Raw genomic sequence first — 57,671 nt, 5'->3', positions numbered from 1 at the left:
GTCCCATAAACCATTCCTCCTTAATTGCTCTCTTAAAATAACTAAGCAGTCATTAAAGACTGTAGACTTCCTTCTCTCCGACTTCCATTCGGATAAACTTTCTAACTCCATAGGAGTTTCGCAAAGCCGTGTTCCAACGCAGGAACTCTTTTCTGGCCGAGTCTGCAGCCCCCTTCTCCAACCAAGCTTGATAACTATCCGGCACTTGTGTCTTATTTAGCAACATTCTGCCGATAAGTTTTATGGATTCCAGATCCGTTGTGATGCTGCCCCTTTTGTTTGTTTTGGTTAGGGGCCCCATCACATCGTAAATCTCTTTCTGGGTGCCGAGCATTTTTTCCCCCTGCCCGACACAGTACCACCAGCCGCCGAATAAAGAGATTGAGTGGTTTTCAGTTGACACAAAGCAATTCTCTAAACTAATTCCATTATGAGCTAGGCCATTGTAATCCAGAAAACAGCAGATACTGCCTAACCGGCTGAGCATCCAGGCTGCATGCCTTGGTTCAATCCTTCCTTGATAATAATTGAGCAGGTCCTGTAATCTAACGAAGTCCTTACTCTTTTTTATGACCAGTACCCATTTCCCTTCGGCTGTCTCGAACTTAGCCATGAAATTCGGGAAATACCGTTTGAACTCATCTTCCATGGCTTGGTTTTCATATCTTAGGGAACTCACCCGCTGAATGGCGTTAGCAAAATATTTCTTGTGCTCTGCCTCGAGTACATAAACCACCACAGAAGATGCCACGTATTGCACCCCCAGTTCAAAGGGGAACTCTTTAATATACTTCAACCTCTTGTGCCTGCCATCTTTGGTTTTAAATTCCATAATATTGCTTTCTTCCCACTGTCCGGATGCAAACAGGATTTCGGCCTGGGCATACAGATCTCTGATCTTCCTGAAAACATCTTCAGCCATAGTTTCCTTGTTGCGATCCGGATGGTACTTCTGAACAAGTAACCGATACTCTTCCTTAGCTTTAATCGGGTGGTTGGAGTACAGGTCCCCGCATTTTACAGCTGCCAGGATCTCCTGAGGATTATTGATATCAACCATGGTGTCACCACCTTACTCCTTAATTGATTGATACTATCTTTGCTTGAACAACCTGGCCGGTCTGTGAGCTTTCCCATCTGTCCATTGGTCTGTCTCAATGATTTTATCGTTTAACACCCTTCTAAAGGCTTGCACTTCGCGGCCGAGGAGCAGTTCATAAACTGTCTGCAGCTCCTTAACTGTGAAGAGTTCATTGACCAGGTGAAACCCTACATCGGTATACATAATTTTATTTTTGATCCGGTTAAGGGCATCAGCAATAATCATCCTGTGGTCGAAGGCCAGGCTTGTAATCTGAACACTTGGGTCTTTTACCGCAATGAAACTTAGGCTATCCGGCTCCCACTCGGATGCTGAGGATTCTAGCCAGAACCATTCTGCTTCCTTGCTGGCCCGTTCTGAATTGAGAAGGATTTTCTCTTTGGGAGCCAGGGCAATGTAGCCTGTACTAATAACCCTGCCCCTGACGTCCCGGTTTACATCGTCTCCGTAGGTGTATAGCTGTTCCAGATAAATATCATCGAGACCAACCTTTTCCCGAAGTTTTCTTTTGGCACATTCCAGCAATGGCTCATCATAATTTACAAAGCCTGCCGGTAATGCCCAGCATCCGTTATAAGGTTCTTCATCTCTTTTAACGAGCAGTATTTGCAGCCCTTTTTCTGCCACTTTCCGGTTATTATTGAGAGGCTTATTATCCGTTGTCAGTACCACTATGTCTGTTGCTATACTCATTCGGTGGTGGGTGCTGAAGTCAGGTTTCATTGGTTATGATCCTTTCGAATTTTCTTGAGCTAATTATATACCACTATTTACTTAATTACAATATGTTATTAACTAATTGTTATTAACTTTTTATATCAAACTATATGAATCAACAGCACAAAAAAGCACCGCTGATAACGGTGCATAAATATTGATTGGGGCGACTTCCAAGCTTTCATCTTTTACTTAATTTTTCAGGAGGAATATAACAACATCTTCTCCACACCTCACGCTTTCGCGTGGTTGAACATAAGTTCCTCCATGAACTTGAAGCATGGCAAGCTTAAAGTCCCCTCTTTTTTACATTGAATGATGACGGTAATCATAAGAGCGTAATGCTAAAAAAACTCTGAAAAGCGAAGATGCGACCATAATACCGGCTGCTATGGCAACTGCAATACTCACCGTATAAGAGCCATATTCGGCAAACTCTCCAAACTTACCATCGATCGCGTAGCTCATTGTGTAGTATAAGGCCCGACCCGGAACTAGTGGAATTATTGCAGCTGTTAAAAAAGTAGTAGCTGGGGTTTTCTCGATGCGGGCGCAGATCTCCGAGTAAAAGGTTACTATAATGGACGATATGAAGTACTGCGTCATTTCCCCGCTTAGCCAGAGACCACCCAGTAAGTATATCAACCATGCTAACATACCACCAAAAGCGGCATACCCTAATTTCCTTCCTTTAATATTGAACAGAATCGAAAAACCAAGTGAACCCATAAAAGCCGTAATGATCTGATATGTATGGATCATTTTAACATGCCTCCAACAAAAACTGATACCAAACCGAATCCAAAAGAGATGGACAAAGCTACAAGAATAGCTTCAAAAAGGCGCAGTAATCCTGCTATCGTATCTCCGCTTATAATATCCCTTATTGAGTTCGTGAGTGCCAATCCAGGTATAAGAAGCATGATATTTCCGATTGCAATCTTTTCGAAGCTATGACCTATCCCGATTCTAACTAGCAGAAACCCCAGCATGCCTACAACGAAGGAGCATAGGATATTTACAAAAAAAACATTCTTATCAACTCTCTGGATAAAAGTGATCGCTAATTTCAATATCATGCCGATAGCCGCAGAAACAATTGCATCATTCCAGTCGCCTCCATAGAAAATCGTGAAGGTTCCAGCAATCATACCATATACCAAGTATTGGACAACAGAACCATATTTGCGTCTAATCCGGATTTTTTCTATTTCATTTCTTATATATTCCGCCTCGGGTGTGTGTGAACAAACGTAGTGAGAAAGATTATTAAGTCTATCCAGCTTATCCAAATCCGTTGAGTAACTTAAAATCCTCCTGGTTTGAGTGAGGGTATTTCCACTTTTCAACTGAATAGATACGACGATGCTAGACGTGATAGTAAATACATCCACCCGCTTCGCATCATATGCTTTGCAGATTCGACTGATGGAGTCCTCCACGCGATTTACTTCAGCACCGTTGACAAGCATTAGCTCTCCAATATCTAGTATATAACTTAGTAATTCTTTCGTAACCATATCATCTAATGACCTTCCCCATGAGGTGTTAAATTTTTAGTTAAGTATAAAATAATACCTTCCTAAATTCCATTGTTTAATTCTAACTTGTTTGGATCATTATGTCTGCCCTTTTCTTCGATAAGAAGGATAATGAATGATTTTCATAAGGCCCAATTAGAATACTTCTACATACCTTGTGTTGCATGGACTCGAATTTGTTGCCCATCTTCGATCACATTGGTGGCATATATTACTCGATATTCAAGGGCCCTATTATAAGTAACTAACCGACTCTCTGTCAAATACCTAAGAATGATACCGGGTATACACATCTCTGATTCCTTTCAGTCGTAATCGATATGCTTCTGCCCATTATAAACATCTCCAGTCTACGCTAATGACTGATACAAATTAACGATGCACCAATCGTATGCATCGTATAAACCTAAACTGTCGTGTCCAAATTTCCAGGTCTCACAAGATTAGTGGCGCTTGCTGCTAGGTAACCCTTATGTTATGATTAATTAAGGTAAAATGTGGAACTCGACAGAATAGAAATAGAACTCTTTAATCAACTTTGTTAGGAGATGATCCTTGATGAGCCGACCTGAACAGAATCTTGACCGTAAATTCACTTATAAAGACTATCTAACTTGGTCGGAAGAAGAAAAGTGGGAGCTCATTAACGGAATTCCTTATAATATGACCCCTGCACCATCGACACAACACCAGAAAATTGTTACTACACTCATAGCTCAATTTTATAACGCCCTTAAAGACAGTCCTTGCCAAGTTTTTGGTGCCCCTTTTGATGTAAGATTACCAGAACAGGAGAAAAAAAGCGACGATATTTATAGTGTTGTACAACCTGATCTAACTATAATCTGCGATCGAAATAAGCTGGATAATCATGGATGTGTTGGTGGCCCTGATCTAGTTATTGAGGTAACATCCCCATCAACTCTACGCAAAGACATTAAGGATAAGTTTTATCTCTATGAAAAAGCGGGGGTCAATCAATATTTGATAATCTACCCCGAGCAAAAAACTGTCGTAGTTTTCAAATTGGACAAAGAAGGAAAATATGGTCGCCCGGACATCTATTGCGAAACAGATCTAATAGAATCTGAGATATCTAGATCGATAAGTATAGATTTATCAGAGGTATTTAAAGAGTATTGACAAAGTGGAATACCCTCTTCCTTAAACAACCCTAATAATGATTTTGCTTCAGAATATTATTAAAATTTTTTAAGGGAACTTACAGTAAGTTCCCTTATTTAAGTGCAATTTTTCGTATTTCGCCCCATGAGATAGAACATTCCAAAGCCAGACCTCTTCTGTTTGAGTAAAACTTTCCTTGGGATGTACCTAAAACAATCCCCGTCACACTTACACCAATAAACCAAGACTAGTAAAAATCATCAGGCTTATTTTTCATTCTCCTTCCAGTGTAATAATAAGGATGAATTGATAATCACCGCGACTGAACCGGCATTATGTACCAGCGCGCCCACAACAGGTCCGAGAACCCCTGCCATGGCCAGAATAATTGCGACAAAGTTTAGGGCCATAGAAATGGCCATATTGAATTTGATCGTATTCATCGTTCGTTTTGCTAAGGCAAGCAAATGGGGAATGCTCTTTATATCGTCACCCACCAGGGCAATGTCCGCTGCTTCCACGGCTATATCACTGCCGATACCTCCCATAGCGATGCCTACATGAGCTTTTTTTAGAGCAGGCGCATCGTTCACACCGTCGCCTACCATACAGACCAAGTCGCCGTGGCCTTGATACTCTTCGATAATTGCCATTTTATTTTCGGGCAGGCAATCCGTATGGATGTCCTGAATTCCCGCGATCTTTGCCATATGAGACGCGGCATGGTGATTGTCACCTGTTAGCAATACGTTCTTAACCCCTAATTTCTCAATCTTCCTAACCACATTCACAGCATCGGGCCGCAAAGTGTCCGACAAGGCGATAAAGCCCGAAGGCTCGCCGTCCACAGATACAAAGATGATGGTGCAGCCTTTATTTCTGTATGTATCCGCCTTTTCTACGATGGTTGGGGTTAAGAGGATAGAGTTATCGCGCAGCAGTTCTGCATTCCCGGCCAGTATCCTGCGGCCGTCTACCAAGGCGGAAACACCACGCCCCGCAAGCATCAGAAAATCGCTGGGTTCCGGTATAGATGGGTTAGTGGCTAGCTTGTAATGAGCGACAATGGCTTTTCCTAACGGATGCTCGGAACGCAGCTCTGCGGAAGCCGTCAGAGACAGCAATTCAGTAACGGTCAGGCTGGGAACAAAGCTTTCGACGGCTGCGACGTCAGGCTTTCCATAAGTAAGGGTGCCTGTTTTGTCAAAGGCAATCCGCTTTACTTCAGATAGTCTTTCCAAAGCGTCTCCTTCACGGATCAGGATACCAACTTTCGTGGCATTGCCGATACCGGCCATAATAGCTGTTGGCGTTGCCAACACCAAAGCACAAGGACAAAATACGACCAAGATGGTCACAGCGCGGATTATTTCACCTGTCATCAACCAAGTGGCTCCAGCAGAAAGCAAGGCAATAACTACAATCCAGGTAGCCCATCTGTCTGCAATCCCGACAATCTTCGCTTTGCCGGCGTCCGCCGATTGTACCAGCCTTATCATTCTTTGCAGGGAACTGTCCTCACCAACTTTTGTAGTCTTCATTTCGAATGTCCCGTACTGATTGACCGTACCGCTATAAACCTCATCACCCTCGCACTTGTCAACCGGTAGGCTCTCTCCGGTCATCACTGCCTGATTAACCGAGGTTTGTCCCTTGATAATGATGCCGTCTACAGCTATGGTTTCGCCTGCAAGCACCCGTAGAGTATCACCAACTTTGACCTGCTCGGCAGGGACAATAACTTCTTCCCCATTCCAGACAACCCTTGCGGTGGTCGGGGTGAGGTGCACCAGCTTTTCAATGCCTGCACGGGCTTTTGCCACAGTTCGTTCTTCCAGATACGCACCGATTGCCATAATAAAGGCGACTTCGCCAGCGGCAAAAATTTCGCCAATGATAACCGCGGCAATTAAGGCGATGGATACCAGCACATCTGCTTTAATATCAAATTCGGTAACGAGGCCGACAACGGCCCCCTTGATGATCGGTATCCCGCACAATAAAATTGCCAGCCATGCGACATCAAAGGGTAAATCTCCCACATTTAAGAAGCTGATTACGACGGAAATGAACGATATTGCTAGAAATAGGACTGTCCTTTTTTCGTCGTCTTGTAATAGTTTGATCACCTATATCATCCTTTCAAATACCTATCTTTTTACTATTGTAGTTAAAATAATTAAGTTAGCCCCTTCTGTCTTCCTTGAGTTGATTACTCACTCATAAGCCGCCCGAATTTAGTAAGTATTTCATATAATTCTATATTCAAGATATATTCCGATAAAAATATCCCCTCACAACAACGATGTATGTCCGTAACTTACAAATATTGCGAATAGGGAAATCGACTAGGATGGACTTTTCTTTTGTGGCATCTAGTCTTTATTAAAATGGATTAAGTATCTTTTTTCTTAGGGATCCGTTTTTCTGACTCCTTTTAATTGAGCATAGACTTTACTTGCCCAGATTAAAAAGTTTCCATATTTATCTTTTTGAGGGTATCATGGAATTGCTTTATTTCATCTTCGCTCAATACAGAGACCATCTGTTCCGTTAATTGTATGTGGTAGTTATGGTGTTCCGCAAAAGCATTCTTCCCTTTTTCCGTCAGTACAATTAAGTTAACCCGTCTATCTTCCAGAGTTGATTCACGTTTTGCAAAGTTTTTCTTCTCCAGCCTATCGACCGTTACCGTTGTAGTTCCCGTCGTAACTCCCAGTTTTTGAGCTAGAGATTTCATATTCATTTTTTCGTGTTCTCCCAATACCTCTAAGGCATGGGCCTCTGAAATTGTTAAATCGCTTGCACGTACTATTGAATTTTCCCAAGATGAAAACCCGTTAAAGAAAAATAAAAGTTCATTGGTTAATTCTTCAAGCATAAACCATCCTCCAAATTTAGTTAAAACACCATATTGTTTGATATTCAAGTTGTATTATACTAAAAATATCCCTCCCTGACAATAGTTCAAAGCCCAGAGGACTTATTATCCATAGTCAAGTCGAGATATTTCAGACATTTAACTATCCGATATATTACTATCTCTATATAAATGTATTACCCAATGCTACCTTCAGGCCCTTGAAATATGCTGATTCAACATATTTCAAGGGCCTGGCATCTATCCCGCTATTTCTGTATACTTTTCTTCTACCTGTTGGAATTCCTTTTTAAGTTGACGATGGACTAAGCCGATGGCTAACGGCAGAAAGACCGCTGTCATCTTTAGCAGTGTCCAGATATTAGGCAGAACCTGCTCAAAATTAATTCCCATCAAGGCCAAATCCCTAACTTCAGAGACAAAATAGGTAAGGGGAAGGACTTTCGAAATCATCTGCACAAAATCAGGCATTGCCTGAAGCGGCCAAGTGAAGCCGGATATCAGGAAGGAAGGCACAGCAAAAAGCATAGCTAATTGGGTGGCTTCAAGTTCGTTTTTACAAATAATAGATAACATCACTCCTAAGGACATGATGGTCAGGAGAAAGACGGAAAGCAGCAACTCAAAGATCCATATGCTGCCGTGATAGGGCACCTGGAAATAACTAATGCAGAGATAATAGACTAAGTTAGCGCTCAACATATTAAGCAGAAAGTGGACAGTTAACTTCCCCAAGACCACTTCTATTGCATTATAAGGCCTCAGTTCATTAATCGTTCCAAGACTCTTTTCTCTTGACAAAGCACTTGCTACATAGAGCAAGGCAATTTGCTGTGCCACTGTACCAGCTAAGCCTAGCAGCAAAAAGTTCGCATAGTTGAAGGTTGGATTATACCATATTCTAAGAGCAATTCGCGCGGGCAGGGCGGCTGAGGCTGCCTGGTTCGGAAGCAGTCCTGCTCCACTCTCCAGACCCTTGATACTAGCACCTGCGGAAAATGTTCCTACTATTTCATTAGCCGCAGAAAGTACAGCATTACTGAATAATAGGTTCGTTCCATTGACAATCACCAGAACGGTACTGCCTTCCCCGGTTTTTATCTTAGCGTCCAGATCTGCTGGGATAACGATGCCCGCAGTGATTTTACGATTCTCCATCTCGCTGCGTAGTTCAGCTTCGCTTACCACCTGGCCAACAACATCAAACTTCTCAGAATCCCGAAACCCCTGGGCGATAGCCCTGCTAGTGGCAGTGTTATTATAATCCAGAACTACAGTCTTGATGTCCTTAACCACATGAGTACTGTACATCAGACCAAATAGTAGCATATATAGCAGCGGTATCATGAATATCACTACCAACATTCGTTTGTTTCGGATAATATACTTGAGTTCACGGAGGGCTACTTTTAGAATACCCATTGTTCAGACTCCTCACCCTTAATTAAATTTTACACTAACCTCCATACCCGGCCTTAAGGCTGGCGAGTTAACCTGAACTTTAACATTATAAGAAACGATATCCTTTTCCCCCCGATCATTGGTAGCCCGGGTGGTTGCAAATTCTGGTTTGCGACTAATATCTATGATTTTCCCACTAAGTTTCTTATTTTCCTGGCTGGAGATCAGAATGGCAACTTCCTGTTCTAACTTTAGATCAGTCAACACACTCTCACTTACCTTCACGTTAACCCAGTTGTCCAAATAATTGGTGACACTCATAAGGGGCAGTCCCTGGGAGACCATTTCCCCTTCTTTTACGTTAAGCGAAGTAACCGTCCCATCACAAGGTGCTTTGATTTGAGCCTCCGCAAGATTATTTGCGATCTCCTTCAGTTGCCCTTCGGCAGCAGCTTTTGAAGCCTGTGCTCTTTGAATATCTGCAGCATAGACGTCGAGTTGTGCACGTGCCGCCTGAGCCATCCCTAAGTCAGCTTCAGCAGCTTCCACTCCTACTAATGACAGCTTATATTTATTTTCCGCTCCATCCATATCTTGATCCGAAATAACCTTTGCTTTATGTAAATCTAACATACGTTGATAGGTCTTCAGCACTAATTCTGCGTCGGTTTTAGCCTTTTCAACTCCAACTTGTGCTTTGGCGATGGCAGCGTTGGTCGCACTGTCTGTGGCGGACATTGCGGCTGTTGCTTTGATAATGTCTCCTTGAGCCACCTTTACGGCAGCCTGTGCTGCTTCTTCCTTTGCTTTAAGATCACTGTCGTCAATTTGGGCCACTATGTCTCCTGTCCTGACCTCCTGACCCTCATGTACATTTAACTTAACTACCCGGCCGGGAATTTTAGTATTAACGCTAACTTCTTGAGCTTCAGCATTTCCAGTGAAATATGTAGCGGATTGTTGTTGAGTAGCAATCGCTACTCCTACCGGAAAATAGGAAGCACACCCTGTTAGGGTTGTAGCCAAGGTCAACAAACCGATTATTTTTGTTACCTTTTTGATGTATTGCAAGTTCACATTTCTTCCTCCCCATGTTTTAGTATTCCATTAAAGATGATGTCTTGGATATGTGTCAAGCGCTCTTCGAGCATAGAAGGAGCCATCATATCCTCCTTCCAAAAGGTCTGAAGCATCTCCCGTCTTGAAAAATAGACTAGGCATAGAGCATTAACACTCACCAGAAGATGACGGATATCAATATTCTTACGTATCAGACCCGCCTGCTGGCCTTCTTGCAAAAACTCACGAAGCACAGGCTCAGCAGGGTCAATTAGTTGGGGAAGGACTCTGTTCGCATATTTCTCCTGATTCAAAGCCTCCCAGCTCATTAGACGCACAAACTCATCGTGCTCTGCCAAATAATAAAAGTATTCCCGTATGGCCTGCTTAATCACTGTTTCAGGGTCCGTTCCTGACTGGATTACTGACGACCCTCTTGCATAGAGCTTAGTATAATTGTAACGAAGTACTTCCACATATAAGTTTTCTTTACTCCCGAAGTAGTGATAGATCATGCGCTTATTAATCTTTGCGTCATCAGCAATTTCATCTACTCTTGAACCTTCGAGTCCTTTTTGGGCAAAAATAGCTGTTCCAGCTAAAAGTATTCGTTGTTTGCTTTCCTCCGACCGAGTAAGGTCACCATTTTTTTCTGTATTAAGGGGATGTGTCGAGTTATCTTTCATTTTTCATGTCACCACTTTCATTTGCTGATAGATTGCTTTCGCGTGATTTACGTCCAAGCAAGCAAGTAAGTAAGTAAGTAAGTAACTAGTTAGTTACTTGATATAATATAGAACTTATAACTTAGTCTGTCAAGAGCAACGCCTGTGGATTCTTAGAACGAGTTCCCTTTGATTGATTCATCAGTGATTCCTGCCTTGGGGCATAGAACTCTTAAGTGATCCTTCTTTAATTTTTACATAGGTGGGTATAAATTTTTGTTTAGAATTTCAGATTTTTCACTGATCCAAATATTTTTACAAGACAAATTTCAAACTACAATATTTTCCATATTATGGATTAGATCAAGATTAAAGGGGGTAAGTTAAATGGCATTTGGTAACGTCAGTGGAGCCGCTTGCGGTTGTGATCATGGAAAAGGATTTGGAGCTGGCATTGCGGCTATTGTAATAATAATTCTTCTTCTCATCGCATTAGGAATTGTATTCTAATTTTAAGTTAGAAAGGTGGAAACATTATGTACGGAATGAGTAATGTATGCTGTCCTCCTCAGGTTGCCCCAGTCGCTGGTTATGGGTATGGCGGAGTCGGTGCAGGAGTCGGTGCAGGAATTATCGCGATTGCTATTTTAATTCTTATTGCCTTAGGGGTAATATTCTAAAAGTGCACGCAACCTCAGCAAAATTAGCACCAAAATTGCATTAAATTAAACAGGCATACCTTCCCATAAGTAAGGAGGTATGCCTGTTTAATTATTCGGATGCTTCCAAGTTCAAAGTAACATGGTCATATGGTTCGGGAATTCCCATTGACATATCGTAGCAGTGCATCCTTCATCACTTTAGACTCAATCACCCGGTAAATCATTCCACATTGATTTGCTTCAGTCCACCAGTTCTATCAATTTCACCAACTGGTGTCTTCTCCACGAACTCTTTGCTGATATCATAAAGAGCCTGCATCACCCGGGCTTCCATACTTTTGATAGGTTTTTGCACGGGCTCAGGCATTCTCTCCACAGCTTTATGAAATAAAGACAATTTGAAATTAACCAGTTGTTTAAGGATTTCGTCATTCATTGCTGACACCTCCAAAGTGAACTTTCAGAATTTCATCTTCAAATTTAGCTCCTTGGACAGACAGACTTTGCAAAGTTCTGGGCAAGGTAATGGTTCGTTTAATGTTTCCCACCCTGATAATCAACTCATCCCCTTTTTGGTTGAGGGAAAGATCCCTTTTTGTGGTGAAAGGCATATAGATCTCCATAATATACTCGTTATTTTCTTTGCTTATTTTCTGTGTCCGGGCATTGTACTTAATTGCCGTGGGCTCTTCTCCTTTAAAGATCTCTTCACTCATTCTCTCCAGCATCTCTAAGCCCACAATTTCTTGTTCAAAGAGCGGCACATAATAGATGGGCACAGGGGAAAAGCTGTCTCTAATCATTTCCTGATATTTTTTCTGGATATCTTTCCAGAGGGAAAAATACTGATCGGAAATATTACTGGGTATAATTCTGTTGACGACAACGGCATCCACATTAAAGTCGTAAATATTTAAATAGGTAAAACTGCGCTGAGCTTCTTTAACAACCATCTTTTCCGGATTGACAACAATACGAATACTTGTAATCTCCCGGTCGGAAAACACCTGGCGCATTTCATCAAGCTCGTGGTAGATTTTTTCTATCTCTTCCATTACCGAATCAGTGGGCAAGGGAATCCCGAGAATTGGTTCCGCTACCGGCCTCATAAATTTCACAGCTTTTCTCTTGATAGGAAAGAGTTTGTCCATCCACCAGCGAAGCATTTCCGGGAAGCTAAGCAGGGCTAAGGTCTCCCCTGTCGGCGCACAATCAATGATAATCACCTCAAAGGTCTTTTCTTTATAATACTTAAGGATTCTCAAGAGACTCAGCAAATCCTCCATGCCGGGAAAGACCGTTAATTCTTCCGTGGTAATATCTTTAATGGTTTTTGCCGTAAATAAGGTGGTTAAATATTTTTGTACCTGCCCCCAGCCTTTTTCAACTTCGTGCACGGAATCAATTTCTTGGGCCCAGAGATTGGGACGAATCTCTTGCGGCTCAGGAGACAGCTTAATATCCAAAGAGTCTCCCAAGCTGTGGGCACGGTCCGTACTGACAACCAAAGTTTTTTGGCCTTTTTTTGCGCTTTGCAAAGCGGTTGAAGCGGCAATACTGGTCTTTCCCACTCCGCCTTTTCCGGTATACAAAATAATTCTCATGGTTAATTCCTCCTGCATTATATCGGCATTTTATTTCCCCTAAAGTATTATATTCTTGACGAATAGTACCTTATGCGAAGTATTTTGTAAAAAAATCTCCATAATCCATTTGCAACCTCACATTGACCTTCTTTTTTAAAGAAGTTAGTTAGCGTGAGCATCTGGATTAAGAAGTATGAAAACTTATTCAATCGGTATTTTTCGTAAGAAATGATCCTGCTTCTCATGGTTCTCAGCGTCTGGATCTTTTCGGCTCAACTCATTAACGATCTTCATGATAATCTTAAATAGAAGTTGACGTTCTTCGGCGGATAAAAGAGCATTGAATCTTTCCAGGTAAGACTCAATCGTTGCTTTAAGTTCTCTCATCATTGTTTTGCCCTTATCCGTAAGCTGGATCGTTACAATTCGCCGATCCTCCTCGCTCCTTTCTCTTTGCAGATAGCCGTTTTTAACTAAGCGATTGACGAGCCCCGTCGTGGTACTAAGAGGAGCATTCAGATAATCTGATATCTGACTCATGATTACCTCTCCATACCTATCGACAATCAGCATAGCCAAGAGTTCGGTCTTGGAAACACTCAGATCCAACCGAATCCATTCTTCAGGGAAAAATACTTTCTTTAAATTGTCCAATACGAAATCTAAAATCTTCTCCTGCCCCATGATAGACCCCCAGATATTATTACCTCAAGAGAATACTTCGTTTAAAGAACTATTCTTCTAACAAAATACCTTATTGATTTGACTTTGTCAAGTTAATTCTTTTCGTGTAACCTGCCATCAGTTAATTCTAGTTATGCAGATTTAATCTTCGTTTAGGATTTCAGATATGATCCAAAAAAATTTCACTTAGACAAATTTCAAATCGTCATAATTTCCATATTATGGATTAGATCAAGGTTAAAGGGGGTAAGTTAAATGGCATTTGGTAACATCGATGGAGCTGCTTGCGGTTGTGATCATGGAAAAGGATTTGGAGCTGGCATTGCTGCTATTGTAATAATAATTCTTCTTCTCATCGCATTAGGAATTGTATTCTAATTTTAAGTTAGAAAGGTGGAAACATTATGTACGGAATGAGTAATGTATGCTGTCCTCCTCAGGTTGCCCCAGTCGCTGGTTATGGGTATGGCGGAGTCGGTGCAGGAGTCGGTGCAGGAATTATCGCGATTGCTATTTTAATTCTTCTTGCCTTAGGGGTCATATTCTAAATCAAGCTAAAGTAAAAAGTTTTTATAATAATGGAGAAAAAACAGCAGGAAGAATATCTTCCTGCTAACTTCATGAACGGATCCAATATAGCTCTCAAACTGGGCTGCCATAACCAGGAATATAAAGAGAATCCCCATTCCCAAGGCTATCACCAGCTCAATAAAGCCATCTCCCAATGGATCATCAACTGCTCCATTAAACTTGTTCACGGTTAGAATAAAGAAGGTTCTGACTCTTGAAATTTCCATAAGCTATATAGCTATGATTTTCGAATACAAGTACTGGGAATTGTCATCCATAGAGATATGGATTGAGAACCCATGGATTGCAGATTCATCATAATTTAAAAGATTTTTTCCTAGACAAATTTCAATTGGATATTTTTTCCATATTATAAATTAAGTCAAAGTTAAAGGGGGTAAGTTAAATGGCATTTGGTAACGTCGATGGAGTCGCTTGCGGTTGTGATCATGGAAAAGGATTTGGAGCTGGCATTGCAGCTGTTGTAATAATAATTCTTCTTCTCATCGCATTAGGAATTGTATTCTAATTTAAGTTAGAAAGGTGGAAACATTATGTACGGAATGAGCAATGTATGCTGTCCTCCTCAGGTTGCCCCAGTCGCTGGTTATGGGTATAGCGCTGTCGGTGCAGGAATTATCGCGATTGCTATTTTAATTCTTATTGCCTTAGGAGTCATATTCTAAAAGGTTACGTTGAATTGGCTACCATTTGAAATGGTAGCCAATTATTATGCTTTATCGCTCAAATGACGTTTAAAAGAATAGGGTCGTTCCAATTTATCTAATTTAAGCAACAAAACTCCGCATATAACAAGCAAGCCTCCGAGGAGTTGGCTGCTTGTCAGTGTTTCTCCCAGAATGAAGCCAGCTAATACAATAGTTATTGCAGGTTCCATGGTACTTAAGATAGAAGCCTGGCTGGCGCCTAAAAGGGATAGCCCTTTTTGATAAGAAAAAAGAGGGATAACGGTACATAATATTGCTGTTCCAAGACCAACGATCCACAGCGCTGACTGGGAGTGACCTGAAAAGACATTGGTCGGCGGATAAATGGCCATAGTAGCCAACATACAAATGATGCTTGTAGAAGCGGATACGGTAAATGGATCCGCCTTTTCGGAAAGATACTGTCCGAGGATATTGTATAGCGCATAAAATAGCGCTGATAAAACGCCATAAAAAAAGCCCGGCATGCTGATTTTTTGCCCTGATATATTTACAACATCTACAACCAGCAAGCAACCGAAAAAGGCAATAAGTAAAGTTACGCCCTTAACCAAGGATATTTTCTCTTTAAAAAACATGGCGGACATAAGTACAACCATTAGAGGATAGGTATAAAGCAATATATTAGTAATGGTGGCTGACATATACTTAATGGATAGAAAGTAGGTATATGAACAGCCAAAAAACAGCAATCCCTGGATGGTTAATAGAACAAGACATGATTTGGATATTTTCAAGCCCTTTTTTCGACTGACCAAGTGGATAAAAACCATTAAGCTACTGGCTATGAGAAATCGCGAGAATAACATGAGATCCATGGTTAAACCCAGGTTATACCCCCATTTTACGAATATGGGCAAAGCCCCATAGCCTATAGCTGCGAGAATTATTAATAGATAACCATTTAACATTTCATTATTTTCCCTTCTCCTTGTTACATATTACACGATATTCAAGAGCCCCATTATAAGTAAGGTACCAACGATCTGTCAAATACCTAAGAATGATACCGGGTATAGACATCTCCGATTCCTTTTGTTGATGGTCATACTGTAAATGCAAAAAAAGCTCCCTCAAGGAAGCTTTTTTTGCTTTCAGAAAAAGATAAATAGCTGCAAATGAAAATGAGCAGTGATTACCGGGTGAATTGACTAAATTACTTATTCTCTACAAATTGAAGTTTAAATCCATTGGGATCATTAATGAAGAAAAACTTTGTGTGAGGATTGGGCTGAAACGGTCCGCTTTGAATTTCTATTCCTCTTTCTTTAAGGAATGTCATAAATTCATCCACAGACTCTACTTCAAATCCCCAAGAAATATCTGTCCCACAATTAATTTTCGTATCGGCTGCGTTACAGATCAATTCAATCTTTGTTTCTCCGTCTCCTAAAAAGGCTATCTCAACCCCCGGTCCGGCAGGAAACCTATTAACTAATTTTAAGCCCACTATTTCCTGATAAAACTTTAAAGATTCCTCTAGATTTGCCACCCTTAATGTGCTCCAGCAGAATTTCATAGGACTAATCCTCCCGTAAATTAGAATTGTTACCCTATAATTTGGACACAGCTCTCATTTTCTTAAGATGAGGAAACCATGCCGATTTTTGTCAATATTTCAAATGGACACTTGATTTCCTACGTTGTTATTTAGCGTCTTTTACCTTACTGGTAATTATAGGTATTATGGTAGCTACTACCAGAATCACTAATATCATAATTGCCATGCCGTTAGAAGCAGCGAAGCCCCTTGGCTCACTTCCTTTTATAACACCTAATACTTGAAGTATTATACCGATAAGTCCTACTATAGAACCACCAGCTACCAACCCGGAAGATAAACTAATTCCATTCGATACTTTAACTTCTTTTTCCTTTTCCGATGTGGAGGTTCTTTCTATGAGGGAACGAATTAAGGCACCTACTAAAATTATGGAAGTTGTAGAAATTGGTAAGTAGAATCCTATAGCAACTGTCATTATAGGCAGGTTTAGAAAGAATAAAACGATTCCCATAATAACACCAAAAATAATCATGACCCAAGGTAATTTTCCTGAGATTATACCAGCCGTTAAGGTTGCCATTAAGTTAGCTTGAGGCAGGGCAAAGGGAACGTTATCACCGGTCATGGCAAGTTGATTGGAAAGTAATAATATAGTACCGGTTACAACTACAACGCCAACGATACCCGCTATGGCGAAGTATTTTTGCATTTCGTTTTTATCTCCGCCTATTATGAAAGCAACTTTTTGGGATTGGCAGTAACCGCCGGCTGTTGCTATAGCAGTAACGATAAATGTACCAAATAGAAGTAAAGATCTGTTGCTTTCAGGATTTGTCCATCTCATTACAACGAATAAAAATGTTACAAGAACTAAAGAAGCTATAGTCATACCAGATACAGGAAGGTTGGAAGTTCCTATAGTACCTGTTAAGCGACCAGAAACTATGACAAATAGTAATGATAAGAATAATGATAAAACAGAAGCAGTTACGGCCATTAGTATGTTACCGCCGGATACCAAGAAACCGGCAATAAGACCTACGATTATACCACAAAGTAGGATTAAGTTTGTGACAGATGAGCTATCATCATTGTTTGATGACTTAGCATTGAGAGTTTCTTTAATTGAAAATATTATAGTAGGTATTAACTTTACAGCACCAATTAAACCGCCGGAAAGCATCATACCTGCGCCGATATATTTTACATAGCTGCCGGCTATATCACTAACTTTCATAGCGTTGATCGCAACAGCAGGATTATTCCATACGGTTACGTCACCTTTTGCCAGATCAGAGAAGTAACCTATTAGAGGCAAAATACCGAAGTTCGATAAAATCGAACCAGCAAACATAGTTAAAGAAACTTCCATGCCAACTATGAATCCTATGCCTAGTAATAAGGGATTTACTTCAACTTGAAATCTCCACTTGTAAAAGGATTCGTTGACATAGCTTATAACGTTATTAACTAAATTCAAAAATGATCCCGTTATAATAATTATGACCCCACTTATTCCGAACCCTATTCCCATGTACTTAAGAGATTCTCCAGCGCTTTCTGAAGCTACAAGTGTTTCAGATATAGCCATTGACTCAGGGTACATTAATTCACCGTGTTCTTCAACGATTAAGTAATTATGAACTAAGGAAGCTATGGCTATACCGAATAAGACGCCGCCTACACCAACAACAAAACCTTCTAAAAAAGAAGCTTTTGAACCTATTAAAATAATTGCCGGTAAAACGAATATCATCCCACTGGCAATTGATTCCCCGCCACTTGACATCCCTTGAATTAGGTTCTTCCCAAGAATACCCTTTTGTTTGGCAAAGGCAGCTATAAGTGCGGAGCCTATTATCGAACCTGGAATACCAGCTGCAACTGTAAGGCCCGATTTCATACCTGAATAGGCAGTAGAAGCTGCAAACAAAGCTGCCAAAACAATACCGATTGTTAATACTGCGGCGTTTCCACCAGATTTTTTAGAACCGCCGGGAATGAAAGGTACATAGTCTTTTCCGGCTACGCCACCATATGCATCTTTAGATAACTTATTATCCATAACATACCTCGCAACATATTTTTCTTTGTAGTATTGTCACCTAATTTGAAAAATATTTGTTTGAGGTTAAATATCAGTTGTTCTTGTTCAACCCACCTAAAGAAGACCGGAATCCATTTGTGTAAAGTTATCTTCTGGCACCACTAAAAGTCTATCTATGGTTTCAATCATCTCTGGCTTATCCTTAGGAATATTCCCATTAATTGGAGCATAATTCGACATGTGATCACTGAGCAGCTCGAAAGGACCTTCTAAGTTAGCTATCAGAAGCCGGGTTTCCCTTAAGACTTCATAGGGACTGAGAAGCTGAAATCGCCCTTGTTGGTAGTCTTCATAAAGGGGCGTCCCTTTCCAAGGAACATAAGTGCGGAACCGAACAAAATCCGGGGTAAAGGCATTAAGCACCCGAGCACTTTCTAAAGCATGTTCTTGAGTACGTTCACGTCCACCGATCCCAAGGAGGATATACTCACTCAGCTCAAGACCGGCCTCTCTCACCTTGAGACCTTCTTCGATCATTTCAGCTGCAGTGAAGCCTTTTTTAATCCTACGAAGAACTTCGTCATCCCCACTCTCCATTCCCGAGTGTATACGGGTTAAGCCTGCTTCTCTTAGGAGGCGAAACTCACTGAGTTTTTTTAACTTCATGAATTTCGCAGAGCCATAGACGGTGATACGTTGCAAGTAGGGAAACATTTCCCGAGCATAGTGAAGGATCTGTAAGAGCTGATCTGTTTTCATTAAAATAGTGTTCCCATCGGGGAAAAAGATCGACCTTACTTTGTTACCATGAAAATCTCGGGCCATGAGAAGGTCCTCTTTTATATCGGCCACGGATCGGATTCGAAACTTTGTGTTCCGATACATACCACAAAATGTACAATCATTGTGGGGACAGCCGATAGTCGCTTGAATCAGCAAACTTTCGGCTTCACTGGGTGGACGATAGACCGTTCCTTCATAACGCATGAAATCACTCTCCTTGCAAAGTCTATTCGCTAGTAGCTTCTTCCTTACGACATTGCTCTATATGCCTAATCATCTCATAACTTTTCTGCGAAATAGGATGAACCTTGTCTCTCCAATACAAAAAGGTTTAATATCTACTGTGATTCCAGCATAAATATTACTTCTTACTTGGCCATCCAATCTTATTAATCCTCCCTTCTATGATTTAAGTGTACAACATCGCAGCAATGCCAGTGACATAAACTCAAAGAAAATGTCAAACACGCTTGACATTGTACGTAAAGCTAACTATACTTATGCGTAAAGTTAACTTTACTTTTTGGAGGATCCACAAGTGAAAAACCGTATTCAAGAACTGCGTAAAGAGAAACGCATCACGCAAGAAGAATTAGCCGTATTATGCACTGTCACTCGACAAACAATTATTTCATTAGAAAATGGCCGCTATAACCCTTCCATTTTTCTGGCACACAAAATTGCTCAAATATTTCATTTGACAATCGAAGAAGTATTTCTTTTTGAGGAGGATATTCATGAAGTACGCTAAAAAAACCCTGCTATATTTTATTGGACACACTTCCGTTGGTATTATTGCACTATTATATGCCCTTTTTAGCCCTTTCTCAGGGGGGGCCAAAGAAGGAATAATATCGGGTATAATCGGAGGATTCATCACAACCGGAGTATTAGGGATAGTTGTTAGCTTACGCTTAATCAATAACCCCCAAAAGGCAGCGGAAGTTGAAATGTCCAAAAACGAGGAACGAACTCAATTCCTCAGGATGAAAACTGCTGCTGCAATTTATTCTGTCATGATCTATGTTGAAAGTGCCGGAATTCTGGTAACAGGACTTCTCGGGTTCAGAGAAATATGCCTAACCCTTGGGGCCGTGTTAATTATCAAAGTAATTCTGTATATAGGATTTGCTTCTCACTATTCTAAAAAGTACTAATCTTCAGCTCAAGCCGACATCTTCTCCACTTTACAAGATTCTACATACCCTTCTGTTCGGCTTCTTTTTGGCATATCCAATTTAAAAATTCGGCGGTTTTGAGATGAGTAATCTAGATTAGTCATCTCAAAACCGCCGAATTTTTAAGCGTTTCATTATTTAACTACTGATGATTCCTGACCCTAATTTCTATTCTTCGCCCCAGGCGACAAAACATTCCTAAAGTCAGACTTCTGCTGTTTGAGTAAAAACTTTCCTGACGAACCAAAAATAATCGCAGTCACACTTACACCCGTGAACCATGGATGGCAAAGATCAACGGGCTTATTTTTTATTCTCTTTCCAGTGTAATAATAAAGATGAATTAATAATCACCGCGACTGAACCTGCATTATGTACCAGCGCACCCACAACAGGTCCGAGAACCCCTGCCATGGCCAGAATAATTGAGACAAAATTCAGGGCCATGGATATGGCCATATTGAACTTGATAGTATTCATCGTTCGTTTTGCTAAAGCAAGCTTGAAATTACTCCGTCAAATTTGGAGGCTTGAGAGCTTTCCTTCAGCAAACATTCAGTTCATCCTCAATTCCAATTCAGCAAGCTTCGTTATAATGCCAATATCCCAGTGAAGCATTAAACATGAGGAGAAACGAGGTGTGAACACTGAACCAAGCTATGAAATATCGTCATGAGTTGAAATTCTTTGTTAATTTTCATCAATATTACACCCTGCGGCAGCGCCTTAAAAACCTGATGGAACAAGATGAGCACGTCGGTTCTACTGGAGAGTATCATATTCGCAGCTTATACTTTGATGACATCGGCAACAAGGCCCTTGCTGAAAAATTAGGAGGGTATTACCTCTTATTGTAGATCAATTAGTTCATTATTTCAGCTGAATTTCAGCTGCATCTCAGGGTCATTTAAGGATAGCATTGTAAAGTATACCTAGAGTCCTAACTCAGTAAGGGAGGCTAAACATCGTCGATACTAAGATTAAAAGGAACAAGCCAGATACATCCTACTCATTATATTGTTAGCCACAGCCTTCGGGTTATACCTCCTGGCAGATCGTTATCTGATCGAACATGTGGAAGGCAAAATATTAAACTTTAAAGGAGTAGAAAAATGACATTTAAAAAACTTAAGACGATTTATGTAGGGCTGTTCACCATCCTCTTAGTTGCTGTAATTGGAATCGGATCTGTTTATGCTACTCAAAACAACATTGTTGCCAAGGTCAACGGGGTGGCCATCTCTGAGACAGAGCTGCAGGAGTTTCTCCTTCAGCAAGGGGGCAGTGATGCCTTAAATACTTTGATTCAACAGAGTATCATTGAGCAAGAAGCCGAAAAACAGAATATCCAAGTTACTGAGGCGGATATTGATAATGAACTTGCAACAGTGAAATCATCCTTTGATAGTGAAGAAGCCTTTAGCCAAGCCCTTGCAACAAATGGGATCACTCTGGATACTCTTAGAACAAATATCCTGACCAATCTTCAAATGACCAGACTACTTGAAGCCCAAAATCCTATAACTGAAGATGAAATTAAAGCATATTTCGATACGAATAAAGCCAGTCTAGACGTTGCCGAGGAAGTAAACGCCAGCCATATTCTAGTGGCAACCGCAGAACTTGCCAACGAGATTAAAGCAAAGATTACAGCCGGTGAGGCTTTTGCCGACTTAGCTAAGCAATATTCGACTGACGAAAGTACCAAAGAACTAGGTGGAAACCTTGGCTTCTTTGCTAAAGGAGAAATGGTACAAGAATTTGAAGAGGTGGCCTTCTCTTTAGAAGTTGGTCAAATCAGTGATCCGGTCAAGACAGACTACGGATATCACATTATTAAGATTGAAGCCAAAACGGAAGCAAAGGCAGCCACTCTTGAGGAAAGCAGCGCTAAAATCAAAGAGATCTTGTTAGATCAAAAATTGACTACAGAATTTGATCCTTGGCTTCAAGAACGATTAGCCGAGTATACTATCGAAAATTATTTGACCTAGAATTGTACAACCTTCATTCTATCGACTACGAGGGGGGGCTAGCCCCCTCGTTATTTGCTTTTAGGGGATGCAAAATCCAAATGGTGAGTGCATATTTTTCTTTCTGGATATGTTCTCAATAGTAAGTGACTTTTGTAACATTCTCTCACTCAACCCCTGCTGTTTAAGTTTATTTAATAGGTTGTATGTGATAGAGTATCCTTGAATTCATACTATTAATTTCATCAATAGCAGAAATATTTCCCCTTCTATATAAAATGGCTTTAAAATCGATTAATTGTTCGTTTTATTGTTTTGTAAAAATTATCTCCGACTTAGTTAGAAATATCAATGTTGATCTTAACTTTTCCATTCCAATTTTCTGATTATAAAGATTGATTGAGAGGAACAACTATGAAAGTGAACGCGTATGCAATTAATTCATTTGCCAAAACCACCGAAGGAGGTAACGCGGCAGGAGTAGTTCCAAATGCTGATTTTCTGTCAGATGTACAAATGCAAAAAATAGCTGCCATTCTCGGATTCAGTGAGACAGCATTTGTTCTGAAATCAAATCTGGCAGATTTCAGGGTAAGATTCTTTGCCCCGGGGGAAGAAGTCGATCTATGCGGACATGCTACAATAGGAACCTTCTATACTCTGGCAACTCTAGGCTATCTAAAGCCGGGCAGCTATCTGCAGGAAACCAAAGCAGGAATTTTGGGAGTTGAAATAACGAAAGACTTGTCAATTATGATGAGTCAGCCGCTCCCCTCTTTTTTTGAAACCGTTGAAAAGAGCGAAATCGCCGATTCATTATACATTGAAACAACCAGCATCCATGAAGATCTACCGGTTCAAATAGTATCCACAGGTTTGAGGGATATCATAGTGCCCATAAAAAGCTTGGATATTTTACACACCATAAACCCGGATTATGAAAAAATCAGAGAAATCAGCAGAAAGTACAATGCAGTCGGTTATCATGTATTCACACTTGAATCAATCAACAACTCCACCGCCAGTTGCAGAAACTTTGCCCCCTTGTTTCATATCCCGGAAGAATCCGCTACAGGTACATCAAACGGCGCTCTTGGCTGTTACCTTTATAAATACTGCAAGCTCGATTTTAATCAAGCTTCACATCTTATCATTGAACAGGGTTATTCTATGAAAAAACCGTCGGAAATACTGGTTTCCCTGGCAGTTGATGGGACGGAAATCAAAGGAGTCAAAGTCGGCGGAAAAGCATTAAATTTATCTTCAATTATAGTTGACATAGATTAGTTCGTCGTCCTTAATCAAGACTCACAGGCTATTCTCCCTAAAACGGTTCAATTCTAGCATTCACTTATTTAACAGATTGCGATACATTACATATATAACAGCAACCACTAACCAGATAACTCATTAACGCTTAAATGTTATTGACACAGCAAAATTCATCCTTTATAATAAAAGACAAATACAGTCTTTAATATCTTTAAGGAGGGTCTACTATGAAGTATACGAAAGCAACGAATTATGCTTTGCATATAATGGCCTATTTCGTTAAGCAAGAAGGAAAAGACAATTTAAGCCTTCAGCCTTTAGCTAGTCACATGGATATATCCCCTACCTACCTGTCCAAGATACTAACTCAATTAGTCAAGGCTGACCTTATTCAGTCTACACCTGGAGTAAATGGAGGTTATAGTCTTAGGAAACCTAAGACTGAAATAAGCTTTTATGACGTCATTCAAGCCATTGAAGGCAGCGGAGCTCTCTTCACTTGTGAAATGGACGAGAATCGCGCTTGTCACATAGAAAAGGTTATGAGAGACGCCGAAGAGAAAATGGTGAACCACCTTAAAGAAAAACGCATTTATAACATTGTGTAAAAAATGAGTTAGAAATAGAAGCAGTTGCAACTGCTCATTTTTTGCCATAATTATAGATAATTACAGTCTTTATTATATTTTATAGGAGGTATTATTATGAATCACATGCATCATCACAACCAACTGGATCAAAAATTTTTAAACAAAATTGCCTTTTTAGATAGTAGACAAAGGGAGCGTCTCATACCACCCGAAGCACTTATTAGCCAAATGCCAATTCAAAAAAATCATACTTTACTCGATGTCGGTGCCGGCTCAGGTTTTTTTACAATTCCTATGGCAGAAAACACATCTAGCAAAGTGTACGCTATGGATCCTGATAGACGTATGCTCAGCGTCATAGAAGATAAGGCTAAGGAAAAAGGACTTACTAATATTGAACTGATTCAAGATTATATCGAAAACTTAAGCATTCAAAATAACAGTGTTGATTTTGTTATGGCATCCTTAATACTCCACGAAGTAAGTTCACTGACAAAAGCACTCACAAATATATTTGAGGTACTAAAAGCAGGAGGACACTTGTTATGTCTGGAGTATGAAAAGGACGACTTGATAATCGAAGGGCCTCCAATGTCCATTCGTATTGGCTCAGAGGAACTCGAAGAAGTATTGTCCTTAATTGGCTTTGAAATTGTGAAGAAGACTAAAATTAATGATGCTATATATACTGTTTTAGCTGTTAAGAAGGAGGGGTAAATTATGGAAACTAATAAGGATACGCTCAGTACTATGCCAGTCAGTAAACTTTTACTCGAATTTTCACTTCCCGCTATTGGCGGGATGATTATAAATTCCTGATAAATTTGGTGGACAGAATATTTGTCGTCAGAATTGGTGGTCTTGCCATGGCAGGAATAGGATTGAGTTTACCGTTTATGATGATGCTATTCGCTCTCCCCTCTGAAAGTTTGCACCCCTTCCCAAGGGGTGCATTTATCTGCGAAAGGATGCAAAAGAAGAATACAAATTGAGCACCGTTAAAAACGATGCTCAATTTGTCTTAAAAGGTTTGTACAATACCGGTTCTTACGAAAAAAACTAAAGCTAGAATCTAATCCTGGGTATGTCTGCTTCCTTAAGATTGTCTTCCCATGTCCAAAAATGAGCCTCCCCGTTGCCCACCCGGAAAAGAATAAAGTTAGGATCATCTGCAGTATTTATACCGAGGGCTTTTAGAAAAGTCTTTCGTCTAAAGCATTAGTCTTTAAAACAATATCCTCAACAAACTCTACACGGCCTGTTATCCGTAAATGCTTCACAGGTTGTAATGTTACAAAACAAAGTTCCACATTAGAATTAGCTAGCAATTGAGAGTATAAATTCTTAGAACTGGCAGTTGTAAAATAGATTCCATCCTCTTTTACCCACAATGGAACCATTCCCCTACCCCTAGGTTGACCTCCATCGTTAGTACACAAGGTACACGTTGCTTGACTCTCGGTGATAAATCTAATGCAATCTCCAAAATCCATTTCTATACCTCCTTTTGACTTTTGAATATTCTACCAATTTCAGAAGAAGGTCTTTGCTAATCTGTCGGCCAGTTTTAATTCTTATAGGCTAATTTTACCATAATATTATGATATAACAACACATATTGAATTATTATATACAGAAGTGATTAATATTCCAATTATAGCTCCTATCCGACAAATAAAAGCGACAAATTTTCAGGAACATTGGATGTACAATCTAATTATTGGAAATCATTTTGACATAACGGAGGTAGTTATTTTGTATTACGACCTTGCATCCAATGTACTCGATGTGATGTTATTATGTGGTATTCTGATCTGGTTTAACTTATCTCTTAAAAGCAAATACTCTCGTTTTTTGTTAGGTATTCTATTCGGACTAATAACTATCTTTGTTATTAAGGGCAGAATTGAAGTTGTCCAAGATCACTTTTATGACTTCCGAAATATCACTATGACGATGGCAGGATTTATTGGTGGTCCAATCACTGCTATAATTGCAGCTTTCATAGGTGGGCTTTATCGATATTTTGTAGGTGGAAACGGCTCCATGGGAGGCGTCTTCAGTATTGTTATTTTTGCTTGTTTTGGAAGTATCTTAAGAAACCAGGTGAAGAGTAGTCAAAATGGCAAAAAACTTCTATTTTGGTATGTCATCGGAATGGTTATGTCATGTATCTCTTTATTTATTGTTGCCTTTACTCCCCCGTGGGGGGATAATAGGACAGTTGTTCTTAGTGTCATTACTGTCCCAGTTTTAATCATCAATCCAATTGCCACAACCATATTATTTAACTTCTACTTCTTGATTTCCGAGTTCTTTGGCAAAGCCTCAATCCTAAATGCAATTGTTAACGTTAGTCCAATTAACTTAATGGTTTTCGATAACCATGGGCCAATTCTGCAAAGTAAAAATCTAAAAATGCAACATCAAACTTCCCAAATTGCAGAAACCTTTGTTCAATCACCGGATTGCAAAAGAACCTTCTTGAATGCCACAAAACAGGAGCATCTAAAAATCTGTACAGATGATCAGAGACACTATGTCGCTGACTTGTGTAGTTTTCAGCTGCCCTGTGGGGAATTTGCCTGTGCAGCTATCCTTAACGAGATTACTGATCGGGTGAGAGAACAAGAAGATCTCAGAGGTGCAACCAATAGATTTGCCAAAGCATTTCAGTTAGGTCCTCATATGATGGCTATAGTCCAGATGTCTGATTTTCGATATATAGATGTTAACGATCGTTTCCTTGAAGAAAGAAATTTCAACCGTGAAGATGTAATCGGTAAAACACCCATCGAGTTGGGCTTGCCTGAGAGTGAATTTGTGCGAATCATGGAAATCCTCGATATACAAGGGTCTATACAAAATGTTGAGTGTTCATTAGTAACAAAATTCGGTTTGATAGGTACGGTAATTCTTTCTGCTGAAAAGATAAAAATCGACGATCAAGAATGTATTATGTTTGCTTATAATGATATTACTGAAATGAAACGACTGCAAACAGAAAGACTTGATCAACTGTCAAAATATTTGACATTAGAGGCGGAGCTTTCTCGAAGTAACCAACTAATAGCAGACATTATCAATAGTATGCCGGACGTATTTTACGTATTAGACGATCAATGGCGCTTTACCTATATCAATAAAAAAGCCTCAGAGTTGTTCCTCAAAACACGAGAAGAGCTCTTAGGTGAAGTTTTATGGGAAACAATCCCCCAAGCTAGAGGAACTCTGCTCGAACTTAATTATCAAAAGTCGATCAATGATTGCCTACCCATAACATTCGAATACCTTAGCTTTTTACATAAAGACACATGGTATGAAGTCACTGCTTATCCTTCCAAATTTGGGTTGACCGTTTATTATCGAGATATTACCAAACAAAAACTAGTACAGGAAAAATTGGTTACATCTCAAGAAGAAATGACCTACATTCTTGAAAGTATGACAGATTGTTTCTTTGCCATTGATAGCAACTGGCTGTTCACTTATGTAAATCGCGCAGGAGAAAAGGTGATGGAAAAATCACGTGAAGAATTGGTAGGCATGAAATTGACTGAAGTTTTTGAGGCTAATGACACAACCCTTCAGCGGTTTAATGAAGTAATGTGCGAAAAGAGGTCGGTCACTTTTGAAATTCTTTCGGAAGCCTTAGGTAATAAATGGTTAGAGGTAAGTGCTTATCCTATAGGAACCGGCCTAACCTGTTATTTTCGAGATATTACAAGCCGAAAGATGGCTCAAGATGAAATGGCCAGACTCGACCGTCTTAACCTTGTTGGACAATTGGCTGCAGGTATTGGACATGAAATAAGGAATCCACTGACAACAATTCGTGGCTATCTCCAATTGATTGGGGTTAAACCAGATTATGCAATTCTGAAGCCAACCTTCGACCTAATGATTTCGGAAGTTGATCGTGCAAATTCCATAATTACGGAATTCCTTTCCCTGGCTCAAACCAAAAAAAGCGAACTGAAACAACAAAACCTTAACGACATTCTTGATCAGCTATATCCGCTTTTAGAAGCCGATGCGTTTTCTCAAAATAAACAAATCCGCTTCACTCTGGGAGAGATTTTCGATCTAGAATTAAATGCCAAAGAAATCACTCAACTCATTCTCAATCTAACCCGCAATGGGCTCGAAGCAATGGAAGAAAGAGGTTGCCTGACTATAGAAAGTTATTTACAGGATGATAAAGTGGTACTGGCAATTGAGGATGAAGGATGCGGTATTCCACCTGAAAATAACCCAAAACTCGGGACCCCCTTCTTTACTACTAAAGATACCGGGACTGGGTTAGGTCTAGCTACATGCTACAAAATTGTCGAAGCACATGGAGCTAAGATCTGTGTCAATTCCAGCTCAAGAGGTACAACATTCTATATTACTTTTCCTATTCCAGATAAGGCAAAGGAAAAATGCCAAATGATCGCCTGAACGTCATCATCTATTCAAAATACTTGTGGTGATGGGAATCGAACCCACAAGCTGATAACTAACCAATTACTCTTCCAATCGAGCTGCACCAGCGTGTATTTTCTCAGAGTATCGAAAAATTCCTACCTATTTATAAAGGAGCAAAACCTAACAGGTAGCAAGGCCTGCTTTCAATCAAGCAGGGCAATTTCGACTTTCAGAAGCTGCCCTAGTTTTGTCAAATGCACCTTCCTTACCACCATAACGACTACTGGCACATGTATCATTCAAACCTATCTACTTTGAAAAGTTTTAGATCTTCATCCACTTCTCCCAAATATAGATTGCTGAGCATCATTCCACCTAATATGGAGAATAAAATGCCATTGGCTCCGTATCCTAAGCAGTACCATAACCTTTCATTCTTAGGATCTTTCCCCAGGAAACCCAGGTTATCATCAGTGGATGCAAAAGCCCCACAGTATCGATACTCGATTGTAATCTTCAACTTCGGAAATAGGTTTTTCAGGCGTTGTTCTAACTTATCATAACTTTTGGTGCATAATTCTTCATTTAATATATCGGGTAGAAATTTAGTGTCCTCTCCGCCAATGATGATTCTATTATCACTCGTTGTTCTGAAGTAATGATAAGTAACATCATTGTCTCTAACAATGACTCCCTTGTAAATATCCTCTAGATTATCGATTGGTTTTGTGGCAACATTAAAGGCGGTCGTTTTAGTTCCGAAGACCCTTTTCGTAAAAAGATGCGTGTTATACCCAGTCGCCACAATTATCAGTTTACCTTTAACTTTATGGCCAAAGACCGTTTCTGCTGTGACCCCCTGCTCGCTATACCTCACATCCAAAACCTCTGTGTTTTCATACACGTTTAACCCCATACTAGAGCCCACCTCTAACAGAGCATGCGTAAATTTATAGGGATTCAATTGGGCTCCTCCACCTTTACTTAATAGACCAGCCTTAACATCAAAGGAAAACGGATTAGTTTCCTTATCAATAAATTCTACCTTAAATCCATTTTCCTTTCTCAGCTTATACTCTTGCTCAATCTCCTTTGTTTCTGTATCTTTAGCTGTATAGTACAAACCATCGACTCGCTTAAAGTCACAAGTATTGCCATTTTCGGCGATAAACTCTTCGATTTCATCTAATGCCTTAATTCCTAACTCATACGATCTTAAAATATTGGAGATCGAGGTATATGACTTTAACGCCATCGCATTGCTATCAAGCTCATATTGCAGAAGTGACGTAGAGATACAAGTACTTCCATGAGCAATTCTTGATTTCTCTAATATGACGGCCTTAATCTTCCGTTTAGAGAAATAATACCCTAATATCGCTCCGGTTACCCCTCCACCGACTATGATCACATCGGTCTCAATGTTCTCCGTTAAATAATCATACTGCCTAGGCAATGGACCAATTCTCCTAAAAATACATTCTCCTTGGACATACTGTATCTTCATATAATATTACTCCCTTATTTCTCAAGCAAAATTCATACTTCACATATTGAAGAAAGGTGACTCTTGCTCAGATATTAGCACTTGTTTAATTCATAGTGTAGCTTTCGCTATACAAATCATATTTATGTATAGTAATGAGTAAGGGAATCACAGCATTATCCGCATTTACTGCAGAATAGTTTTTCCTGTTATACCAAAGGAACCGGACAGGCATTTTTTTATGTAATGAGTCCTATAATAATTAAATATTCATGCTATATCTCTATACTATCCAGCATAGCTGCTGCCTGTTTTATCAAATCCCGCTCCTTCGCCGGAAGCGCAGCAAGGAACTTTTGTAAACACTCGCCTAGCACAATTTGGCTTTCCCTTAGCTCATATTGATCTAAGGCAGAGGGCATCGGATGTTTCTTAACCAGCGCTGCAATTTCAGCAGGGTTTAACTCCCTAAAAATGCTGAGAATTTCTTCTTCGCGAAGTTCCGCATCCAGTAGAATATCCTCTAAATCGGCAAGGGAGTGTACTTCACTCTTGATTAGGGCTTTCTGGTCAGTCAGATAACGGCATTGCCTAATTTCTTCTAATATCTTACGATATTTTTCATCGTCCATCTTCTCTCCAAAGGAAAAAGCGAGCTTCCTGTTGTTTTTCGGATATTTGGGGAGGATGAACACACGATCCAGTGTTTGCAGCAGGACCGCGTTTTCTATTACCGCAGCAATTTGAGGCAGACTGCCCCTTAGATACCTTTTTAAGGGCTCAGTCAGTTCCATCTGTCCGCTCAGTTGACTTACAGCTTCCCTGAGAATTTCCTCGATTTCGGTTCTTCTTTTGCCACGAAATAAATCATTTAGAATTTGGATAGAAGAAGGTGCCATTTCCAGCCTGTGGACATCCTTGCCGGAAAGGAGGCATCCGATTGCCGCTGATAACAACGGTTCATAAATATTAATGAGCAACTCTTCATAATGTTCATCGTATCCACAAAGCAGGTGATGAACATTCTCTGCAGAGAATTGCGCGCAAAATAGATTTTCGTAGTAGATGCACTCTAAATACTTCTGAATAAACTCAATCCCAACCAACCGTTCCATCATATGATGAACTGGATAGTCTGCCGTGATATGAATTTCCTGTGCGGCAAATTCAGGGTAATATAGCTTGAAAAAGCCTTTTATGCCGTCCACAATAGTGGAGCGGTAAAACACATTTTCGGTTTCCAGCAAATTACCGATAATTGAAGAGTGCAGAACTTTTGTTGACTTTATCAGTCCGTCGATACGCTCACGTCCGGCTTGATATAGAGCGTACATGCTTTCTTTTTGTATTGCTGCCACTGCTTCATCGGGGTTAGGATAGGTCTTTAACCATACGCCAATTGTGAACATAATGGAGGTAAGAAGACTCTGTGCTCCTTCTACTCGGATCGAGCTGCTGCCCCCGCTATTATACCTCTCAGTTTGCTTGGCCAAAAGTGAGAGGCAGTCAAATTGTATTTTTTCAAGCTGTGTCTCTGACAACATCCCCAAAACATATGCTTGCTCAAGTAAAGATTTGAAATAATATTCACTGCTTAATGTTTCTCTTTTGATTCTCCTGATCTTTTCAATATCTTCCATACTCATCCTCCTCATCATTATCCAATTGGATAACATCGTCTGAATAATCCAGAGCATAACCATAGCGCAAGTTTCGGGCAAGCTTATATAGTTCCCGCCCCGATAGCAGTTCAAGCGAACCTTGGCATGTTCCATTAAAAGCATTTTTCATATATTTGATCAAGTCGTCATCGCCCATCAGATCAAGAGTTTCATTCTTGTAATAATAAAATATTTCTAAAAGCTCATGCATGGTATCTTCATAGTTATGCCTTGAAAGATAAGGTGAGTTGCAAAATTCCTTAATTATCTTGTCAATCACGCCGCCACCGAATTCAATCCGGCCATTTTCCTTTAACGCAAAAGAGCGAGTTGCAACCAAGGCGAGAGCCTGTACCTCTGTCAGAACAAGACCAAATTTCACAGTCAGGTCATTGCATTTCATGACTTCGTTGACAGCTTGCTTTTCTACCAGAGCGCCACTGAACAAGGATAATTCAGAGCCCATAAAAATAATCCTCCTACCAAAAAATACTGTTGACAAATCAAATTATATGTGTTATAATAAAGTGTTATAAATAATATTTTTACTTAAGCATTATACAATCATCAATTCTCATTGTCAAGATAAAGCAAACTACCTTTATGGTTTGATTTTTATTTTTTACAATATGATACGGAAAAAGAAACAAAAAAACAAAGGGCATTCGTTTAACTATCTTGGTGCGCCTTTGTTTTTTTCTGTGTTAAATTGTCATGTCTTTATATAGTACATAGTACATGGATCAAGTATTGAAAGTTAAAAAGTATCTGCCTTCATTCAGCAGATACCCTAATGATTTTAAACTGTCTTTATAATTTCTTGAACTCTTCCAATTTGCCCATCCTCGAGTCTTACTTTAATTCCCCTCGGATGTTTCTGGGAGTTTGTTAGGATATCTTTGACAATACCACGGGTCCTTTTTCCTGTTCTTTGGTCTTCTTTTAAAACAATATCTACTGTGATTCCAGAATGAATATTACTTCTTACTTGGCCATCCAATCTTATTAACCCCCCTTCTATGATTTAAGCAATAACACATTGTACTAAACATTTGTTCTTGTTTCAACGTACATTTGGGAATAATATCCTTGCTTTCTGAGCGAAAGCTCTTTTTCCGTGACTTGAAATCGTTAATAATTCCAATGCATTGGTTCCTAAAAAAGTACTAATTTGCAGTTCAAGACAACATTTTCCTCACCTTATAGGATTTCTATATACCCTTCTGTTCCATTCACGCGAATGAGTTGCCCATCTTTGATCAGCTTGGTAGCACTTTCTACCCCAACAACTGCCGGTAAGCCATATTCCCGGGCAATCACTGCTCCATGGGTCATCAATCCTCCAACTTCGGTGACCAGACCTTTTACGGATACAAACAAAGGTGTCCAGCTGGGGTCAGTAAAGGAGGTCACTAAGATATCTCCAGCTTCCAGCCCAGCTTCTTCCATGTTTAAGATGACCCGTGCCCGCCCCTCTATAACTCCGGAAGAAACAGGCAGACCTGCAAGAGCTTCCGCTGGGAGATATAGCCTCTTGGGCCACTTGCCCACCATTAAACTTAACCAGTTCAGCCAAAAAGTTATCATCCTTTGCCTTTTGTAAATAGGCAATGACTTCCGGGTAAGGACGAATCACATCTGCCACATCCATTAGCGCCAGACCCATTTCCGAAGTAATATTGTTGGGCACAGATTGAGAAAGGGTGTCTGCTGCGTTTTTTTCACCTAACCACTGGTTCATTTTTTCATTGAGCCAGACACTGGCATCCATAACAGCCATAAACACACTCGTACTTTTGGGGTCAAATAAATTCTTCTTCAATTGCTGGATATCTTCCAGAATAAAATCCAAGAGATCCGTTCCTGATTTCCCTTGGATGGTTTGTTTTAGCTCTGCTATGGTTGTTTGACTCTCTTAATCAAATCGAAAACGATGGTCGGATCGTTTTCGATTTGGGCCGGAGAGCCCGCAGACGGTATCTGGTTACCCTCAGTTTCAATTCGAGGTCGCTCATCATCGTCTAAGACATCCTTTATAAAATCAAATTCAATACCAGTTGCCTTTGTTGCAAGTGCAATTTCTTCTTCAGTAGGGTTTACTACATTTATCCAAGACCCCTTTTCTTCGAGTTTATTTGTGTTATTAATGACATTATCAATCGTCCTATACACTTCCAACATATTACATCCCTCCAAATTGGATAACTAAATTCTGCTCCGACTCTGTTCCTTTTAACCCCGGCGTCCTTTTACAGGTTCAAATTCCTAATCGGGTGACTATGTTTTATGAGTACGCAGAATTAATGAGATAGAATCAGTTGATCGAAGCAGGTAAATTTTCAAACATTTTTTGCAAGTCCTTACGTTAATTTAGTAGGAGCAAAGCAAAAAAGTAAAACAGTAATTCTAAACGATTCTACGGCATTGTTCTGACGCTCGGTTATTCCCATCGTTATTGTTTCCCTCATCGTTCCCATTGCGTATTCCGTAAGCTGTTTTTCCGGATTCCTAGAAACAGGATAAGCCCTACTATACAGGCGAATGCTTCGGAAATTGTATTAGCCCAAATAACTCCATTAACTGCAAATAGCATATTTCCTAAGATCAAAATAGGAATAAAAGCAATGCCCCTAATAACAGACATAACTGAGGATTGCACACCTTTTCCAAACGCTTGAAAAATGCCTGTAAACAGTGCGGATAAGCCTGCAAAAATGGTGGAGCAAAGCTGGGCCACGAGAATGGTTTGCCCGATGGCAATGACCTCAGCATCAATACTAAAAACGCCAATGACCTGCGCTCTGAGAACAAAGAGAATTGCCGTCAGCCCCATTGTAATGCCCAACATGTAGAGTGTGGTTGTCTTGATAATTTCCATTAAGCGCTCATAATTCCTTGCAGAATAGGCAAAGGCAATCAGCGGTACCGCCCCCATTGAAAAGCTCATGCTAATAAAGTCTGCAATTTGAACAACTCTCTGAGATATACCAAGTCCTGCAACAACGTTGTTACCGTAGAAAACGGCAAAATTGTTGAAAAGTAAGCAGGTAATTACCATAAATCCATCAAGCAAAAAAGCTGAAACTCCTACCTTAAAGATATTATTATAAATCTCTTTACTTGGTTTAAAGTCCTTAATTGACACACTCTGAACGGTGCTTTTCTTTTGCAGATAGTAGATGAACCATGCAACAGAAATCACATTGCCAATGACCGACGCCAGCGCAGCCCCCATGATGTCCATGTGCAGAATAAATATAAAAATGGGATCTAGTATCACATTTATTCCGACACCGGCTAACATTCCAATCATGGAGGCGGTGGATGCACCCTCTGCACGAACAGATTCCTCCAGCGAAAGATTGGTAATAATAAATGGAGCGCCAATGACAAAGATCAGGATATAATCTCTTGTGTGCAACAACGTATCACCTCTTGCTCCCAAAAGCTGTAAAAGGGGAGATAGAAGTGGCAGACATATTGCCATAAAAATGACTCCGGTGAGCATTGATAACCAGAAACTTACGGACGAAACTTTTCTCGCTCCTTCGACATTACCCTCGCCTAAAAGTCTCGACACATAGGTTCCCGCGCCTACTCCAAATAGGTGACCGAGCGCCATCAGGAACGCTGAAAACGGCAATGCTAGTGTGACCGCTGCCATCATGGCAGTATTATCAAGTTTACCAATATAGAAGGCATCCGTTATGTTGTAAATAATCATAGCAAGAAAGCTCAGCATCATAGGAATAGCCATGTGCATAATTGCTTTAGAAACAGGCGCTTTCTCGAGGTAATGGAGCGATTTCTGATCCGTATTTTCCATATTAAAAACTCCTTTCAAGCAGTACGCGTCCTAAAATTGGCATAAAAAAATAAAGGCAATGCTTTAATGCAATTGTTTCGCGGCAGTGCCTTCATATTATGTGGTGTAATTCTGCTTATTCTTCGTCAGGTTTCTTATGTGTTGGCGCAGGGCATTCTCCGTGTCCTCGGTTCATACCAGGATGGCGACCAAAAGGCATCATTCCCGGAGGATGACCCATTACTGAACGGGGATCAAAGCCAAAGCGATGGTCAAACGGATTGCCGCCACGTTGGCGAGGATCGAAACCTGGTCCGGGCTGTTCGTCGCCAAGCTGAGCTTCAATCGTTTCGATAATACGGCTTAAATAGATACTCAAATTCATTTGCTCTTCTTCACTCAGACATTCAAACAGCTTGTCAAAGCTGAATTCCTGCTCAGTTGTGGCCTCTGTTCCCTCTTTAGTGAGCTTAATATTCATAATTCGGCGGTCAGTTTCCGATTGAGTACGGGTAATGTATCCGTTCTTTTCCAACTTAGTAAGAAGCTCGCCCAAGGATTGGGGACGCATGTCTAGCAGGAACAATAAATCTTTTTGGCTAATTTCTGGCTGCATCTTAAGGACAGCTAGCACTCTGCCTTGCCCTTTACGAGGATCCCCCATCGGGCCATGATGCGTATGATTTTGCTGATGGTATCGATGGAGTAACCACTCAATGCGTGTAAATTGCTCAGTCAAGTCGTAGTTCTCTTCGTTATTTTCGTTCATATATACCCTCCTTTTAGTAGTGAAAGTTTCTTATAAGGTACCTTATATACCCATAATACAGGTACCTTATAATTTTGTCAATATTTTTCTTACAGGTACCTTATAATAATCAGCGATTTAATTATAATACGGACTATGCTGCCTCTAAAGGCTACTCATCAATTCAAAAACAAAATGCGAAGGTGAGAATTTATCTTCTACCTTCGCATTAAATATGGGCGAAGCGATTGTAAATCGGCTTACTCATGCCGGAGCAACGGTCATCACGACAGCACGCAATATCCCGGATGAGTTAAAGGACTCAGATTTATTTATTCAGGCTGATATCAGCACTCCCGAGGGCACCGCAAAAATTTGGGGCGGCATTGTCCGCACAATATAAAGGAGAATGATGATTATGATATACAATAAATTTCAATTATCAAAACCGATTGAGGCACATTTTCAGGCAACAAACGCGGACGATCCTGTAACCTTCCTTTCGATTTTTACCGATGATGCCGTCGTAATAGACGCCGGTAAAGAATATCACGGAAAAACCGCCATCAAAGAGTGGAGCGATCGCGACTATTTCGGCGTCCATCTGAGACTGGAAGTCACAAATGCCGTTCAGGATGCCGCAGAGATTGTCGTAACTGCAAAATCAGATGGAGACTACGACAAGAGCGGGTTGCCGAACCCTCTATATCTTGATTTTCACTTTACGGTGGAGGGGGATAAAGTCACGCGTTTGCGCAACGTCCTTTCCTCCAACGGCAGGTCAATCCCGTTGCCGCAGCCGATTGCAGCCTTTTATCATGCCTCTGATGTTTATGACAACGCCCTGCTTGCGGGCTGCTTCGCAGCGGATGCAGTGTTGGTTGACGAGGGAAAGGAATACCACGGTCCCGAAGCCGTCAGTGGGCATATTCTGGAGGCAAACCGGGATGCTAAGGTCATGACGGAAATCGCTGACTGCGTAGAGAAAAACGGTGATACGATTGTCACCGCAACGCTTTTCGGCAATTTCGAGGGCAGCCCAATTCCGTTGGATTTCCTTTTTAATCTTGAAAACGGAAAAATCAAAGCCCTGAATATTGTGTTGGCGGGTAAATGAAAATGGCAGGAGAATTCTTCTTTCGAATATCGCCTAATCACACGGTCCTCTGTAATTAGTGCTCTTGAGATATCACATCGCTTTATTCTGTTCTTAAGAAGAGCATATTGAAAAGTCCCCTCCGCAAAGTCAGGCTGTATTCAGCGCTGGCCATAGGATTGATTCTAATTTTGTTTTTTACTTCAGACCTTCAAGGCTTATCCAGACGTCCCCCAACTGACAATCCGATAATACACTTTGGCCGTCAGCCCGTAGACAATAGCATAAAACAGGGCAAAAACCAGGATGGTACCCGCTGTGCACCAGGCGAACAAGCCCACATTGGTGAGATTCAATACTGCCAGTAATTTAGTAATGATAGGAAAAGCGAAGGCAATATGGATCCCGGCGGTAACCAGGGGCAAGAAAAATACGATCAGAACCTGACTGCGGATCGAGCCTCTGACCTCTTCACGGCTCATTCCCACCTTCTGCATGATTTCAAAGCGGGCCTTATCGTCATACCCCTCGGAGACCTGCTTGTAATAGATAATCAGCACGGTAGCCATGATGAACAGCGCCCCCAGGAAAATCCCCAGGAAGAACAAGCCTCCATATATTGCGAAAAAGGATTCCTTGGCTGCCACTGGGGATTCGATGCTGCTGCCGGGATAATCACTGCCCAAGGCAGTGCGGATGTCCTGATAAACAGCCGAGATGTCAGCCTCGTCGGCCTCCAGATCAAAGCCCAGATAATATCGATACCCGGAGGGATCATCCCCATTTTCTTTGGCCCGGGCCTCCTCCATGGCTTTGACCACATCCATATCCTTGACCACGACATAATAGCTGCCCGAGATGGATACCCTATTCGGACTGTTTTCAAAAAACGAGTCCAGCCTTTCCTTGACTGAGAATGTCCGGTTGAATACCGTCAGGGTATCTTCTTCATACTTGCTGCCGCTGGAATATATCAGAATCTCATCATCCCCCAAGCTGGCCGTTCTCTTGGCCAGCCGGTTATAATCCTCCAGAGGAATCAGATAGAATTCCCTGACCGAAGAAGAGTCGTCGGAGATGTTGCTCAGATTCGTGATCAACCTGTCCCCCTCTTGATTGCCAACAAAGGCCACATACCTGTAGTCCAGCCTATCCTTCCCCTCCAGCCCATGCTTCACCAAGACTTCCTTAACCGACGTCTGCAAGCCCTCCACGGATTGCTGAGCAGGCATGGGGGTGGATATCATAATATGTTGGGGATACCGGGTGCGCAGCACGTCCTCCATCCCAATGTACAAGGACACGGTGGTGGACACCATCACCAGCACAGCCGTGGCCATGATGCAGATATTGGCCAGCCCCACGGCGTTTTGCTTCATCCGGTACATCATCCCTGCTACGGCAGTAAAATGCCGGGTCTGATAATAATACCCCTTGTTCCGGCGCAGCAGTTTAAGCACTGCGATGCTGCCGGCGGTAAACAAACAATAGGTGCCGACTATCACCAGGAGGACGGCAAAGAAAAATTGGGTCAGGGCGGCCAGAGGAGATTGGGTGGTGAGGGAGATATAATACCCCCCGCCCAGGCTCAAGGTTCCCATCACCACCAAAAGCCATTTTGTTTTCGGCTCCGTCTCCCCTGTCTGACCGCCCATCAGGAGTTCAACAGGCTTAGCCAGATGGATTTGGCGCAGGGTATTGAGCAACGTCAACAGGAAAATTCCGGCGAACAGGAACAGCACGGCAGCCAGAGCGGGGCCGGACACCTCAAAGCCCAGGGGCACCTCAAAGTTGAGGATTTTCAGCAGAACCATGAAGATCAGCTTGGAGAGAAGTATCCCGCCCAGCAGCCCTGCCCCCAGGCTGATCCCCGCCACATACAGGGTTTCGATGGCTAATACTCTGGCGATATGCTTCTTCTCCATGCCCAGGATATTAAAAAGGCCAAATTCCTTTTTACGCCGTTTGACCAGAAAGCTATGGGTATAGAAGAGAAAAATCGCCGAGAAAATAGCAATCACATAGGTACCCATGGACAGGATCGATTGCACTTGGGATCCGCCGGCCATTTTCCCCAAGCCCTCATTTTCAGACAGAAAAACCATGATGTAATACATCATCACCGTGCCGATGCAGGTCAGGATGTAGGGCAGATAGGTCTGGGCATTCTTTTTCAGATTGGTGGCGGCCAGCTTGGGATAAAAGAATCTACTCATGACGCCCACCGCCTGTGGCCATGGTGGTCAAGGTATCGGAGATCTTCTGGTACATGGCTTCATCGGACATTCCGGCTTTATAAAGCTGGTGGAAGACCTCACCATCCTTAATAAACAGTACCCGTTGGGCATGGCTGGCAGCTTTCACGCTGTGGGTCACCATTAACAGAGTCTGCCCCTCCGAATTGATTTCTTTAAACAGGCGGAGTAAGCCCTCAGCAGCCTGGGAGTCCAGGGAGCCGGTGGGTTCATCCGCTAGAATCAGCTGGGGTTTGGTAATCAGGGCGCGGGCTACGGCACAGCGCTGCTTCTGCCCTCCCGACACTTCATAGGGATATTTGGCCAGGATATCACCGATGCCCAGCTTGCGGGCAATGGGCTCCAGCCGCCGGCTCATCTCCTCATAGGACTTGCCGGAGAGCACCAGGGGCAGGAAAATGTTATCCTGCAAGGAGAAGGTATCCAGCAGATTAAAATCCTGAAACACAAAGCCGAGATTTTCCCGACGGAAGGCGGAAATCTCCTTTTCCTTAATGGTGCTGAGCCCTTTCCCCTTGAGCAGCACCTCACCGCTGGTGGGTTTGTCCAGGGAGGCCAGAATATTGAGCAAGGTGGTTTTGCCTGACCCCGATTCACCCATGATCGCTGCATATTCACCCTCCTCCACGGAAAAGGACACATTGGCTAAGGCCTGAACAGGGCTGCCTCCAAAGCGGGTTGTATAGACTTTTTTAAGATTATTCACCTCGAGAATGGTCATCAAAAAAGAACCTCCTTTGCTGAGTAGGTTCAGTATAGCAAAACTGGAAAATGCCCTACCATAACTTCGGCTTACATTTTCCAGTTTAAGCTTACCCTTTTGTAAGGTAGATTATATTTCACTAAATGGCCTTTCCTGCTTCATAAGCTTTAGATAAGAGTTCTTGATTATTAGCTGCAGTGCTCGGGGAGAGATATCAACTTTTTATCGTTCTCACCCTGCTTTTCCTACCGGCTTGCTGGCAGTCCATACATCAAACGAGGGATCATACGTCCCTTTTTGAGCAAAGATTCCACCTCACCCAGACAGACAGCCCCCAACTTGATATAAAACTCTTGAGCCTGGGGACTTGTAACGATCTCAAATTCCCTGACCCCTGAGGGTTGGCAGGTGAACTCAAGCAAATGCTCCCATAATAACTTCCCGTATCCCCTGCCTATACTTTGAGGCTCGATAAAAAAGTATTCTAAAGAATTCGCCGGTTCCCTTGCCACCAGACCATAGAACCCCAGAATCCGATTCTGATCTTCAAGGACATAGGTCGGGTTAAGTCTGATAAACTCTTCCGTCACCCGGTAAAGGGAGCGGAAGTTTTCCATATACTCCTGGTCATACCCCCAGTAGGCCTCGGAATGATAGGCAATGTCCGATAACGCCCGGGCATCTTTAGCTTCAGCTCTGCGAAAATTAACCATGCCTTTTTCCTCGCATCATATTTTTACAAATCCACTCTTGCCAGCCGGAATCGGCATATTTCTGTTCAAACTTTGGTTTTGCATAGCCATGAGAAATCAACAAGTCATAGCTTTGCATTTTGGGCAAGCTTTGCAAAAGATTTCCTCCGAAATTACATCTTATTCTTTTTCTTTGCTCCCATGCTGGAGCATAAACATCTTATAATATAACCCTTCTTGAGCCAAAAGTTCGGCATGCGTTCCCCTCTCCACAATTTTGCCATGGTGAAGGACTAAAATCAGGTCGGCATCCTGAATGGTTGAAAGCCGGTGAGCAATAGCGATAGTTGTCCGGCCTTGGCGCATCTTTCTTAAAGCCTTTTGAATAGCTTCCTCTGTTTCAGTATCCACGCTGGCTGTTGCTTCATCTAAGACCAGTATCTGGGGATTGCCGGCCATAGTCCGGGCAAAACAGATCAGTTGGCGCTGTCCGCTGGATAACGTTGTCCCCCGTTCTCCCATGGGCTCTTCAAGTCCCTGGGGCAGCTTGTCAATAAAATCTTCGGCCTGAACAAAGGAAATAGCTTCCCGAACTTCCTTTTCCCCAATCTCAGATCTGGCCAAGGCAATATTACTGGAAATAGTACCTGCGAATAAGAAGGGGTCTTGGGCAACCAGCCCTACTTTTGAACGCAGCTCTTGATGGGAGTGCCGGGAAAGGGAAACTCCATCGATGAGAATTTCTCCTTGAGTGACCGGATAGAACCCCATGAGCAGGTTAGCAACGGTACTTTTACCGCTGCCTGTATGCCCGACTAAAGCGACAGTTTGCCCTGGGTAGGCGGTGAAGCTGATTGATTTTAAGACCTTTGCCCCCTTGTCGCCATCATAAGAGAAACTGACATCGTTAAATTCAATTTTTCCCTGACTGATCCCAGGAGAATCCACAGAGCTGCCCTTGGGAGTTATTCGCCGGTCATCCAATAATTCAAAAACCCGCTCGGCAGCAACGAAAGATTGTTGAAATTGGGTCAAACGCTCCATCATCATGTTGACAGGTTCAAAGAAACGGTCCAGGTAGTTAATAAAAGCGTAAAGCACCCCTATTTCAATGGGCCCCGTCAACGATTGGAACCCAAAGTAATTTAAAACCATGATTAAAGCCCAGGTATAGATCAGGTCAACCGCCGGCCGGACAAAAAGGCCTTCTAAACGAATATTAACCATCTCTTCCCGGTAGTAATTATTGCTGATGGTCTGAAATTCCCGGCGAAAGCGCTTCTCCTGGCGCAGAGCCTGGATGATATTCATTCCCTGGACGGATTCATTCAGTTTGGCATTAAGATGACTAAGTTCCTGGCGCAGCCTTCGGTAAACCTTGGTACTTACTTTGCGGTAAGATATCATCAGGATGATAATCATCGGCAGTAAGATCAGACAAAAACAGGCTAAACGAACATCTAAATAAAACATAGCCACAAAAACGCCCAGCATGAAAACCATATTCTGGACAAAGGCCGCTAAAACCCCCACAAACAGCTCTTTAATGGCTTCCGTATCATTGGTTATGCGCGAAATTAAGGCCCCGGCGGGAGTATTGTCGAAAACCTTAAACTCCAGGTTTTGTACATGAGAGAAAACATCAATTCGCAGCTGCCGGACGATTTTCAAGGCAATTTCGTTGAAGCTGACTAATTGATAATAGTGTAATATTGCCGACAGTATGTTCAGCCCCAGATAGCTTGAGGCGAGAATGATCAAGGCCCCCCGGTCAAAGGAGCGGGGAACTAAGTGCTGATCGAGAAAAACCTTAACCAGAACCGGACCGATGACATCGGCAAAGGTAGCCAGGATCAGAATGAAAGAAGCCCAGGTCAAAGCTTTTTGATGAGGGATAAGATAGTTCAGTAAGCGTCGGATCACCATCTCAATGCTTCTCCCCCTCTGCAAGCAAGGATTCCAACTGCTGCCTTCGATAGGTAGCAGCATACCAGCCCTTAAGAGCCATCAGTTCCGGATGGGAACCTTGTTCTGTGATTTGTCCGTCTTTAAGCACGATGATTAGGTCTGCTTCTTCGACGGCGCTAAGACGATGAGAGGATATAAAGGTAGTTTTTTGGACCCGCATTTTCCCCAGGCTCTCTAAAATCCTTTTCTCGGTTTTCGCATCTACTGCCGATAATGAGTCGTCTAAAATGAGAATTTCCGGTTCCAGCAAAAGGGCCCGGGCAATAGATATCCTCTGCTTCTGCCCTCCTGAAAGAGTAACCCCTCGGTCACCAACCAAGGTGCCATACCCCTCGGGAAAACTCAGCACGTCTGCGTGAATATCGGCAATTTCTGCTGCCTGATGAATTTCCTCTAAAGAGGCCTCCGGTTTGCCTAAAGCAATATTTTCAGCAATGGTCGTGGAGAACAGAAAACTATCTTGAGGCACATAACCTATTTTACTGCGCAAAGATTCCACGGTTACATCGTAAATCGACGTGCTGCCTATTTGCAGATCTCCCTGGTTAAGATCAAACTCCCGCAGAAGCAGGCGCAAAAAAATTGTCTTCCCGCTCCCTGTTTTACCGACAATCCCCAGGGTTTGCCCCTGCTCCACCCGGACACTGATATTTTGCAAAATGGGTGTATTGCTTCCGGGATACGTAAAAGAAGCTCCTTTATAGATGACATCACCATTGTTGAAGCGGCTAAGGGCCTCCTCTTTTTCCTGGATTGTTTGCTTAATCTTCAATAGCCTCTCTATTCGGTCATAGGAGGCTCTGCCCCGTTCAAGAATGTTGAACAGCCAGCCGAAAGCGAGCATGGGCCAGATAAATTGGCCTAAATAGATGGTAAACTGAGTCAGCTGCCCGAAGGTTAATTTTCCATGAATCACGTCAATTGAGCCAAAAATAAGGGCCAGAAAAAAAGAAAGCCCAATAATCAGCTGGATTGTCGGGTCAAAGAGGGCATCTACTTTGGCAACAGCCAGGTTCTTCGCCGCCACATCCTCGGATAACCCGCGAAAAGCTTCTAATTCTGCCTCTTCTTCTCCGAAGGCTTTGACAACTCTCATCCCATTAATGTTTTCCAGCACTTTATTGTTAAGATCAGAAAAGGCGGCTTGGGCATGGTGAAACCGGTTGTGCAGCATTGTCCCATAACGGCTGGTAGACCAAGCCATCAGGGGCATTGGCAAGAGGGCAATAAGGGTTAGTTTCCAACTGATAAATGCAGCCATTGATAAAACCACTAACCCCCCGGTTATTATGGAGTCCACAAAAGTCAAGACCCCCATGCCGGCAGTCATTTCAACGGCTTGGATGTCATTGGTGGCATGAGCCATTAAATCACCGGTGCGATGCTTTTGATAAAATTGCGGGGACATCAGGGTAAAGTGATCAAAAAGCTGCTTTCTAAGCAACCTGCTTAAACGGCTTGCCGCTCCAAATATCATTAACCGCCAGGAAAAGCGCAAAGCATAAACGGCCAAACCTATCCCGGCAAGGATCAGCGTCCAATAAAGCAAGGATTCCGACCTTAGGGCCCCGCGACTGACTTCATCGACAATAACACGAACAACATAAGGAGGTAATAAATTTAGCAAAGCGACCAGGACTAAGACAATGATCCCTAAGATATAGCCTTTTTTCTCCTGCTTAAAAAACCACATAAGATCTTTAAAAAGAAGCAACTAGTCTCAGCTCCTTATTTCAATTGGTATCAGCTTCCACATCATCTTTTGGATAGGCCCAATACAAAATGGATTAATTGCCATCTTAACATTCTTTGCCCTATTTACCATGGAGAGAACAGTTTTGAACAGATATTCTGTCTGGAATCTATAAAAGGTGACGACATGGTTATCAAGAAGAACCTCCTTTGCTGAGTAGGTTCAGTATAGCAAAACTGGAAAATGCCTTGCCATAACTTTGGCTTACATTTTCCAGTTTAAACTTACCCTTTTCTAAGGTAGATCATCATTTTATTCAGCCAAACGAGTTCACTCCGTCATCGTATCCTACCTTATTAAACAGAAGGAAACACCGCATTCAAATCTACCGTTAAATCTGGAAATATCGATACATTTATTTTTTCCTCATCTGTGTATATTTCTGGCCTACCATACCTACCGTTACTTTGCAATAAGAATACACTTACAAGTTTACCTTCTGGCTCCACAATCCAGTATTCTAAAACTCCAGCTTTTTCATACTGATTAAACTTGGTAACCCTGTCATGTTTAATCGAAGATGGAGAAATAATTTCAATTATCAAGTCGGGTATACCCTTGCAACCTTGTTTATCAATTTTAGATTGGTCACATACAACAGTAATGTCAGGCTCAAAAACATTCTTAATGTCTTCGTCTTCCTTTTCGTCACTCTTAATTAACCTAACAGAGAATGGTGCTGCATAAACTTTACAGGGTTTCCCCTTTAAGTAGACTGAAATCTGAGTAGATAAATTCATGGATATCTCCTGATGTTCTGGTGAAGGAGTTGCTTGCATATACGGTACACCCTCAATGATTTCTACTCTTTCATCTTCAGGCCATGCTAGGTAGTCTGCATACGTGTATTGTCTTTCTTTTTGGGGTAATGGCATAATGGCACTCTCCTTTATTCAAAATAACGATCCTCTCCACCTAGCCATTGAGACATTTATCAATGAGATAATACCATTATATCACGGAAAGGTAAATATTTCCGTATGTAAAATTGGTTTCATGGAATCACCTCATTCATCTTTTGGGCAAGGGGCGGTATAATATCCTCTATTCTCTCTTCCCCATAATAGGTAACATGAACTACTTGATTATCCAAATAGGCAAAGATCTGTTTGCGGATTCCATCCTCTACCATATATAGTTTATCAAAGGACCGGTGATTAACCTCCTTAACTTCACTGTTATCACGCCAAACATAGCGATTAATAAGATCAAGAGTAAGGTTTTCTGCCATGCTCCCAAAAGTCAGCATATAGTATCGAGTGGTGATACTCGGAGAATATACACCGCTGTTATCTCCCCACATTTCGCCGTTGACAACTCCATGTTCATCGATTTCATATTGAACAGGCGCCAGCAGGCTCCAATCGAAGCTGACCCTATTTTCCCGATCAACATTATCATGATAACCTGTTTCCCGCCTAAGATTTGGGCTTTTTTCTATTTCTGCAAGCCTGATAATTGGTAGATTAATATTGCCTTCCGGAAGCGTATAGTCATTGCTTCTAGCAATATCAACAACTGGTATGATAATTGTAAATAAGGCCATGGGTAAAAATACACCTGCCCATATACCTCCCAATAACCTGGCTTTTCTATAATCCTGGTTATGATCAATTTCTGCACCCTGGAGCAGAGATTGTTTGAGTTTGCGAACTACTCTATAGTTGCGAATTACAGAATAAAAAACGTACAGCTCAACAATCACAATGAACATCTGCTGGACAAATTGACCTTTTATCATAAATAAAAAGGGCTCGTCGTTAAAATAATAGACGCTGATCATTATTCCCAAGAAAACCACCATTGCAATGGATAGAATGATTAAATTATTTCTCAGTCGCTGGTTTAATTCTGACAGGGCAAAACCTCGCTCAACTGGGTCAGTATGCAGCTCAGTGATGCAGGATTTCTCATCAGCAGAAAACACATAGAAATAACCGTTCTTTGCGATAAAATTCCAACCGCAATCATAATAAACATCCAGTTGTTCCTGGGAAGGTGCTTCCTTTAGATAATCGATTCTATATTTGGTTTCCTTTGGTTCTCCTTTTTCAAAATAGACAAATAGACGACCAATTTTCTTTAAATGCAGACCTTTTCTTGCCATATCAGAAAACCAGCTCTCATTCCGGCCGATAGCATAGATATCGTCAAGCATAAGCCTTCTTACTATCTTGCCCATCTATATTCACCCCTCTAATATTCTTCCATCCTGAATCATGTCTTTTAACCTTTCATAGTCTGCTTTGAGGGCAGCTCTGCCTTCTTCCGTAATAGCGTAGGTCTTCCTTCTGCCATCATCACTTAATATTTCAATGAGATTATCTTTTTGCAGTCTTGTGAGAACGCCATACAACGTTCCCGGTCCCATTTTTATCCGCCCATTTGATACTTGTTCAATTGCAGCCATTAGTTGATAGCCATGATTAGGATTCATTAAAGCCAAGAGTATATAATACATTGCTTCCGTCATCGGGTTCCCTGAATAGGACACATTATCCCACTCCTTAATATTATGTCATGCGATATATCGCATGACATAATATTACTCAAGAAACTTTTCTTTGTCAATTATGCTAAATTGGTCACCAGTGACCAATTTAAACTGCTCTGTCCGTTAGAGGAGTTTGGTTCCCCATGTTTATGTCACGAATATAAAACTCCCGTCCTTCAATTTTCCGAAGTACGGGAGAATCTTCCCAGGTTACACCCTCTCTTTTAGTTCACAGATTTTATTCTTATCCCTGATACTAACTAAAAGAAGCAACTAGTCTCAGCTCCTTATTTCAATTGGTATCAGCTTCCAAATCATCTTTTGGATAGGCCTATTCGACTACTCATCGTTTCAATCAAAACCGATTTATTTTTGACAATCTACCCCAGTGCCCTTTAGATTCACTCCAGCACCATATCCACCCTATCCAAGCCGATCTTCACTTTTGTGCCCTTGCCCGGCTCCCCTTCAATCACAATGGTGTGGGACAGCTGGGTCAGAATCCGCCGGCACAGATAAAGACCGATCCCGGTGGACTTTTTATCCCTACGGCCGTTATAACCGGTAAAGCCTTTTTCAAAGACACGGGGCAGGTCTTCCCCGGCAATGCCTATCCCTGTATCGGCGATCACCAGGGTTTTGGCATCGTCCCTTTCCAGATAAATGGAGATCTTCCCCCGGGTGGTGTACTTCAAAGCATTAGACAAGATCTGCTCAATGACAAACACCAGCCATTTTTCATCCGTCAGCACCTCACAGTTCAGCTGGGAGAAATCCAGGCTGATCTTCTTACGGATAAACATCTTGGCATATTTGCGCACCGCCTGCCGGACGATATCATCCAAAGCATAGCGTTTCAGCACAAAATCGGAAGAAGGGCTCTCCAGTCGCAGGTATTGGAGCACCATTTCCACATACTGTTCAATTTTAAACAGCTCCATGGCCAGCTCCCTGTTCTGCTCCATACTCTGAGCAGTACTCCCATCGTCCTCCGCCGAGGGGAGGGACTGGAGGAGGAGACCCATGGCAGCGATAGGGGTTTTGATCTGATGGGCCCACAGGGTATAATAATCCACCAAATCCCTCCGCTCATTATCCGCCCGGGAAACCAGCCTGATCTTATCCCGGTAGAGGGAGGTGATCAGCTCCTGATACTCCTTTTCTAATAATCCCTTAGCCTCAGGGAGCCCTTCCAGGCTGAACATAATCTGTTTCTGCAAATCCCGGAGCACTCTACAGCGTTGATAATAGCCATGGAAATCCGCCGTCAGAACCAGGAGAGCCAGGACGGCACAGAGCAAAGCAGCATAAAGCACCGCTTCCGCCGGCAGATGATACAGATAAAACACCAAGGCAAAGACCCCGGCAGAGATGCAGTACAAAAGAATTCCCCAGCTCTGCCCCCGGAGGTACTGCTTCCCCGCTGCCCCTAGGCTGATCTCTTTCATATCACGTCACCATATACCCTATCCCTTTTTTGGTCACAATAAATCCGGCCAGCCCTGCAGCCTCCAATTTTTTGCGCAGCCGGGTCATGTTCACCGTCAGAGTGTTTTCGTCGATATAACTGTCCGTTTCCCACAGACGGGCCATGATTGCTTCACGGCCCACGACCTTCCCTTTATTCTCCAGCAGCATTTTCAGGATCTTATAATCGTTCTTACTCAACTCGACCTTGCTGTCATTATAGGTTAAGGAAGCATCGCTGGTATTAAGGATGGCTCCCCGGTGCTCCAACAAATCCGTCTGTCCGGCAAAATCATAGGTCCGGCGCAGCATGGCTTGCACCTTGGCCGTCAAGACACTCAGATCAAAAGGCTTGGCAATAAAATCATCCCCGCCCATATTGATGGCCATGACGATGTTCATGTTATCGGAAGCGGAGGAGATAAAGATGATGGGTACCTTGGACACCTTGCGAATCTCGCTGCACCAGTGGTAGCCATTGAAAAAGGGCAGCGAAATATCCAGGAGCACAAGCTGGGGATTGAAAGAGATAAACAGAGACATCACCTGCTCGAAGTCGGTCACACATTCCCCTTCCCACCCCCAGGTCCCCGTATGATTTTTAATCGCTTTGGCAATGACGGCATCGTCTTCAACAATCAGGATCTTATGCATGAAGCAGACCCTCCCTTTTCATGCTACTATTCTATCACAATCCCTCAGTCCCGATAAGGAACATGCCGAAGATTACAAGAAGACCGCCCAACCACTGCTGGTAACCGGCGCTTTCGCCTAACACTGCAGTCGCCAGCAGCAAGGAAGTAAGCGGCATCATGCCCGAAAAAGCCGCCGCTGTAAACGCGCCGCAGCGCTTTATGCCAGAGTACCAGCAGATAAATGCCAGAGCTGTTACAAATACGCCATACCAAAGAAGAGCCGTCCATTCCATCATGCCGATTCCGGCAAGTTCCTTCAAGGGATGCTCAAAGGCTGCCGGGATCAGGCAGAGAATCAGGGCAATTGCCGATACAATGGCGGTCTGAGCAAGAGGACTTGCTGGTTCTTTCAAGTCCGCCGCCGCCTTAACAGCGGAAATACGTGACAGCGTATTGAAGGCCGACTCACAAGCCGCCGCACAAAGTACGAGCAGATTCCCGCCGATGTGTTCTAAGGATAAACCCTTTCCCGGCGTTAATACTCCTTGAATGATCAGAATGCCTCCTACAGTACAGAGTATTCCGGCAAGTTTTCTGCCGCTGACCGGCTCCCTTAATACAATCATAGCCAGAAGGGCTGTTATGGCCGGCGTCGCGCCGGTGAGTATGCCCGCTTCTCCGGAGCCGGTATAATGAAGGCCCCATAGTAAAAACATACGGAACAGAAAAATACCGCATAAGGCCTGTAGTGACAAAAAGAGAAAATTGCGCAAGGACATTAAGCGAAGATACCGGACAAGTTGTTTTCTGCATAATGGAAGCAAAAACACGAGGGCAAAAAACAGGCTTACTGCCGTGATTGTAAATGTGCTCAGCTTTCCCGTAACGAACCTAGCCGATATGACGCTGGTTCCTGCCAGGGAAAAAGCGCAAATCAAATATAATTTCCCGCTCAAACCATCCATTCTAACATCTCTCCAAAAATGCATTACATTCTTTTAACCTGATGGTATAATTCTACCCAGATCACTGGTTCTGTTAAAGAGCCAGTATAACGCAGAATTTACAGAGCCAGTTGGAGGGGTTATGTTAGGAATTGAATTGAACCGGAACAACGAATTGCAGTTATGGCGTCAAATTTACCAGTACTTAAAGGAACTGATGCTATCCGGGCAGCTGAAGGCGGGAGAAGCTCTGCCCTCCACACGGGAATTGGCGAAGGAGCTGAAGGTTTCCCGCAATACAGTTTGCGAGGCTTACGACTTGCTGATTGCCGAAGGCTTTATCCTCAGCCGTCAGGGAGCCTCCACCCGGGTTTCGGAGGGTTTATGCCTTGAACCCGTTAAACCGGCATCCTCTCCTAAGCTAAAAAGCAAGGCAGTCCGGTCAATTTCCGTAAGTTTTCGGACAGGCAGACCCGACTTAAGACAATTTCCCCGGTTTCTTTGGCAGCAGTTGCTGCATAAGGCCTCCGAAGAACTGCCCCTTGAGGATTTTGGTTATACCGGCCCCCAGGGATTGCCTGCCCTTCGAGAGGAAATTGCGGCTTGGTTGTTCAGAAGTCGAGGGCTTAAGGTTTCATCGGAGGATATCTTTGTTACTGCCGGCGCAACCCAGGGACTGCATCTCATTGCGGATATTCTCTGTGGGGATGGCCAAAAAATATTGATGGAGGACCCCTGTCATCTGGGCATGCTTGGCACGTTCCTAAACAAGGGCTGCTCCATTATTCCTATCCCCGTTGACGCCGAGGGGATGCAAACTGATTACCTGTCAAAATGCGGAAGTACAGGCCCAATCTATGTTACGCCATCTCATCAGTTTCCCTTGGGCGGAATTCTTCCCGCCTCACGCCGTGCCGCGTTGATTCGCTTTGCCAGAGAAAAGGATCTTTATATCATCGAAGACGATTATGACAGCGAATTCCGCTATAGCGGCGAGCCTATTGCTCCCCTTTACACTTTGGACCCGCAACGTGTGATTTATGTCGGCACCTTCAGTAAAGCAGTTTTTCCGGCACTGAGAATAGGTTATGTAATTTTGCCTTATCAGCTTCAAGAGCGCTGGAGAGATCTGCGTACGCATACGGATGTACAAAATCCGCCCTTTGAGCAGGCGGCTCTGGCAGAATTTTTAAGAACGCGCAAGCTTGACAGACATGTCCAAAAGATGCGTAAAATTTATGGCCGGCGCCGGCAAGTGTTGTTGGATTCGCTGGCAGAAGCTTTTGACAGCGAGTGGATAGCTTATGGAGATTCCGCCGGGCTGCATGTTGCTATAGATTTTCCAGGAAGGCGATTTGACGAGGGGTTTAAAAGCAGCTGTCTAAAAAACGGAATATATATAACTCCTGTAGAAAGCCACTCTCTTGAAAAAGGCAGGCATCAAAGCAAGCTGCTTATGGGCTATGGGCATCTGGAACCTGATGTAATCAGAAAGGGTGTTGTCCTATTGTCTGATATTATTAAGAAATGAAGGTGATATTATAGGGACAAGGAAGATGGCAATAAGATTAGTAAAGTGGGAAAGAGATATGACCAATTTTCTCTTATTCTGTTTTTGGAAAAATCAAATACTTATCCTCTACCCAAAAATACCATCCACCAGGTGCCATTAAGTTTACGAAAGAACCTTCTCTTTTCTCTATTCTTCCTCTAACGTCGTTAGGAGTTTTATTAAATGCTACAGAATTTAATTCATTAAACTGCTCCACCTCATAGATTGGAGTTCCTTCTTTAAGGTAAACATCTCCCTGCACTTGTTTAACATTGTCTTGGGTTAATTTTACCGTTTCGGATTCTGGAATCCATCCCTTATGGTTAATTCCCTAAGGCCATGCCGTACCATCCTTCTTTGCAATATTCATCAATCAAATTCCTATGCTTTCCGCTTGAAAAATAGCCTGCTGCCTTTGATTCTACATAAATGTACTTATATATTTCAAACACATCCTTTCATACTAATGCTTTATATTTACTCATTATTAGCTACTAGCGTAATATCCTACGAATGCGCCGCAACATAAAAATGACGCGTCTATTACTAATCCTTCCAAATCCTCAACCCTGAGTACAATGCCAGCAGAATTAGACTTATCCAAATCGAATAATCAAAGTAATTCTTAAAGAGATTTATACTCCAACTATCTTCCCCTATAATCCAGTGAGCCAAAGAAGTGTGTATCGATATTCCATCATTAATACTTGGAATAGCAGAGGCTACATAGTTTACCCCAAGACTTAAAGATACAATTAGACTTAATATTACAAGTGGAAGCAAGGCTTTAAACAGTCTGAATTCTTCTTTTAATCTTCTTTGCATAACAAATGTGTACAATATCCAAACAATCATACATATGATAACAAAGAACATTTTCACCCTCCTTTGTTGCGCATAATCCTACTTTTTTGTGCCCATGTATATCAATTTGCGACGCATCAATCCCTGACTGAAATCTGTCATAAAGATGGTGAACCTGTTTTCATTACAAGAATGGTCAAGGTGATCTTGTCGTAATGAGTATGGCCTTATACGAGAAAAAACCATGTTTGATGAGATTTATCATCTCTAATGTGAAACTCCCTTTATTATACAGTACAAGTATCAATTATTGAAAGTTAAAAAGCATCTGCCTTCATTCAGCAGATGCCTTAATGATTTTAAATTGTCTTGATAATTTCTTGAACTATGCCAATTTTTCCATCCTCAAGTCTTACTTTAATTCCCTTGGGATGTTTCTGGGAGTTTGTCAGGATATCTTTGACAATACCCCGCGTCCTTTTTCCTGTCCTTCAAATAAACCCTTATCCTCTTCCTTATCATTACGCCTCCTCAAACTCAGAAAACATCCCTTAGGATAGTTTAAGAGCTAATTCCCTTTATAATCTAACAAATTGAATCTTTTTATATCCGTATCACTAAGTTCTACGACTAATTCAGCATTATATAAACGATCCTTAATCTCTTCTAAAACCTCAGGAGCAGGTGGGGGAATATCAACATTATTTCCTTCCGGGTCAATAGATCCAATTGTATAGGTAAGAGTTATTTCCGTCTCCATACCGCCACCGGCAAATCCGATGCCCTTAGGCTGCTTAAAGATATCCTCTGAAAATAAGCTGCGTAATTCTTCTTGAGGTTCAACCTTTATCTTGAGATCCCCACCAGGTTGCCTGATAGATCTGACCGGCATATTCTCAAACTTCAAACGGTAATTAATTTCTGTGCGTATAAAGTAAACTGTATCCTTTCCATCGTTGACTAAATATCCGGTTTGATCATCATTTTTTACGATATCAGCTTGAACATCCACAAGCTTCATAGGATGAAGGAATCCGTTCAAAGCAACATAAAGTAAAGAAAACCCTAAGATAAACAGGACAACGATTTTGGCAAGGCCAGACTTAACAACCGGAACAGTGTTCTGTTTGATCTCTTTTTTGACAATCGAATTTAATAAGGTGTATCCGCAAGCTACTCCGATTAAAGTGGTTCCTGGCATATTATACTTGAGATATACCCATCTAATTAATGAATTAAGCTGCGATGAAACGGAGTAATAAATTAGGATACCTGAAGCACTGATCAACAACATAGGTATTCCGAGAATCAAGATCTTTAACCAGTTAACAGATAACGTTCCTTTTAGCGAGCTTTGGATTCCGCCCTTTCCTTGCTTTGACCGCAATCGGTGCTTCTGTCATAATAGGAGTTGGCTTCATTCTTTTTTCTATCATTAGATTTAATCTCAACTCAGGGCTGCAGCCTCGGTAGGACGAATCTTCTTATCAACGTCGTTAGTCCAGCAAATGATAAGGGTGTGGATTATGAAAACAAAAACCAAGGTCCTAATCATACTAACGGTTGCCATTTTGTCCATAATGGCATTAATAATTCCCAGATACTCAAGCCCTTCGGAATTCCACCCAACCAATCAACCAATGGTTGCTTTCCAAGACGCTCAAAAATCCGGGAAACTGACTTTTTTAGAATTCTATGCCGACTGGTGACCCAGCTGTAGGAGCATGGAGCCCGTGGTGCTGGCTCTAGAGAAAGAATACCGAGATAAGGTCAACTTCATTGTCGTTGATATCGATGATCCTCAAGGGCAGGCTCTTGCCCGACAATTTAACATCTACTATATCCCCGCTTTTTTTGTGCTGGATCAGCAAGGCCAAATCACTTACAGCGCTTCAGGCCCTCAAAGTAAAAGCGTCTTGGATAATGCCCTCAATTCCGGCAATCCAAACTCTGCTTGGTACGAATCCTTCTTTAAAGATACTCTGCCCCGGGTTTTGTCTAATGGCGGTGTAACCATTTTACTTTTTGTTTTCTTAGGGGGATTAATGACCAGCCTAAGCCCCTGCATATTATCCATGTTACCCGTCATGTTAGGGTATATCGGCGGCTTGGAAAAGCCCTCTAAGACCAAAGGTTTTATCACCTCAACGTCCTTTGTCCTGGGCCTTGCCGCAACCTTTGCTTTGTTGGGCATAGCAGCCTCACTTTTAGGTAAAGCTTTTGGCCAGATAGGCTCCGCCTGGCTTTATATCATTGCTCTTTTCTCCATTATCATGGGGCTGCAGCTAATTGGAGTTTTTAATATCAATTTACCGGGTTTACAGGCTATGCCCGAGAAAAAGGGCGGAGTCCTAGGATCTTTTGGAGTGGGCTTATTGTTTGGGTTAGTTGCTTCACCTTGTGCCACTCCTGTATTAGCGGTTTTGATGACTTATGTAGCCGGTCAGGGTGTTCTTTGGTATGGAGGATTGCTGCTCTTCATTTATGGACTTGGGCATGGGTTACCCTTGATTATCGCCGGAACCTTTACAGCTGTGCTAAAGAGTTTACCGCGCTTACAAAGATGGAGCCACTATATTACATTACTTAGCGGCGGCCTTCTCATCCTATTGGGATTATATTTTTTTACACGAACAGGTTAGTTAACCACTCTATGTTGAAAAATCAAAGTACCCAGAAACACAAAATTCTGTTATACTTTTCTTAACTGAATATGAACCTTCGGGGCAAGGTGAAATTCCTTACCGGCGGTAATGATTGCCCGTGCAATTCAGCCCGCGACTCGATGCAGCTATTAATGCTGGATCGACTGACTTGGTGAAATTCCAAGGCCGACGGTATAGTCCGGACGAGAGAAGGTAAATACCAGGGTTTTGCAAACTGCTTCCCTGGTTCCTCTTAGACGCCTCGTAATAGAAATTATTTACGAGGTATTTTTCATGTTAATAATTCTCTTTCTTTTGACATGAGAAGGTTCAATTCAAATACAGTATTAGGATATGGAGGGTTCGAACTTGACTCAAAACAAACAACCATCTTCATTAGGTATCTGGTGGATCGCCCTTGGAGCAGCTTTGTGGGGACTTGATGGTGTCTTTATCGTTTCACTGCTGCACAATCTGACATCCTCGCAGATTGTCTGGCTGGAACACGTCTTACTATTTTTCTTCGCTTTCCCGGTGCTTCTCCGGAAACGGCATGAACTCAAGCAACTTAAGCTTAATGACTGGTTGGCAGTCCTCTTCATAGGCTGGGGAGGATCAGCCTTAGCCTCTGTCTTATTTACGGCGGGATTTACTTATGGCAATCCTAACGTTGTGCTCATCTTACAAAAAATCCAGCCCCTTTTTGCTGTACTCCTGGCCACATTAATACTAAAAGAGCGTTTGCAGAAAAACTACTGGAAATTATTCATTGCTGCACTCATCGGAGCCTACTTGCTTACCTTCGGACTGCACATTCCTTCAGCTGCCGAGAATACCTCGCAGCTCATTGGATCACTGTTTGCCATAGGAGCTGCTGCACTTTGGGGAGGATCCACCGTTATGGGCAAACACCTGGCCGGCAAAGTATCTTTTACTACTCTAACTGCTCTTCGCTTCGCCGTAGCCCTGCCTCTGTTGACTGTTATGGTCTTGGCACAGAACCCAGACTGGCAGAGCATGGGTAAAGCCCTTAGTTTGGCACCTGTTTGGTCTAACCTCCTATTTCAAACCCTCGTGCCTAGCCTTATAAGTCTATTGCTTTACTACCATGGATTAGATGGAGTGAAAGCTTCTCATGCCACCATTGCTGAACTTGCCTTCCCGGCAACAGGTTTGCTTCTTAACTGGCTGATCTTACACCAGACCATTGACCTTGGGCAATGGATTGGCTTTACTATTGTCTGGCTGGCTGTATTGCAGTTATCCAGAATGAACACCAAACCGGGTAAATTGGAACTGTCCTCTGAATCATCATCTCCTCAGCCTGCCGATTTGGCCAGCAAATAATAGATTCAATACATTAGAAAACTTGGCTAGCGCCCGAAGACACCGGCTTCGCACGTATTAAATCTTCTTGCAGTATATAACGCAAGTTTATTCTGCCTAACTGTATAAAAAAAACGCCCCTGTAGGGGCGTCACTCATTTTTTGCCAGTTCTATAAACCATACTATAACAGCCGAAACGAATATGAGGAGAACAACCCATTTCATAAGGACCCCCTCTTTTCATAGACTGTTTTATGATTTATTTTATGTTTTATAATGTACGTTTGTTATTTTATATTACTTCCGCCGTCGCAGATTTGAAGGAATTTTAGTTGCTGATATTTTTTGTCAAGAAACATCCTAATAGTTTTGTACTCGAACTTCAAAATATGCTCTGAGATGTTCACAGACCGGACATATCTCAGGTGCTTCTCTTCCCTCGTGAATATGACCGCAGTTTCTGCATTTCCAATAAACCTTGCCATCTTTTTTAAAGACTTTGCCCTCTTCCAGGTTCTCTAAAAGCTGCTTATAACGTTCCTCGTGTTCTTTTTCTATTTTTGCCACACTTTCAAATAGCTTGGCAATATGCTCTAATCCTTCCTCCCGGGCTTCGGCAGCCATTCTTGGATACATATCCGTCCATTCGCCGTTTTCTCCGGCTACCGCCGCTTTCATATTTTCAATAGTATTTGAAAGACCACCAAGTTCTCTGAACCAAAGTTTAGCATGTTCCTTCTCATTTTCTGCCGTTTCCAAAAAAAATGAACTAATTTGCTCATACCCTTCTTTTTTGGCTATGGATGCAAAGTAGGTATACTTATTACGAGCTTGAGATTCTCCTAGAAAAGCTTCCCATAAATTTTTTTCCGTTTTAGAACTAAACTCTTCCATAAAATGTCCTCCCTCTTGTAATAGCTTATTGTAAAAGTGCTTTTAGTCATTTTATAATTATTTCCAGTTTAAATCAATTAAATTTATTGCATCACCCTAAATAAGAGAGCCTTTTCCCGGGCTTGTACCAAGAATCTTACGCGCGTAAGATTCTTGGTACAAGCCCGACCGGTTACCCCTGCCTCCGTCAGTCCTATCAACCAAGGTTGTCAGGTCGATTCACTTGTCACTGCCATAGGCTTATCTTATAGGGAAAGGACCCCC

59 protein-coding genes, 3 pseudogenes and 1 riboswitch (1 of these 63 running past the window's edge) are annotated in these 57,671 nt (G+C 42.0%); of the genes and pseudogenes, 18 read left to right on the top strand and 44 right to left on the bottom strand.

The window, feature by feature from the left end:
- The 5 genes from DP73_RS15680 to DP73_RS15660 form a co-directional block, all read right to left on the bottom strand.
- Nucleotides 1-7, bottom strand: the 5' portion of a protein-coding gene (locus DP73_RS15680; RefSeq protein ID WP_034600679.1) for a hypothetical protein. Its footprint begins 899 nt before the window's first position; the window shows 7 of its 906 coding nt (coding positions 1-7); it begins with the start codon at nt 5-7; its stop codon lies off the left edge, out of view.
- A 45-nt stretch (nt 8-52) separates the two neighbouring features.
- Nucleotides 53-1,060 (bottom strand): hypothetical protein, encoded by a 1,008-nt coding sequence (locus DP73_RS15675; protein ID WP_034600678.1) that lies wholly within the window; start codon nt 1,058-1,060, stop codon nt 53-55.
- 33 nt (nt 1,061-1,093) lie between these two features.
- Nucleotides 1,094-1,825 carry an NUDIX hydrolase gene (locus DP73_RS15670; protein WP_052090729.1) on the bottom strand — a complete coding sequence of 244 codons (732 nt, stop codon included), beginning with the start codon at nt 1,823-1,825 and terminating at the stop codon, nt 1,094-1,096.
- Between the two features lie 300 nt (nt 1,826-2,125).
- Nucleotides 2,126-2,581, bottom strand: a complete 456-nt coding sequence (locus DP73_RS15665) for a threonine/serine exporter family protein (protein ID WP_034600677.1) — start codon at nt 2,579-2,581, stop codon at nt 2,126-2,128.
- Nucleotides 2,578-3,339: a threonine/serine exporter family protein gene (locus DP73_RS15660; protein WP_034600675.1), complete on the bottom strand. Its 762-nt coding sequence runs from the start codon at nt 3,337-3,339 to the stop codon at nt 2,578-2,580. Before DP73_RS15660 ends, DP73_RS15665 begins: the two co-directional genes overlap by 4 nt.
- Before the next feature lie 579 nt (nt 3,340-3,918).
- On the opposite strand from DP73_RS15660, the gene DP73_RS15655 reads away from it, so the two are divergent.
- A complete protein-coding gene (locus tag DP73_RS15655) occupies nt 3,919-4,503 on the top strand; it encodes a Uma2 family endonuclease (protein ID WP_034600674.1) in 585 nt (194 codons plus the stop codon).
- A 248-nt stretch (nt 4,504-4,751) separates the two neighbouring features.
- On the opposite strand, the gene DP73_RS15650 is transcribed toward DP73_RS15655, so the two are convergent.
- From DP73_RS15650 to DP73_RS15630, 5 genes are all read right to left on the bottom strand, one after another.
- Nucleotides 4,752-6,614: a cation-translocating P-type ATPase gene (locus DP73_RS15650; RefSeq protein ID WP_034600672.1), complete on the bottom strand. Its 1,863-nt coding sequence runs from the start codon at nt 6,612-6,614 to the stop codon at nt 4,752-4,754.
- A 338-nt stretch (nt 6,615-6,952) separates the two neighbouring features.
- A complete protein-coding gene (locus tag DP73_RS15645) occupies nt 6,953-7,366 on the bottom strand; it encodes a MarR family transcriptional regulator (RefSeq protein ID WP_034600670.1) in 414 nt (137 codons plus the stop codon).
- A gap of 240 nt (nt 7,367-7,606) precedes the next feature.
- The gene (locus DP73_RS15640) at nt 7,607-8,788 is read right to left on the bottom strand and encodes an ABC transporter permease (protein WP_034600668.1); all 1,182 of its coding nucleotides are present in this window, start codon (nt 8,786-8,788) and stop codon (nt 7,607-7,609) included.
- 18 nt (nt 8,789-8,806) lie between these two features.
- The gene (locus DP73_RS15635) at nt 8,807-9,844 is read right to left on the bottom strand and encodes a biotin/lipoyl-binding protein (protein WP_034600667.1); all 1,038 of its coding nucleotides are present in this window, start codon (nt 9,842-9,844) and stop codon (nt 8,807-8,809) included.
- Nucleotides 9,841-10,512 carry a TetR/AcrR family transcriptional regulator gene (locus DP73_RS15630; protein WP_034600665.1) on the bottom strand — a complete coding sequence of 224 codons (672 nt, stop codon included), beginning with the start codon at nt 10,510-10,512 and terminating at the stop codon, nt 9,841-9,843. Before DP73_RS15630 ends, DP73_RS15635 begins: the two co-directional genes overlap by 4 nt.
- A 366-nt stretch (nt 10,513-10,878) precedes the next feature.
- Here DP73_RS15630 and DP73_RS24245 point away from each other — a divergent pair, with 366 nt between their 5' ends.
- Nucleotides 10,879-11,001, top strand: coding sequence for a hypothetical protein (locus DP73_RS24245; protein ID WP_034600664.1), 123 nt, complete (start codon nt 10,879-10,881; stop codon nt 10,999-11,001).
- 26 nt (nt 11,002-11,027) lie between these two features.
- On the top strand, nt 11,028-11,171 hold the full coding sequence (locus DP73_RS23540) for a hypothetical protein (RefSeq protein WP_165574421.1): 144 nt from the start codon (nt 11,028-11,030) through the stop codon (nt 11,169-11,171).
- A 202-nt stretch (nt 11,172-11,373) separates the two neighbouring features.
- Here the strand turns inward: DP73_RS23540 and DP73_RS15620 are convergent, their stop codons facing one another.
- The 3 genes from DP73_RS15620 to DP73_RS15610 all read right to left on the bottom strand — a co-directional run bounded on the left by DP73_RS15620 (nt 11,374) and on the right by DP73_RS15610 (nt 13,423).
- Nucleotides 11,374-11,589, bottom strand: coding sequence for a hypothetical protein (locus tag DP73_RS15620; RefSeq protein WP_034600661.1), 216 nt, complete (start codon nt 11,587-11,589; stop codon nt 11,374-11,376).
- Nucleotides 11,582-12,757: an ArsA family ATPase gene (locus tag DP73_RS15615; RefSeq protein WP_034600660.1), complete on the bottom strand. Its 1,176-nt coding sequence runs from the start codon at nt 12,755-12,757 to the stop codon at nt 11,582-11,584. The genes DP73_RS15620 and DP73_RS15615 overlap by 8 nt, the downstream gene beginning before the upstream one ends.
- A gap of 183 nt (nt 12,758-12,940) precedes the next feature.
- Nucleotides 12,941-13,423 (bottom strand): MarR family transcriptional regulator, encoded by a 483-nt coding sequence (locus DP73_RS15610; protein WP_052090727.1) that lies wholly within the window; start codon nt 13,421-13,423, stop codon nt 12,941-12,943.
- A 255-nt stretch (nt 13,424-13,678) separates the two neighbouring features.
- Between DP73_RS15610 and DP73_RS24240 the strand changes: the two genes are divergently transcribed.
- Together DP73_RS24240 and DP73_RS23535 are read left to right on the top strand one after the other, a co-directional pair.
- Entirely contained in the window at nt 13,679-13,801 is a 123-nt protein-coding gene (locus DP73_RS24240) for a hypothetical protein (RefSeq protein WP_034600658.1), read from the top strand.
- A gap of 26 nt (nt 13,802-13,827) precedes the next feature.
- On the top strand, nt 13,828-13,971 hold the full coding sequence (locus DP73_RS23535; protein WP_165574420.1) for a hypothetical protein: 144 nt from the start codon (nt 13,828-13,830) through the stop codon (nt 13,969-13,971).
- Nucleotides 13,972-13,977: 6 nt separating this feature from the next.
- Here the strand turns inward: DP73_RS23535 and DP73_RS15600 are convergent, their stop codons facing one another.
- The gene (locus tag DP73_RS15600; RefSeq protein WP_128751427.1) at nt 13,978-14,220 is read right to left on the bottom strand and encodes a hypothetical protein; all 243 of its coding nucleotides are present in this window, start codon (nt 14,218-14,220) and stop codon (nt 13,978-13,980) included.
- A gap of 179 nt (nt 14,221-14,399) precedes the next feature.
- On the opposite strand from DP73_RS15600, the gene DP73_RS24235 reads away from it, so the two are divergent.
- Nucleotides 14,400-14,522, top strand: a complete 123-nt coding sequence (locus tag DP73_RS24235; protein WP_034600655.1) for a hypothetical protein — start codon at nt 14,400-14,402, stop codon at nt 14,520-14,522.
- Between the two features lie 25 nt (nt 14,523-14,547).
- Nucleotides 14,548-14,679 (top strand): hypothetical protein, encoded by a 132-nt coding sequence (locus DP73_RS24230; protein WP_282432690.1) that lies wholly within the window; start codon nt 14,548-14,550, stop codon nt 14,677-14,679.
- Nucleotides 14,680-14,723: 44 nt separating this feature from the next.
- Here the strand turns inward: DP73_RS24230 and DP73_RS15590 are convergent, their stop codons facing one another.
- From DP73_RS15590 to DP73_RS15575, 4 genes are all read right to left on the bottom strand, one after another.
- Nucleotides 14,724-15,632, bottom strand: coding sequence for a DMT family transporter (locus tag DP73_RS15590; RefSeq protein ID WP_034600652.1), 909 nt, complete (start codon nt 15,630-15,632; stop codon nt 14,724-14,726).
- 245 nt (nt 15,633-15,877) lie between these two features.
- On the bottom strand, nt 15,878-16,240 hold the full coding sequence (locus tag DP73_RS15585) for a VOC family protein (RefSeq protein ID WP_034600651.1): 363 nt from the start codon (nt 16,238-16,240) through the stop codon (nt 15,878-15,880).
- A gap of 127 nt (nt 16,241-16,367) precedes the next feature.
- Nucleotides 16,368-18,290 (bottom strand): OPT/YSL family transporter, encoded by a 1,923-nt coding sequence (locus DP73_RS15580; protein WP_034600648.1) that lies wholly within the window; start codon nt 18,288-18,290, stop codon nt 16,368-16,370.
- Nucleotides 18,291-18,386: 96 nt separating this feature from the next.
- A complete protein-coding gene (locus DP73_RS15575) occupies nt 18,387-19,259 on the bottom strand; it encodes a radical SAM protein (protein WP_034600645.1) in 873 nt (290 codons plus the stop codon).
- A gap of 334 nt (nt 19,260-19,593) precedes the next feature.
- Here DP73_RS15575 and DP73_RS15570 point away from each other — a divergent pair, with 334 nt between their 5' ends.
- A complete protein-coding gene (locus DP73_RS15570; RefSeq protein WP_034600644.1) occupies nt 19,594-19,806 on the top strand; it encodes a helix-turn-helix transcriptional regulator in 213 nt (70 codons plus the stop codon).
- Nucleotides 19,793-20,212: a hypothetical protein gene (locus DP73_RS15565; protein ID WP_034600643.1), complete on the top strand. Its 420-nt coding sequence runs from the start codon at nt 19,793-19,795 to the stop codon at nt 20,210-20,212. Before DP73_RS15570 ends, DP73_RS15565 begins: the two co-directional genes overlap by 14 nt.
- Before the next feature lie 324 nt (nt 20,213-20,536).
- Here DP73_RS15565 and DP73_RS22705 read toward each other — a convergent pair.
- Nucleotides 20,537-20,731: pseudogene (locus DP73_RS22705) on the bottom strand (cation-transporting P-type ATPase); the annotation flags it as partial.
- A 614-nt stretch (nt 20,732-21,345) separates the two neighbouring features.
- On the opposite strand from DP73_RS22705, the gene DP73_RS15555 reads away from it, so the two are divergent.
- The 4 genes from DP73_RS15555 (at nt 21,346) to DP73_RS15540 (ending at nt 24,785) form a co-directional block, all read left to right on the top strand.
- The gene (locus DP73_RS15555; RefSeq protein WP_034600639.1) at nt 21,346-22,227 is read left to right on the top strand and encodes a peptidylprolyl isomerase; all 882 of its coding nucleotides are present in this window, start codon (nt 21,346-21,348) and stop codon (nt 22,225-22,227) included.
- A gap of 393 nt (nt 22,228-22,620) precedes the next feature.
- Complete coding sequence (locus DP73_RS15550; protein WP_034600638.1) at nt 22,621-23,493, top strand: PhzF family phenazine biosynthesis protein; 873 nt, start codon at nt 22,621-22,623, stop codon at nt 23,491-23,493.
- A 212-nt stretch (nt 23,494-23,705) separates the two neighbouring features.
- Entirely contained in the window at nt 23,706-24,086 is a 381-nt protein-coding gene (locus tag DP73_RS15545; protein ID WP_034600637.1) for an Rrf2 family transcriptional regulator, read from the top strand.
- A 96-nt stretch (nt 24,087-24,182) separates the two neighbouring features.
- Nucleotides 24,183-24,785: a methyltransferase domain-containing protein gene (locus DP73_RS15540; RefSeq protein WP_034600636.1), complete on the top strand. Its 603-nt coding sequence runs from the start codon at nt 24,183-24,185 to the stop codon at nt 24,783-24,785.
- Nucleotides 24,786-25,261: 476 nt separating this feature from the next.
- On the opposite strand, the gene DP73_RS15535 is transcribed toward DP73_RS15540, so the two are convergent.
- Nucleotides 25,262-25,561 carry a pyridoxamine 5'-phosphate oxidase family protein gene (locus DP73_RS15535; RefSeq protein ID WP_242865779.1) on the bottom strand — a complete coding sequence of 100 codons (300 nt, stop codon included), beginning with the start codon at nt 25,559-25,561 and terminating at the stop codon, nt 25,262-25,264.
- A gap of 262 nt (nt 25,562-25,823) precedes the next feature.
- Here DP73_RS15535 and DP73_RS15530 point away from each other — a divergent pair, with 262 nt between their 5' ends.
- On the top strand, nt 25,824-28,511 hold the full coding sequence (locus DP73_RS15530; protein ID WP_034600634.1) for a LytS/YhcK type 5TM receptor domain-containing protein: 2,688 nt from the start codon (nt 25,824-25,826) through the stop codon (nt 28,509-28,511).
- A gap of 262 nt (nt 28,512-28,773) precedes the next feature.
- On the opposite strand, the gene DP73_RS15525 is transcribed toward DP73_RS15530, so the two are convergent.
- The 7 genes and pseudogenes from DP73_RS15525 to DP73_RS15495 all read right to left on the bottom strand — a co-directional run bounded on the left by DP73_RS15525 (nt 28,774) and on the right by DP73_RS15495 (nt 36,199).
- A complete protein-coding gene (locus DP73_RS15525) occupies nt 28,774-29,985 on the bottom strand; it encodes an FAD-dependent oxidoreductase (RefSeq protein WP_034600633.1) in 1,212 nt (403 codons plus the stop codon).
- A 254-nt stretch (nt 29,986-30,239) separates the two neighbouring features.
- On the bottom strand, nt 30,240-31,604 hold the full coding sequence (locus tag DP73_RS15520) for a DUF6179 domain-containing protein (protein ID WP_034600632.1): 1,365 nt from the start codon (nt 31,602-31,604) through the stop codon (nt 30,240-30,242).
- Nucleotides 31,591-32,091 carry a DUF6323 family protein gene (locus tag DP73_RS15515; RefSeq protein WP_034600631.1) on the bottom strand — a complete coding sequence of 167 codons (501 nt, stop codon included), beginning with the start codon at nt 32,089-32,091 and terminating at the stop codon, nt 31,591-31,593. The genes DP73_RS15520 and DP73_RS15515 overlap by 14 nt, the downstream gene beginning before the upstream one ends.
- A 333-nt stretch (nt 32,092-32,424) precedes the next feature.
- Nucleotides 32,425-32,625 carry a YwbE family protein gene (locus tag DP73_RS15510; RefSeq protein ID WP_034600629.1) on the bottom strand — a complete coding sequence of 67 codons (201 nt, stop codon included), beginning with the start codon at nt 32,623-32,625 and terminating at the stop codon, nt 32,425-32,427.
- A gap of 200 nt (nt 32,626-32,825) precedes the next feature.
- Nucleotides 32,826-33,605: pseudogene (locus DP73_RS23705) on the bottom strand (PEP-utilizing enzyme); the annotation flags it as partial.
- Nucleotides 33,606-34,089: 484 nt separating this feature from the next.
- Nucleotides 34,090-35,451 carry an MATE family efflux transporter gene (locus DP73_RS15500; protein ID WP_034600628.1) on the bottom strand — a complete coding sequence of 454 codons (1,362 nt, stop codon included), beginning with the start codon at nt 35,449-35,451 and terminating at the stop codon, nt 34,090-34,092.
- A gap of 115 nt (nt 35,452-35,566) precedes the next feature.
- Nucleotides 35,567-36,199, bottom strand: coding sequence for a MarR family transcriptional regulator (locus DP73_RS15495; RefSeq protein ID WP_034600626.1), 633 nt, complete (start codon nt 36,197-36,199; stop codon nt 35,567-35,569).
- Between the two features lie 397 nt (nt 36,200-36,596).
- Between DP73_RS15495 and DP73_RS23700 the strand changes: the two genes are divergently transcribed.
- Entirely contained in the window at nt 36,597-37,295 is a 699-nt protein-coding gene (locus tag DP73_RS23700; protein ID WP_205623401.1) for a nuclear transport factor 2 family protein, read from the top strand.
- A gap of 197 nt (nt 37,296-37,492) precedes the next feature.
- Here the strand turns inward: DP73_RS23700 and DP73_RS15480 are convergent, their stop codons facing one another.
- From DP73_RS15480 to DP73_RS15430, 12 genes are all read right to left on the bottom strand, one after another.
- Nucleotides 37,493-39,490 (bottom strand): FtsX-like permease family protein, encoded by a 1,998-nt coding sequence (locus DP73_RS15480; protein ID WP_034600625.1) that lies wholly within the window; start codon nt 39,488-39,490, stop codon nt 37,493-37,495.
- Nucleotides 39,483-40,250, bottom strand: coding sequence for an ABC transporter ATP-binding protein (locus DP73_RS15475; RefSeq protein ID WP_034600624.1), 768 nt, complete (start codon nt 40,248-40,250; stop codon nt 39,483-39,485). Before DP73_RS15475 ends, DP73_RS15480 begins: the two co-directional genes overlap by 8 nt.
- 227 nt (nt 40,251-40,477) lie before the next feature.
- The gene (locus tag DP73_RS15470) at nt 40,478-40,945 is read right to left on the bottom strand and encodes a GNAT family N-acetyltransferase (protein WP_034600623.1); all 468 of its coding nucleotides are present in this window, start codon (nt 40,943-40,945) and stop codon (nt 40,478-40,480) included.
- Nucleotides 40,938-41,081 carry a hypothetical protein gene (locus DP73_RS23515; protein WP_165574419.1) on the bottom strand — a complete coding sequence of 48 codons (144 nt, stop codon included), beginning with the start codon at nt 41,079-41,081 and terminating at the stop codon, nt 40,938-40,940. Before DP73_RS23515 ends, DP73_RS15470 begins: the two co-directional genes overlap by 8 nt.
- 23 nt (nt 41,082-41,104) lie before the next feature.
- The gene (locus tag DP73_RS15465; RefSeq protein ID WP_034600622.1) at nt 41,105-42,850 is read right to left on the bottom strand and encodes an ABC transporter transmembrane domain-containing protein; all 1,746 of its coding nucleotides are present in this window, start codon (nt 42,848-42,850) and stop codon (nt 41,105-41,107) included.
- 1 nt (nt 42,851) lies between these two features.
- Nucleotides 42,852-44,606, bottom strand: a complete 1,755-nt coding sequence (locus tag DP73_RS15460; protein WP_034600621.1) for an ABC transporter transmembrane domain-containing protein — start codon at nt 44,604-44,606, stop codon at nt 42,852-42,854.
- Between the two features lie 335 nt (nt 44,607-44,941).
- Entirely contained in the window at nt 44,942-45,520 is a 579-nt protein-coding gene (locus DP73_RS15455; RefSeq protein WP_034600620.1) for a Uma2 family endonuclease, read from the bottom strand.
- 119 nt (nt 45,521-45,639) lie between these two features.
- A complete protein-coding gene (locus DP73_RS15450) occupies nt 45,640-46,827 on the bottom strand; it encodes a DUF2812 domain-containing protein (protein WP_034600619.1) in 1,188 nt (395 codons plus the stop codon).
- Nucleotides 46,828-46,833: 6 nt separating this feature from the next.
- Nucleotides 46,834-47,139 carry a PadR family transcriptional regulator gene (locus DP73_RS15445; RefSeq protein WP_034600618.1) on the bottom strand — a complete coding sequence of 102 codons (306 nt, stop codon included), beginning with the start codon at nt 47,137-47,139 and terminating at the stop codon, nt 46,834-46,836.
- A gap of 401 nt (nt 47,140-47,540) precedes the next feature.
- Entirely contained in the window at nt 47,541-48,587 is a 1,047-nt protein-coding gene (locus DP73_RS15440; RefSeq protein WP_034600617.1) for a sensor histidine kinase, read from the bottom strand.
- A 1-nt stretch (nt 48,588) separates the two neighbouring features.
- Complete coding sequence (locus tag DP73_RS15435) at nt 48,589-49,260, bottom strand: response regulator transcription factor (RefSeq protein ID WP_034600616.1); 672 nt, start codon at nt 49,258-49,260, stop codon at nt 48,589-48,591.
- Between the two features lie 34 nt (nt 49,261-49,294).
- Complete coding sequence (locus DP73_RS15430; protein WP_034600615.1) at nt 49,295-50,206, bottom strand: DMT family transporter; 912 nt, start codon at nt 50,204-50,206, stop codon at nt 49,295-49,297.
- A gap of 121 nt (nt 50,207-50,327) precedes the next feature.
- Between DP73_RS15430 and DP73_RS15425 the strand changes: the two genes are divergently transcribed.
- Nucleotides 50,328-51,716 carry a PLP-dependent aminotransferase family protein gene (locus DP73_RS15425; protein ID WP_034600614.1) on the top strand — a complete coding sequence of 463 codons (1,389 nt, stop codon included), beginning with the start codon at nt 50,328-50,330 and terminating at the stop codon, nt 51,714-51,716.
- Nucleotides 51,717-51,789: 73 nt separating this feature from the next.
- Here the strand turns inward: DP73_RS15425 and DP73_RS15420 are convergent, their stop codons facing one another.
- From DP73_RS15420 to DP73_RS15410, 4 genes and pseudogenes are all read right to left on the bottom strand, one after another.
- Nucleotides 51,790-51,999, bottom strand: coding sequence for a hypothetical protein (locus tag DP73_RS15420; protein WP_052090718.1), 210 nt, complete (start codon nt 51,997-51,999; stop codon nt 51,790-51,792).
- 284 nt (nt 52,000-52,283) lie between these two features.
- Entirely contained in the window at nt 52,284-52,613 is a 330-nt protein-coding gene (locus tag DP73_RS15415; RefSeq protein ID WP_034600613.1) for a hypothetical protein, read from the bottom strand.
- 287 nt (nt 52,614-52,900) lie between these two features.
- Nucleotides 52,901-53,032: pseudogene (locus DP73_RS22690) on the bottom strand (YwbE family protein); the annotation flags it as partial.
- 77 nt (nt 53,033-53,109) lie between these two features.
- Complete coding sequence (locus DP73_RS15410) at nt 53,110-53,928, bottom strand: hypothetical protein (RefSeq protein ID WP_242865778.1); 819 nt, start codon at nt 53,926-53,928, stop codon at nt 53,110-53,112.
- 139 nt (nt 53,929-54,067) lie between these two features.
- On the opposite strand from DP73_RS15410, the gene DP73_RS15400 reads away from it, so the two are divergent.
- On the top strand, nt 54,068-55,183 hold the full coding sequence (locus tag DP73_RS15400) for a cytochrome c biogenesis protein CcdA (protein ID WP_242865777.1): 1,116 nt from the start codon (nt 54,068-54,070) through the stop codon (nt 55,181-55,183).
- A gap of 71 nt (nt 55,184-55,254) precedes the next feature.
- A riboswitch (FMN riboswitch) is annotated at nt 55,255-55,405 on the top strand.
- A gap of 150 nt (nt 55,406-55,555) precedes the next feature.
- Nucleotides 55,556-56,533, top strand: a complete 978-nt coding sequence (locus tag DP73_RS15395) for an EamA family transporter (protein ID WP_034600609.1) — start codon at nt 55,556-55,558, stop codon at nt 56,531-56,533.
- A gap of 340 nt (nt 56,534-56,873) precedes the next feature.
- Here the strand turns inward: DP73_RS15395 and rbr are convergent, their stop codons facing one another.
- Nucleotides 56,874-57,407, bottom strand: coding sequence for a rubrerythrin (gene rbr / locus DP73_RS15390; RefSeq protein WP_034600608.1), 534 nt, complete (start codon nt 57,405-57,407; stop codon nt 56,874-56,876).
- Nucleotides 57,408-57,671 lie beyond the last annotated feature (264 nt).

The organism is Desulfosporosinus sp. HMP52 (genome assembly GCF_000765145.1).
Lineage (GTDB): Bacteria > Bacillota > Desulfitobacteriia > Desulfitobacteriales > Desulfitobacteriaceae > Desulfosporosinus.
Note: the sequence above shows the minus strand (reverse complement) of the source record. Positions and strands in the feature narration are given on the sequence as shown.

What these genes read in the sequence shown, in the direction of transcription:
- DP73_RS15675 (WP_034600678.1), bottom strand. Translation starts at nt 1,060, where the DNA reads ATGGTTGATATCAATAATCCTCAGGAGATCCTGGCAGCTGTAAAATGC.
- DP73_RS15670 (WP_052090729.1), bottom strand. Translation starts at nt 1,825, where the DNA reads ATGAAACCTGACTTCAGCACCCACCACCGAATGAGTATAGCAACAGAC.
- DP73_RS15665 (WP_034600677.1), bottom strand. Translation starts at nt 2,581, where the DNA reads ATGATCCATACATATCAGATCATTACGGCTTTTATGGGTTCACTTGGT.
- DP73_RS15660 (WP_034600675.1), bottom strand. Translation starts at nt 3,339, where the DNA reads ATGGTTACGAAAGAATTACTAAGTTATATACTAGATATTGGAGAGCTA.
- DP73_RS15655 (WP_034600674.1), top strand. Translation starts at nt 3,919, where the DNA reads ATGAGCCGACCTGAACAGAATCTTGACCGTAAATTCACTTATAAAGAC.
- DP73_RS15645 (WP_034600670.1), bottom strand. Translation starts at nt 7,366, where the DNA reads ATGCTTGAAGAATTAACCAATGAACTTTTATTTTTCTTTAACGGGTTT.
- DP73_RS15640 (WP_034600668.1), bottom strand. Translation starts at nt 8,788, where the DNA reads ATGGGTATTCTAAAAGTAGCCCTCCGTGAACTCAAGTATATTATCCGA.
- DP73_RS15630 (WP_034600665.1), bottom strand. Translation starts at nt 10,512, where the DNA reads ATGAAAGATAACTCGACACATCCCCTTAATACAGAAAAAAATGGTGAC.
- DP73_RS24245 (WP_034600664.1), top strand. Translation starts at nt 10,879, where the DNA reads ATGGCATTTGGTAACGTCAGTGGAGCCGCTTGCGGTTGTGATCATGGA.
- DP73_RS23540 (WP_165574421.1), top strand. Translation starts at nt 11,028, where the DNA reads ATGTACGGAATGAGTAATGTATGCTGTCCTCCTCAGGTTGCCCCAGTC.
- DP73_RS15620 (WP_034600661.1), bottom strand. Translation starts at nt 11,589, where the DNA reads ATGAATGACGAAATCCTTAAACAACTGGTTAATTTCAAATTGTCTTTA.
- DP73_RS15615 (WP_034600660.1), bottom strand. Translation starts at nt 12,757, where the DNA reads ATGAGAATTATTTTGTATACCGGAAAAGGCGGAGTGGGAAAGACCAGT.
- DP73_RS15610 (WP_052090727.1), bottom strand. Translation starts at nt 13,423, where the DNA reads ATGGGGCAGGAGAAGATTTTAGATTTCGTATTGGACAATTTAAAGAAA.
- DP73_RS24240 (WP_034600658.1), top strand. Translation starts at nt 13,679, where the DNA reads ATGGCATTTGGTAACATCGATGGAGCTGCTTGCGGTTGTGATCATGGA.
- DP73_RS23535 (WP_165574420.1), top strand. Translation starts at nt 13,828, where the DNA reads ATGTACGGAATGAGTAATGTATGCTGTCCTCCTCAGGTTGCCCCAGTC.
- DP73_RS15600 (WP_128751427.1), bottom strand. Translation starts at nt 14,220, where the DNA reads ATGGAAATTTCAAGAGTCAGAACCTTCTTTATTCTAACCGTGAACAAG.
- DP73_RS24235 (WP_034600655.1), top strand. Translation starts at nt 14,400, where the DNA reads ATGGCATTTGGTAACGTCGATGGAGTCGCTTGCGGTTGTGATCATGGA.
- DP73_RS24230 (WP_282432690.1), top strand. Translation starts at nt 14,548, where the DNA reads ATGTACGGAATGAGCAATGTATGCTGTCCTCCTCAGGTTGCCCCAGTC.
- DP73_RS15590 (WP_034600652.1), bottom strand. Translation starts at nt 15,632, where the DNA reads ATGTTAAATGGTTATCTATTAATAATTCTCGCAGCTATAGGCTATGGG.
- DP73_RS15585 (WP_034600651.1), bottom strand. Translation starts at nt 16,240, where the DNA reads ATGAAATTCTGCTGGAGCACATTAAGGGTGGCAAATCTAGAGGAATCT.
- DP73_RS15580 (WP_034600648.1), bottom strand. Translation starts at nt 18,290, where the DNA reads ATGGATAATAAGTTATCTAAAGATGCATATGGTGGCGTAGCCGGAAAA.
- DP73_RS15575 (WP_034600645.1), bottom strand. Translation starts at nt 19,259, where the DNA reads ATGCGTTATGAAGGAACGGTCTATCGTCCACCCAGTGAAGCCGAAAGT.
- DP73_RS15565 (WP_034600643.1), top strand. Translation starts at nt 19,793, where the DNA reads ATGAAGTACGCTAAAAAAACCCTGCTATATTTTATTGGACACACTTCC.
- DP73_RS15555 (WP_034600639.1), top strand. Translation starts at nt 21,346, where the DNA reads ATGACATTTAAAAAACTTAAGACGATTTATGTAGGGCTGTTCACCATC.
- DP73_RS15550 (WP_034600638.1), top strand. Translation starts at nt 22,621, where the DNA reads ATGAAAGTGAACGCGTATGCAATTAATTCATTTGCCAAAACCACCGAA.
- DP73_RS15545 (WP_034600637.1), top strand. Translation starts at nt 23,706, where the DNA reads ATGAAGTATACGAAAGCAACGAATTATGCTTTGCATATAATGGCCTAT.
- DP73_RS15540 (WP_034600636.1), top strand. Translation starts at nt 24,183, where the DNA reads ATGAATCACATGCATCATCACAACCAACTGGATCAAAAATTTTTAAAC.
- DP73_RS15535 (WP_242865779.1), bottom strand. Translation starts at nt 25,561, where the DNA reads ATGGATTTTGGAGATTGCATTAGATTTATCACCGAGAGTCAAGCAACG.
- DP73_RS15525 (WP_034600633.1), bottom strand. Translation starts at nt 29,985, where the DNA reads ATGAAGATACAGTATGTCCAAGGAGAATGTATTTTTAGGAGAATTGGT.
- DP73_RS15520 (WP_034600632.1), bottom strand. Translation starts at nt 31,604, where the DNA reads ATGGAAGATATTGAAAAGATCAGGAGAATCAAAAGAGAAACATTAAGC.
- DP73_RS15515 (WP_034600631.1), bottom strand. Translation starts at nt 32,091, where the DNA reads ATGGGCTCTGAATTATCCTTGTTCAGTGGCGCTCTGGTAGAAAAGCAA.
- DP73_RS15500 (WP_034600628.1), bottom strand. Translation starts at nt 35,451, where the DNA reads ATGGAAAATACGGATCAGAAATCGCTCCATTACCTCGAGAAAGCGCCT.
- DP73_RS15495 (WP_034600626.1), bottom strand. Translation starts at nt 36,199, where the DNA reads ATGAACGAAAATAACGAAGAGAACTACGACTTGACTGAGCAATTTACA.
- DP73_RS23700 (WP_205623401.1), top strand. Translation starts at nt 36,597, where the DNA reads ATGATATACAATAAATTTCAATTATCAAAACCGATTGAGGCACATTTT.
- DP73_RS15480 (WP_034600625.1), bottom strand. Translation starts at nt 39,490, where the DNA reads ATGAGTAGATTCTTTTATCCCAAGCTGGCCGCCACCAATCTGAAAAAG.
- DP73_RS15475 (WP_034600624.1), bottom strand. Translation starts at nt 40,250, where the DNA reads ATGACCATTCTCGAGGTGAATAATCTTAAAAAAGTCTATACAACCCGC.
- DP73_RS15470 (WP_034600623.1), bottom strand. Translation starts at nt 40,945, where the DNA reads ATGGTTAATTTTCGCAGAGCTGAAGCTAAAGATGCCCGGGCGTTATCG.
- DP73_RS15465 (WP_034600622.1), bottom strand. Translation starts at nt 42,850, where the DNA reads ATGGTGATCCGACGCTTACTGAACTATCTTATCCCTCATCAAAAAGCT.
- DP73_RS15455 (WP_034600620.1), bottom strand. Translation starts at nt 45,520, where the DNA reads ATGCCATTACCCCAAAAAGAAAGACAATACACGTATGCAGACTACCTA.
- DP73_RS15450 (WP_034600619.1), bottom strand. Translation starts at nt 46,827, where the DNA reads ATGGGCAAGATAGTAAGAAGGCTTATGCTTGACGATATCTATGCTATC.
- DP73_RS15440 (WP_034600617.1), bottom strand. Translation starts at nt 48,587, where the DNA reads ATGAAAGAGATCAGCCTAGGGGCAGCGGGGAAGCAGTACCTCCGGGGG.
- DP73_RS15435 (WP_034600616.1), bottom strand. Translation starts at nt 49,260, where the DNA reads ATGCATAAGATCCTGATTGTTGAAGACGATGCCGTCATTGCCAAAGCG.
- DP73_RS15430 (WP_034600615.1), bottom strand. Translation starts at nt 50,206, where the DNA reads ATGGATGGTTTGAGCGGGAAATTATATTTGATTTGCGCTTTTTCCCTG.
- DP73_RS15425 (WP_034600614.1), top strand. Translation starts at nt 50,328, where the DNA reads ATGTTAGGAATTGAATTGAACCGGAACAACGAATTGCAGTTATGGCGT.
- DP73_RS15415 (WP_034600613.1), bottom strand. Translation starts at nt 52,613, where the DNA reads ATGTTCTTTGTTATCATATGTATGATTGTTTGGATATTGTACACATTT.
- rbr (WP_034600608.1), bottom strand. Translation starts at nt 57,407, where the DNA reads ATGGAAGAGTTTAGTTCTAAAACGGAAAAAAATTTATGGGAAGCTTTT.